The 57,054-nt window shown below is 64.9% G+C and carries 51 protein-coding genes and 3 pseudogenes (1 of these 54 only partly in view); 38 read left to right on the top strand and 16 right to left on the bottom strand.

Going from position 1 to position 57,054, the window contains the following annotated elements; all coding sequences use genetic code 11:
• Window positions 1-38 carry the 5' portion of a purine-cytosine permease family protein gene (locus tag ACS8Y6_RS00270; RefSeq protein WP_440850672.1) on the bottom strand. 1,408 nt of this gene lie to the left of the window's left edge, so the window shows 38 of its 1,446 coding nt (coding positions 1-38); the start codon lies at window positions 36-38; its stop codon lies beyond the left edge, outside the window.
• A gap of 58 nt (window positions 39-96) precedes the next feature.
• A complete protein-coding gene (gene speB / locus ACS8Y6_RS00265; RefSeq protein WP_440854783.1) occupies window positions 97-1,053 on the bottom strand; it encodes an agmatinase in 957 nt (318 codons plus the stop codon).
• Between the two features lie 166 nt (window positions 1,054-1,219).
• On the opposite strand from speB, the gene ACS8Y6_RS00260 reads away from it, so the two are divergent.
• Window positions 1,220-2,608: a sigma-54 interaction domain-containing protein gene (locus tag ACS8Y6_RS00260; protein ID WP_440854782.1), complete on the top strand. Its 1,389-nt coding sequence runs from the start codon at window positions 1,220-1,222 to the stop codon at window positions 2,606-2,608.
• A 359-nt stretch (window positions 2,609-2,967) separates the two neighbouring features.
• On the opposite strand, the gene ACS8Y6_RS00255 is transcribed toward ACS8Y6_RS00260, so the two are convergent.
• The 3 genes from ACS8Y6_RS00255 to aroQ form a co-directional block, all read right to left on the bottom strand.
• Window positions 2,968-3,762 carry an alpha/beta fold hydrolase gene (locus ACS8Y6_RS00255; RefSeq protein WP_440854781.1) on the bottom strand — a complete coding sequence of 265 codons (795 nt, stop codon included), beginning with the start codon at window positions 3,760-3,762 and terminating at the stop codon, window positions 2,968-2,970.
• A 284-nt stretch (window positions 3,763-4,046) separates the two neighbouring features.
• Entirely contained in the window at window positions 4,047-5,501 is a 1,455-nt protein-coding gene (locus ACS8Y6_RS00250) for an aldehyde dehydrogenase family protein (RefSeq protein ID WP_440854780.1), read from the bottom strand.
• Window positions 5,502-5,657: 156 nt separating this feature from the next.
• Complete coding sequence (aroQ, locus tag ACS8Y6_RS00245) at window positions 5,658-6,104, bottom strand: type II 3-dehydroquinate dehydratase (RefSeq protein WP_440850677.1); 447 nt, start codon at window positions 6,102-6,104, stop codon at window positions 5,658-5,660.
• Window positions 6,105-6,368: 264 nt separating this feature from the next.
• On the opposite strand from aroQ, the gene ACS8Y6_RS00240 reads away from it, so the two are divergent.
• The 13 genes from ACS8Y6_RS00240 (at window position 6,369) to ACS8Y6_RS00180 (ending at window position 21,122) form a co-directional block, all read left to right on the top strand.
• Window positions 6,369-7,166 (top strand): IclR family transcriptional regulator domain-containing protein, encoded by a 798-nt coding sequence (locus ACS8Y6_RS00240; RefSeq protein ID WP_440850678.1) that lies wholly within the window; start codon window positions 6,369-6,371, stop codon window positions 7,164-7,166.
• 198 nt (window positions 7,167-7,364) lie between these two features.
• Window positions 7,365-8,699, top strand: coding sequence for a lyase family protein (locus ACS8Y6_RS00235; RefSeq protein ID WP_440850679.1), 1,335 nt, complete (start codon window positions 7,365-7,367; stop codon window positions 8,697-8,699).
• 167 nt (window positions 8,700-8,866) lie between these two features.
• Window positions 8,867-9,697, top strand: coding sequence for a CoA transferase subunit A (locus ACS8Y6_RS00230; RefSeq protein WP_440850680.1), 831 nt, complete (start codon window positions 8,867-8,869; stop codon window positions 9,695-9,697).
• Window positions 9,694-10,467 (top strand): CoA-transferase subunit beta, encoded by a 774-nt coding sequence (locus ACS8Y6_RS00225; protein WP_440854779.1) that lies wholly within the window; start codon window positions 9,694-9,696, stop codon window positions 10,465-10,467. Before ACS8Y6_RS00230 ends, ACS8Y6_RS00225 begins: the two co-directional genes overlap by 4 nt.
• A gap of 377 nt (window positions 10,468-10,844) precedes the next feature.
• A complete protein-coding gene (gene pcaF / locus ACS8Y6_RS00220) occupies window positions 10,845-12,053 on the top strand; it encodes a 3-oxoadipyl-CoA thiolase (RefSeq protein WP_440854778.1) in 1,209 nt (402 codons plus the stop codon).
• A gap of 149 nt (window positions 12,054-12,202) precedes the next feature.
• On the top strand, window positions 12,203-13,390 hold the full coding sequence (pcaDC, locus tag ACS8Y6_RS00215; protein WP_440854777.1) for a bifunctional 3-oxoadipate enol-lactonase/4-carboxymuconolactone decarboxylase PcaDC: 1,188 nt from the start codon (window positions 12,203-12,205) through the stop codon (window positions 13,388-13,390).
• A gap of 152 nt (window positions 13,391-13,542) precedes the next feature.
• A complete protein-coding gene (locus ACS8Y6_RS00210; protein WP_440850684.1) occupies window positions 13,543-15,009 on the top strand; it encodes a benzaldehyde dehydrogenase in 1,467 nt (488 codons plus the stop codon).
• A 34-nt stretch (window positions 15,010-15,043) separates the two neighbouring features.
• Window positions 15,044-16,174, top strand: a complete 1,131-nt coding sequence (locus tag ACS8Y6_RS00205) for an NAD(P)-dependent alcohol dehydrogenase (RefSeq protein ID WP_440854776.1) — start codon at window positions 15,044-15,046, stop codon at window positions 16,172-16,174.
• A gap of 117 nt (window positions 16,175-16,291) precedes the next feature.
• On the top strand, window positions 16,292-17,233 hold the full coding sequence (locus ACS8Y6_RS00200; protein WP_440854775.1) for a LysR substrate-binding domain-containing protein: 942 nt from the start codon (window positions 16,292-16,294) through the stop codon (window positions 17,231-17,233).
• Window positions 17,234-17,348: 115 nt separating this feature from the next.
• Window positions 17,349-18,083 carry a protocatechuate 3,4-dioxygenase subunit beta gene (gene pcaH / locus ACS8Y6_RS00195; RefSeq protein WP_440850687.1) on the top strand — a complete coding sequence of 245 codons (735 nt, stop codon included), beginning with the start codon at window positions 17,349-17,351 and terminating at the stop codon, window positions 18,081-18,083.
• 9 nt (window positions 18,084-18,092) lie between these two features.
• Window positions 18,093-18,743: a protocatechuate 3,4-dioxygenase subunit alpha gene (pcaG, locus tag ACS8Y6_RS00190; protein ID WP_440854774.1), complete on the top strand. Its 651-nt coding sequence runs from the start codon at window positions 18,093-18,095 to the stop codon at window positions 18,741-18,743.
• 61 nt (window positions 18,744-18,804) lie between these two features.
• The gene (gene pobA / locus ACS8Y6_RS00185; protein WP_440854773.1) at window positions 18,805-19,992 is read left to right on the top strand and encodes a 4-hydroxybenzoate 3-monooxygenase; all 1,188 of its coding nucleotides are present in this window, start codon (window positions 18,805-18,807) and stop codon (window positions 19,990-19,992) included.
• A gap of 20 nt (window positions 19,993-20,012) precedes the next feature.
• A complete protein-coding gene (locus ACS8Y6_RS00180) occupies window positions 20,013-21,122 on the top strand; it encodes a 5-methyltetrahydropteroyltriglutamate--homocysteine S-methyltransferase (protein ID WP_440850690.1) in 1,110 nt (369 codons plus the stop codon).
• Window positions 21,123-21,233: 111 nt separating this feature from the next.
• On the opposite strand, the gene ACS8Y6_RS00175 is transcribed toward ACS8Y6_RS00180, so the two are convergent.
• Window positions 21,234-22,133 (bottom strand): SphA family protein, encoded by a 900-nt coding sequence (locus tag ACS8Y6_RS00175; RefSeq protein ID WP_440854772.1) that lies wholly within the window; start codon window positions 22,131-22,133, stop codon window positions 21,234-21,236.
• Window positions 22,134-22,979: 846 nt separating this feature from the next.
• Between ACS8Y6_RS00175 and ACS8Y6_RS00170 the strand changes: the two genes are divergently transcribed.
• The 3 genes from ACS8Y6_RS00170 to ACS8Y6_RS00160 are packed head-to-tail and all read left to right on the top strand — an operon-like array spanning window position 22,980 to window position 25,820.
• The gene (locus ACS8Y6_RS00170) at window positions 22,980-24,068 is read left to right on the top strand and encodes an aromatic ring-hydroxylating dioxygenase subunit alpha (protein WP_440850691.1); all 1,089 of its coding nucleotides are present in this window, start codon (window positions 22,980-22,982) and stop codon (window positions 24,066-24,068) included.
• 9 nt (window positions 24,069-24,077) lie between these two features.
• Window positions 24,078-24,797, top strand: coding sequence for a GntR family transcriptional regulator (locus ACS8Y6_RS00165; protein ID WP_440850692.1), 720 nt, complete (start codon window positions 24,078-24,080; stop codon window positions 24,795-24,797).
• An 18-nt stretch (window positions 24,798-24,815) separates the two neighbouring features.
• Window positions 24,816-25,820, top strand: coding sequence for a PDR/VanB family oxidoreductase (locus tag ACS8Y6_RS00160; RefSeq protein WP_440850693.1), 1,005 nt, complete (start codon window positions 24,816-24,818; stop codon window positions 25,818-25,820).
• A gap of 156 nt (window positions 25,821-25,976) precedes the next feature.
• Here the strand turns inward: ACS8Y6_RS00160 and ACS8Y6_RS00155 are convergent, their stop codons facing one another.
• Both ACS8Y6_RS00155 and ACS8Y6_RS00150 read right to left on the bottom strand, forming a co-directional pair.
• Window positions 25,977-26,603, bottom strand: coding sequence for a 3'-5' exonuclease (locus tag ACS8Y6_RS00155; protein WP_440850694.1), 627 nt, complete (start codon window positions 26,601-26,603; stop codon window positions 25,977-25,979).
• A 4-nt stretch (window positions 26,604-26,607) separates the two neighbouring features.
• Window positions 26,608-27,186 (bottom strand): TIGR00730 family Rossman fold protein, encoded by a 579-nt coding sequence (locus ACS8Y6_RS00150; RefSeq protein WP_440854771.1) that lies wholly within the window; start codon window positions 27,184-27,186, stop codon window positions 26,608-26,610.
• Window positions 27,187-27,333: 147 nt separating this feature from the next.
• On the opposite strand from ACS8Y6_RS00150, the gene ACS8Y6_RS00145 reads away from it, so the two are divergent.
• A complete protein-coding gene (locus tag ACS8Y6_RS00145) occupies window positions 27,334-28,305 on the top strand; it encodes a TerC family protein (protein ID WP_440850696.1) in 972 nt (323 codons plus the stop codon).
• Here ACS8Y6_RS00145 and ACS8Y6_RS00140 read toward each other — a convergent pair whose 3' ends face one another.
• Together ACS8Y6_RS00140 and ACS8Y6_RS00135 are read right to left on the bottom strand one after the other, a co-directional pair.
• Entirely contained in the window at window positions 28,306-28,800 is a 495-nt protein-coding gene (locus ACS8Y6_RS00140) for a MarR family winged helix-turn-helix transcriptional regulator (RefSeq protein WP_440850697.1), read from the bottom strand.
• A gap of 13 nt (window positions 28,801-28,813) precedes the next feature.
• Window positions 28,814-29,281 carry a DUF3237 family protein gene (locus ACS8Y6_RS00135; RefSeq protein ID WP_440850698.1) on the bottom strand — a complete coding sequence of 156 codons (468 nt, stop codon included), beginning with the start codon at window positions 29,279-29,281 and terminating at the stop codon, window positions 28,814-28,816.
• A gap of 133 nt (window positions 29,282-29,414) precedes the next feature.
• Between ACS8Y6_RS00135 and ACS8Y6_RS00130 the strand changes: the two genes are divergently transcribed.
• A complete protein-coding gene (locus ACS8Y6_RS00130) occupies window positions 29,415-30,251 on the top strand; it encodes a p-hydroxycinnamoyl CoA hydratase/lyase (RefSeq protein ID WP_440850699.1) in 837 nt (278 codons plus the stop codon).
• A 184-nt stretch (window positions 30,252-30,435) separates the two neighbouring features.
• A complete protein-coding gene (locus ACS8Y6_RS00125) occupies window positions 30,436-31,932 on the top strand; it encodes an AMP-binding protein (RefSeq protein ID WP_440854770.1) in 1,497 nt (498 codons plus the stop codon).
• Between the two features lie 341 nt (window positions 31,933-32,273).
• Here the strand turns inward: ACS8Y6_RS00125 and ACS8Y6_RS00120 are convergent, their stop codons facing one another.
• Window positions 32,274-33,527 carry an MFS transporter gene (locus tag ACS8Y6_RS00120; RefSeq protein WP_440850701.1) on the bottom strand — a complete coding sequence of 418 codons (1,254 nt, stop codon included), beginning with the start codon at window positions 33,525-33,527 and terminating at the stop codon, window positions 32,274-32,276.
• A 222-nt stretch (window positions 33,528-33,749) separates the two neighbouring features.
• Window positions 33,750-33,905, bottom strand: coding sequence for a hypothetical protein (locus tag ACS8Y6_RS00115; RefSeq protein ID WP_440850702.1), 156 nt, complete (start codon window positions 33,903-33,905; stop codon window positions 33,750-33,752).
• A gap of 353 nt (window positions 33,906-34,258) precedes the next feature.
• Here ACS8Y6_RS00115 and ACS8Y6_RS00110 point away from each other — a divergent pair, with 353 nt between their 5' ends.
• From ACS8Y6_RS00110 to rhuM, 8 genes are all read left to right on the top strand, one after another.
• Window positions 34,259-34,999: a sulfite exporter TauE/SafE family protein gene (locus ACS8Y6_RS00110; protein ID WP_440850703.1), complete on the top strand. Its 741-nt coding sequence runs from the start codon at window positions 34,259-34,261 to the stop codon at window positions 34,997-34,999.
• Between the two features lie 76 nt (window positions 35,000-35,075).
• Window positions 35,076-35,825 carry an SDR family NAD(P)-dependent oxidoreductase gene (locus tag ACS8Y6_RS00105; protein WP_440850704.1) on the top strand — a complete coding sequence of 250 codons (750 nt, stop codon included), beginning with the start codon at window positions 35,076-35,078 and terminating at the stop codon, window positions 35,823-35,825.
• A 76-nt stretch (window positions 35,826-35,901) separates the two neighbouring features.
• A complete protein-coding gene (gene dsbG / locus ACS8Y6_RS00100) occupies window positions 35,902-36,666 on the top strand; it encodes a thiol:disulfide interchange protein DsbG (RefSeq protein ID WP_440850705.1) in 765 nt (254 codons plus the stop codon).
• Between the two features lie 176 nt (window positions 36,667-36,842).
• On the top strand, window positions 36,843-39,557 hold the full coding sequence (locus ACS8Y6_RS00095) for a M16 family metallopeptidase (protein WP_440854769.1): 2,715 nt from the start codon (window positions 36,843-36,845) through the stop codon (window positions 39,555-39,557).
• A 156-nt stretch (window positions 39,558-39,713) separates the two neighbouring features.
• Window positions 39,714-40,457: a (Fe-S)-binding protein gene (locus ACS8Y6_RS00090; protein WP_440854768.1), complete on the top strand. Its 744-nt coding sequence runs from the start codon at window positions 39,714-39,716 to the stop codon at window positions 40,455-40,457.
• Window positions 40,454-41,944 carry a lactate utilization protein B gene (locus ACS8Y6_RS00085; RefSeq protein WP_440854767.1) on the top strand — a complete coding sequence of 497 codons (1,491 nt, stop codon included), beginning with the start codon at window positions 40,454-40,456 and terminating at the stop codon, window positions 41,942-41,944. The genes ACS8Y6_RS00090 and ACS8Y6_RS00085 overlap by 4 nt, the downstream gene beginning before the upstream one ends.
• Window positions 41,941-42,549: a LutC/YkgG family protein gene (locus ACS8Y6_RS00080; protein ID WP_440854766.1), complete on the top strand. Its 609-nt coding sequence runs from the start codon at window positions 41,941-41,943 to the stop codon at window positions 42,547-42,549. The genes ACS8Y6_RS00085 and ACS8Y6_RS00080 overlap by 4 nt, the downstream gene beginning before the upstream one ends.
• Window positions 42,550-42,630: 81 nt before the next feature.
• Complete coding sequence (gene rhuM / locus ACS8Y6_RS00075) at window positions 42,631-43,632, top strand: RhuM family protein (protein WP_440850710.1); 1,002 nt, start codon at window positions 42,631-42,633, stop codon at window positions 43,630-43,632.
• A gap of 98 nt (window positions 43,633-43,730) precedes the next feature.
• On the opposite strand, the gene ACS8Y6_RS00070 is transcribed toward rhuM, so the two are convergent.
• Window positions 43,731-44,543, bottom strand: a complete 813-nt coding sequence (locus tag ACS8Y6_RS00070; RefSeq protein ID WP_440850711.1) for a putative hydro-lyase — start codon at window positions 44,541-44,543, stop codon at window positions 43,731-43,733.
• 117 nt (window positions 44,544-44,660) lie between these two features.
• On the opposite strand from ACS8Y6_RS00070, the gene ACS8Y6_RS00065 reads away from it, so the two are divergent.
• Genes ACS8Y6_RS00065 through ACS8Y6_RS00050 form a run of 4 tightly spaced genes read left to right on the top strand, consistent with a single transcriptional unit; the run spans window position 44,661 to window position 49,513 of the window.
• Window positions 44,661-45,419: a LamB/YcsF family protein gene (locus tag ACS8Y6_RS00065; RefSeq protein ID WP_440854765.1), complete on the top strand. Its 759-nt coding sequence runs from the start codon at window positions 44,661-44,663 to the stop codon at window positions 45,417-45,419.
• A complete protein-coding gene (locus tag ACS8Y6_RS00060) occupies window positions 45,416-47,059 on the top strand; it encodes a 5-oxoprolinase/urea amidolyase family protein (RefSeq protein ID WP_440850713.1) in 1,644 nt (547 codons plus the stop codon). Before ACS8Y6_RS00065 ends, ACS8Y6_RS00060 begins: the two co-directional genes overlap by 4 nt.
• The gene (locus ACS8Y6_RS00055) at window positions 47,056-48,798 is read left to right on the top strand and encodes an acetyl/propionyl/methylcrotonyl-CoA carboxylase subunit alpha (protein WP_440854764.1); all 1,743 of its coding nucleotides are present in this window, start codon (window positions 47,056-47,058) and stop codon (window positions 48,796-48,798) included. Before ACS8Y6_RS00060 ends, ACS8Y6_RS00055 begins: the two co-directional genes overlap by 4 nt.
• Before the next feature lie 37 nt (window positions 48,799-48,835).
• Complete coding sequence (locus ACS8Y6_RS00050) at window positions 48,836-49,513, top strand: GntR family transcriptional regulator (protein WP_440854763.1); 678 nt, start codon at window positions 48,836-48,838, stop codon at window positions 49,511-49,513.
• A 417-nt stretch (window positions 49,514-49,930) separates the two neighbouring features.
• On the opposite strand, the gene ACS8Y6_RS00045 is transcribed toward ACS8Y6_RS00050, so the two are convergent.
• Window positions 49,931-51,148: an NRAMP family divalent metal transporter gene (locus tag ACS8Y6_RS00045; protein WP_440850716.1), complete on the bottom strand. Its 1,218-nt coding sequence runs from the start codon at window positions 51,146-51,148 to the stop codon at window positions 49,931-49,933.
• Window positions 51,149-51,524: 376 nt separating this feature from the next.
• Here ACS8Y6_RS00045 and ACS8Y6_RS00040 point away from each other — a divergent pair, with 376 nt between their 5' ends.
• Together ACS8Y6_RS00040 and ACS8Y6_RS00035 are read left to right on the top strand one after the other, a co-directional pair.
• Window positions 51,525-52,094 carry a plasmid pRiA4b ORF-3 family protein gene (locus ACS8Y6_RS00040; protein ID WP_440854762.1) on the top strand — a complete coding sequence of 190 codons (570 nt, stop codon included), beginning with the start codon at window positions 51,525-51,527 and terminating at the stop codon, window positions 52,092-52,094.
• Between the two features lie 272 nt (window positions 52,095-52,366).
• Window positions 52,367-52,615, top strand: a pseudogene (locus ACS8Y6_RS00035) (restriction endonuclease); the annotation flags it as partial.
• 26 nt (window positions 52,616-52,641) lie between these two features.
• Here the strand turns inward: ACS8Y6_RS00035 and ACS8Y6_RS00030 are convergent.
• Both ACS8Y6_RS00030 and ACS8Y6_RS00025 read right to left on the bottom strand, forming a co-directional pair.
• Window positions 52,642-52,860: a prevent-host-death protein gene (locus ACS8Y6_RS00030; protein ID WP_440854761.1), complete on the bottom strand. Its 219-nt coding sequence runs from the start codon at window positions 52,858-52,860 to the stop codon at window positions 52,642-52,644.
• 2 nt (window positions 52,861-52,862) lie between these two features.
• Window positions 52,863-53,255 (bottom strand): type II toxin-antitoxin system VapC family toxin, encoded by a 393-nt coding sequence (locus tag ACS8Y6_RS00025; RefSeq protein WP_440854760.1) that lies wholly within the window; start codon window positions 53,253-53,255, stop codon window positions 52,863-52,865.
• A gap of 73 nt (window positions 53,256-53,328) precedes the next feature.
• On the opposite strand from ACS8Y6_RS00025, the pseudogene ACS8Y6_RS00020 reads away from it, so the two are divergent.
• The 4 genes and pseudogenes from ACS8Y6_RS00020 to hsdR form a co-directional block, all read left to right on the top strand.
• Window positions 53,329-54,147 (top strand): annotated as a pseudogene (locus ACS8Y6_RS00020) (N-6 DNA methylase); the annotation flags it as partial.
• A gap of 810 nt (window positions 54,148-54,957) precedes the next feature.
• Window positions 54,958-55,158, top strand: coding sequence for a hypothetical protein (locus tag ACS8Y6_RS00015; protein WP_440850717.1), 201 nt, complete (start codon window positions 54,958-54,960; stop codon window positions 55,156-55,158).
• On the top strand, window positions 55,155-55,409 hold the full coding sequence (locus ACS8Y6_RS00010) for a ParE family toxin-like protein (RefSeq protein ID WP_440850718.1): 255 nt from the start codon (window positions 55,155-55,157) through the stop codon (window positions 55,407-55,409). The genes ACS8Y6_RS00015 and ACS8Y6_RS00010 overlap by 4 nt, the downstream gene beginning before the upstream one ends.
• Before the next feature lie 57 nt (window positions 55,410-55,466).
• Window positions 55,467-56,990 (top strand): annotated as a pseudogene (hsdR, locus tag ACS8Y6_RS00005) (EcoAI/FtnUII family type I restriction enzme subunit R); the annotation flags it as partial.
• Window positions 56,991-57,054: the final 64 nt, after the last annotated feature.

Genomic DNA, 57,054 nt, shown 5'->3' with positions numbered 1-57,054 from the left:
CCCGTGGACCGTGCGGTATCGCTTGCTGTTTGGCTCATTGTCTCCCCCGTGGTTTTTATGTCGGTTGGGTCATGCCGGCTGCTACCCGGCGATGGGTCATTCGCGATACGTCACGCCCGGCAGCACACAGAGCATTTCGTAGAGCAGATTGGCGCCCAGCAGTGCCGTATTGCCGCTCGGGTCGTAGGGCGGCGCGACCTCGACCAGATCGGCCCCGACCAGATCCAGGCCGCGGCAGCCGCGCACGATCTCCAGTGCCTGCGGCGGCGTCAGGCCGGCGATCTCGGCGGTGCCTGTGCCCGGCGCGAACCCGGGATCGAGGCTGTCGATGTCGAAACTCAGGTAAACCGGGCCACCGCCGACCTGCTCACGTGTTTCGGCCATGAGCGGCGACAGACTCTTGTGCCAGCACTGTTCGGCCGGCACCACGCGTGCGCCCTGCTGGCGCGCCCAGTCGAAATCGTCGGCGGCGTAGCCGGTGCCGCGCAGCCCGATCTGGATCATGCGCGGCGTGTCGATCAGCCCTTCCTCGATGGCGCGCCGGAACGGCGTGCCGTGGGCGATTGCCTCGCCGAACATGTGCTCGTTGGTATCGGCATGGGCGTCGACATGGATCAATCCCACCGGGCCATGCCGCCGGGCCATGGCCCGCAGGATCGGCAGCGTGAGCGTGTGGTCGCCGCCCAGCGTCAGCGGCCGGCAGCCGGTGGCGATGATCTCGGCATGGAAGGCCTCGATGATGTCCACGCTCTTTTTCAGATCGAAGGTATTGATCGGGACGTCGCCGATATCGGCGACCTGCAGGGCATCGAACGGGGCCGCGCCGGTGGCCATGTTGTATGGCCGCAACATGCGCGATTCGTCGCGGATCTGACGCGGCCCGAGCCGGGTGCCGGGCCGGTTGGAGGTGCCGATATCCAGCGGCACGCCAACGAACGCAGCATCCAGGCCCGCCGCATCGGCCTGGCTCGGCAGGCGCATCATCGTGGCCGGGCCGCCAAAGCGCGGCATGGTGTTGCCGCCGAGCGGTTGATTGCGTTCGTTGCTGGCCATGGTTCTCGCCTTCGTTATATCTACGTCTTGTAGAGCAATAAGCGGGCCGGGATGTAACCCCTTGATTCAGCGATGAGCGAGCCCGCCGAACAATTCAATAATGAATCTTTGACTGCGGCAGGCGATTCAAAATAGATTTGCCTGATTCAATTACGACTCGATCGCCATGCCGTCAATCGCCCCCCTCAATGCCCTGGAACTCGATGCGGTTCTCGCCTATTCCCACGACCACGTCGTGATCGCCGACGAGCGCGGCCGCATTCTCAAGGCCAGCGAAAGTTGCGCCGGCGTCTATGGCCTGCCGCTGCGGGACTTCATCAACGCCTCCACATACGATCTGCAACGCGATGGCATCCTCTCGCCGTCGATCACGGTGCGCGTACTCGAACAGCGCCGCCCCTGCCATCTCATGCAGGCCACGCGTACCGGCCGCTCGGTGATGGCCAGCGCCTACCCGGTCTGGGATGGCGACCAGTTGGTTCGGGTCGTGAGCCTGTCCAAGGACATGACCGACATCCGTACGCTGCAGCGCGAGTACGAATTGCTGCAGCGCCAGCTGGCCGCGCGCGAAACCGCCCCGCCGACGGCACTGGATGCCGACGCGGATATCCCGACCTGCAACCCGCGCATGCGCGAGATCGTGTCGCTGCTGGAACGCGTGGCCCCCACCGACGCGAGCGTCGTGTTGCTGGGGGAAACCGGCGTGGGCAAGACACGGATCGCGGGCCTGCTCCATCGCCGCAGCCCACGCGCGGACGGCCCGTTCGTCGAAGCCAATTGCGGCGCCATTCCGGAGACGTTGTTCGAGTCGGAGATGTTCGGCTATGTCGCGGGCGCGTTCAGTGGCGCGGCCCGCAACGGCAAACCCGGGCTGGCCGAGCGCGCCCACGGCGGCACACTGTTTCTGGATGAGGTTGCCGAACTCTCGCCGGCCATGCAGACCAAGCTGCTGCGCATCCTGCAGGACCGACGCGTCACGCGGCTGGGCAGCACTGAATCACACGTGGCCGATTTTCGACTCGTCGCGGCGACCAACCGCGATCTCGACGCCATGGTGGCGGACGGACGTTTCCGCCTCGACCTGTATCACCGGATCAACGTCGTGCCGATCACGATTCCGGCGCTGAGAGACCGGGCCGAAGATATCCCGCTGTTCATCCAGCGCATGCTGGCAGCGCTCAACCAGCGCTATGGAAAACGCAAATCGCTGGCGCCGGATGCCTGGTCGGCGCTGCTGGCACAACGCTGGGACGGCAATCTGCGCGAACTGGAAAACGGGCTCGAGCGGCTTTACGTCCTGAGCGACGACAGCACGATTCATGCAGCGCCAACCCTCGGTCCCGTGCCCGGCGCGAACCACAGCCCCGGCCGCGCGGACGAAGCCGCCCCGCTGCCACGCCTGCGCGAGGCGGTCGAAGCCGCGGAACGGGACTGCCTGGCGGCGGCGTTGAAACGCTGTACAAGCACGTATCAGATCGCCCGCGAACTCGGCGCCAGCCAGCCCACGATTTTCCGAAAGCTTCGAAAATACGGCCTGACCGCCGACGCCTCCTGAATCCGCGCCGGTCACGGCGCCGGTAACCCCGGGGTACGCGCCCGCCGTCAGTCAGCGCTCGGCTGCGGATAAATGCCGCGGGGCAAAAGAGAGTGTCGACCCGACAACGGCCGCGGATCAAAGCGATATCGGGTCGTTACGCAGGCCGGATTAGCGCCTGTTGTTCGGTCCCAAAGTAACGGGTCGATGCCTGTTGTTTAAATCGCAAACACGGGCTATGCGCGTGCATGTTGCCGGCAGCGTTTGCGCCGTGTGGCAGAACGTCTGCCGCGAATTCCGCAGCGAGCCAGGCGCCGGCACGTTCGAAATCATGCACGAGCGGCCGCACGGCCACGGACGCGCCAGCGAAGCACCCCGCCTCAGATGTATCCCAGCCGTTTCAGAAACCGGCTTATGGCCGCATTGACGGGCTCCGGATGGGTCAGATTCGGCGCGTGGCCGGCCTCGGGCACGGTGACCATCTCGGCGTGCCGCAGGTGCCCGGCCATGTCCTCGGCCCGATCCAGCGTGATCGCCTGATCCGCCTCACCGTGGATGACCAGCGCCGGAACCTCGATACGGGCGATATCGCGGCTGATGTCGTCGCGATCAATCAGGGTACGGAAGGCCTGTTTCAGATTATGCGATTGCCAGCCACGCCACTTGGCCTTCCATTGTTCGGCGCCGTGCCAGGCCGGCCCGAGAATGATGTCGGCGATATCGTCGGCGATGGAATCCGGCAGGCCCTGGCGGGTCCAGACATCGAGCATCTGCTCATAGCCGGCTAGCTTGGCCGGCTCCTCGACACGCGCCTGGGTGTCGATCAATACCAGTGCCTCCACGCGCTGTGGATGGGTGAGCGCACAGCGCAGCGACAGATAGCCGCCCTGGCTCATGCCGACCAGCACGGCCCGCTCGATGCCCAGATAATCGAGCAACGCCACCAGGTCGTCGGCCGAGTCGTAGTAGCTGAATGGCGCGACATCGTCGCCGGCGGTCTGGCCGTGGGCACGCTCGTCCCAGGCGATGCAGCGGCAGATCAAGCCGAACGCCTCCAATTGCGGCTCGAACATCTCGTGATCCATCAGCAGCCCGTGCGAAAACACAAGGACCGGACCCTCGCCTCCCGTATCGCGATAGAACAACTGCTGACCGTTGACGGGCGCTATCGGCATGGCTGTGCCTCCTTTGTTGTTTGCGGCCAAGCTATTAACCCTGCACAGAAATAGATGATTTTTCGGGTTAATAGCGCGAGTATGCGACCGCATGCTCGTCGCGGCCATCGGCCGCGACGCCTTTGAAAATAACAGACGGACAGGCGCCGGCTTTTATTTTTGAAGGCGTTGAAAACAGCTGACGAAGTCAGCTGTTTTGGCTTCGAATCAATAACACGCAATCACGACCCGGCGGATCACATCAGCCGCGGTCCGAGCCGAGGGCGCGCCGCGCGCAACACGGTTCAGATCGGGTAGTGGCGCGGCCCGGTCTGCAGTGTGACCCAGCGCAGCTCGGTGAACTCGGCAATCCCGGCCTGGCCGCCGAAACGGCCGTGGCCCGACGCTTTCACGCCGCCGAAGGGCATCTGCGGCTCGTCATGCACGGTCGGGCCGTTGACGTGGCAGATGCCCGAGCGAATGCGCTGGGCGATCGCCATGCCGCGGGCGCCGTCGCCGGAGAATACGGCTGCCGACAGCCCGTACTCCGTATCATTGGCCACCCGCACCAGTTCATCGTCGCCGCCGGCCACGCGCACCATGGCCACCACCGGGCCGAAGGATTCCTCGCCGTAGATGCGCATTTCCGGGGTCACGCGATCGAGCACGGTCGGCTGCATGATCACCGAATCCGCTTCGCCACCAACGAGCACGGCCGTCCCCTTGGCGCGGGCATCCGCGATCAGTTCGTTGAGATGAACGCGCGACGGCTCGCCGATCAACGTACCGAGCGGCGTATCCTCATGGCGCGGATCACCGGCCTTGAGCGTGGCCACCTTGGCCGCGAGCTTGTCGGCAAAGGCATCGGCGACCGATTCGGCGACCACGAGCCGTTCCGTCGACATGCAGATCTGGCCCTGGTGAAAGAACGCCCCGAAGGCGGCCGCGGCGACGGCGGCATCCAGATCCGCGTCATCGGCGACCACGAACGGCGCCTTGCCGCCCAGTTCCAGCAGCGCCGGCTTGAACACCCCGGCCGCGATCTGACCGATGATCCGCCCGACCGGACTCGAGCCGGTAAAGTTCACACGCGCAATCGCTGGATGCTCGATCAGGGCCCGGACCACGTCGGCCGCATCGTCCGGCGCGTTGGTTACGACATTGACCACACCCTCGCCCATGCCGGCCTCGATCAGCGCCTCGCCGATCAGATGATGCACGGCCGGGCACTGTTCCGACGCCTTGAGCACCACGCTGTTGCCACAGGCCAGCGCCGTCGCAATGGCACGAACGCCCAGAATGACCGGTGCATTCCACGGCGCGATACCCAGCACCGGGCCACAGGGCACGCGCATCGACATCGCCAGATTGCCCGGCACGTCGGTCGGGATGGTCGCACCCTGAATCTGGGTGGTCAGCCCGGCCGCCTCGCGCAGCATGCCGGCAGCCACATGCACGTTGAAACCGGCCCAACCGGACGTCGCCCCGGTCTCTTCGACCATGGCGCGGGTAAAATCCTGGGCACGGGCTTCGAGCGCGTCGGCGGCGGCCAGTAACCGGGTCCGGCGCTCGCCGGGACCGATAGCGGACCAGCTCGCGAATGCCTTCGACGCGGCCTCGGCCGCGGCTTCGGCATCGGCCACCGCGGCCGCCGGCGCCCGCGTCACCACATCGCCCCCGGCCGGGTTGCACCGTTCGAACGTCGCGCCGTTGGCCGCGGCGCGCGCTTGCCCGCCAATCAGCAATGCCAGTTCCTTCATGTCGGTCGCTCCTCGTTATTCGAATTCATTGCGCCACAGGCCGTGAGCACTTTCGCCCCACCGGTCCAGCCGACGCTCGCCTTAAGTTCGCACTGCGACCAGCCGGCCGCAAGTCGCACAACAAGGCCGACCGATCACGCCGGCGCGGCGGCCGTGTCAGGGGAAGGCGGCCCCTTCGCGATGCCGAAGCACGAAATCCAGGGCCGCGGCATAGCCGAAGGCGCCCAGCCCGGCAATGACGCCATCGGCCCGCTTCGAGACATAGGACTGGTGGCGAAACGATTCCCGCTTGTGCACGTTCGACAAATGCACCTCCACCACCGGCCCATCGAACGCGTTCAGCGCATCCAGCAACGCCACGGACGTATGCGTCCAGGCCGCCGGATTGATGATGATCGCGTCGGCCGCGCCACGGGCGGCATGAATGCGCTCGATCGCCTCGCCCTCGTGGTTGGTCTGAAAGGCCTCGAGCGATGCCCCGCCGGCCTCGGCACGGCGCGCCAGCGCGACCTCGATATCGGCCAGCGTGGTCGCGCCGTAGATCTCCGGTTCGCGCTCGCCGAGCAGATTGAGGTTGGGCCCATTGAGCAACAGAATCTTCACGCCGCGCTCCCACGCCTGAATGAATGCCGCCCATCATAGCCGCCCGTCGGCCTGTGCCGACAGGCGCGTCTCGCGAGCGCGATCCGGGGCTGTTAACGCGACCGGCACGGGGGTAGTGCCCGGCGTTTCGCGGCGCGAGCGCTCCCGCCACCCATCAATGAGCTTATCGCCGCACCGATACCGTCATGTTGTTCGCATTGCGCACAAAAGCTGCCACACTGTCGCCGCGCGTGTTGCCCATGCATCGATAGAGGATTGCGTAGCTTGAAACAGGATCTGCCGGAGACCGAAAACGCCGCCCTGGCGCCCGATCATCGCGATTTCGTCAGCGCGCTGGCCACCGGGCTGGAGATCATCCGTACCTTCGATCGCGAGCATCCCCGGATGACGCTCAGCGAAGTGGCGGCCCGCAACGGCATCAACCGGGCCAAGGCCCGGCGCTTTCTGCTCACCCTCCACGGGCTGGGCTATGTCCGCAAACAGGACCGCTATTTCGAGCTGGCGCCGCGAACGCTCGATCTGGGCTATGCCTTTCTGTCGGCCAATGGTTATCAGTCGATCGTGCGCCAGCATCTGGAGCACATCACGGAGGTGACCGGCGAATCCTCCTCGATGGGCGTACTGGACGGCGCCGACGTGATCTATGTCGCGCGTTCCGCCGCGCCGCACCGATTGATGACGGTCGCACTCAACATCGGTTCGCGCCTGCCCGCGGTCGCGACCTCGATGGGCCGTGTGTTGTTGGCATTCACGCCCGATCGGCTCGACCAGATTCTGGCCCGGGACGCCCTGGTGGCCCATACCCCGAACACGATCACCGATGCGACGGCGCTGCGCGCCTGCATCGCCGAGGTACGCCGCGACGGTTATTGCATTGTCGATCAGGAGCTGGAGTCCGGCCTGCGGTCTCTGGCGGTGCCGGTGCGCAATCAGCACGGCAAACTGCTGGGTGCGTTGAATGTCAGCACCAATGCGGCACGCGTTGCCCGCGAAACACTGGAACAGGATTTCCTGCCGCTGCTGCTGGAGACCGCCCGGCAAATCGAACGCACGGTCGAGTGAACAACCCGGGGGCGGGCCGACGGCGGCGCTTGGCCTGTTTGCCGGCGGCACGCTCGGCTGGCTATCGTGCGTGTCGGGCCGAAGACTTGATCGCGTGACGTGCTCGCGAGGCCCGTCGTTCACAACGACGTTGGCGTGCACCAGGCCACCTTGCGCGCATTAACGCCACCCGCCGGCATCCATTACTGCGGAAGCGCCATGTACGACCTGTTCCTCCGTCATCCATTCATGAGCCCGGCCGGCATCGCCGCCTGCGACGCGCGGGCGTTCATCGCTGCCATGTGTCGGTTCGAGATCGCGCTGGCCCGGGTCGAGGAAGCGGCCGGTCATCTGCCCGCGGGCACGGCGCAGGCCATCGCCGGCACGATTCGCGCCGAGGCATTCGATGCCGAAATGCTGGCCCGCGAGGCCGCCGATGGCGGCAATGTCGCCATTCCCTTCGTCAAGCAGGCCAAGGCCCTGCTACCCGGCGAACTCAAGCCCTGTTTGCACAAGGGCGCGACCAGCCAGGACGTGATCGATTCGGCGCTCATGCTGATGCTCAAGCCGCGTCTGGCATGCTGTCTCGGCTATATCGAGGCGACCATCGATGGCGGCAGCGCGCTCATGCAGCGCCACCGCGACACCCCGATGATCGGGCGAACACTGACCCAGCAGGCCCTGCCGATCACCTTCGGCGCCAAGGTCGGGCAATGGCTGACGGCTCTGGCCGCTGCCGAAAAACGCCTGAAGCAGGTGGCCGCCGAAGGCCTGTTCGTGCAGTTCGGCGGCCCGGTGGCGGCGCATCACGGCCTGGACGACGGGCTCGAGCTGATGACGGCGCTGGCCGCGGCACTGGGGCTGAACAGTCCGCTACTGCCCTGGCATACCGATCGCCAACCGATACTCGCAATCGTGGACGCGGTGGGCGCGGTCGCCGTGGCGGCCGAAAAGATGGCGACCGACATCGCCTGGATGGCCCAGACCGAGGTCGGCGAAGCGCGTGAACCGGCCGCGACCGGCGCCGGCGGCTCGTCGTCCATGCCACACAAGGCCAACCCGGTGGGCAGCGCGCGAATCCGGGCCGCGGCGCGCCAGATCCATGCCGCCGTGGGCACGATTCACAGCGCCGGCGCCCAGGCCCATGAGCGCGCCTTCGGCGAATGGCATGCCGAATGGGCGCCGCTGGTCGATGCCGTGCTGCTACTCGAAGGCGCGCTCGAAACACTCGTGCCGCTGGTCGGCGAGTTGCAAGTCGATACCGAAGCCATGCGTACCAATCTGGCGCTGTCCGGTGGCGCCAATCTCTCGGCACCGACGGTTGCGCTGTTACGACAGGCGATGCCGCTCGATCGCGCCCGAACACTGGCGGCACAGGCCGCCGAAACCGCGCTGCGCGAGCGCTGCGACTATGCCGAGGCGCTGCTGGCCATTCCCGAGATCGCCGCGGCGTTCGACACAGAGCGCGTTCGCGCGGCGGTCGATCCCGCCGCCTACGTCGGCACCAGTGCGGCCCAGGTATCACGTGTTGAGGCTGCGCTGCGCAATCGCTGACCGCCATCGCCGCCCATGACAAGTGACAAGCCCCATGGCCCGTCGATTGTGCAGCGCCTTGATCCACGGTTGACCAAAGACGAATTGACGACCGGCGTCGGCTCCCCTAGATTATTCGCATAGCAAACCTTGGTTCGCATAGCGAATCAAAAAGCCGGAGTGCATCCATGTCCGAATTCCTGCCCCTGGCAGAGGCGGTGGATCGATATGTGGCCGATGGCGCCACCGTGGCCCTGGAAGGCTTCACGCATCTGATTCCATTTGCGGCCGGCCACGAGATCATCCGCCAGAAGAAACGCGAGCTGACCCTGATCCGCATGACGCCGGATCTGATCTACGACCAGATGATCGGCGCCGGCTGCGCGAAAAAGCTGATTTTCTCCTGGGGCGGCAACCCGGGCGTGGGCTCGCTGCACCGGTTGCGTGATGCGGTCGAACACGGCTGGCCACATCCGATCGAGATTCTCGAACACAGCCATGCGGCCATGGCCAACGCCTTTGAAGCGGGTGCGGCTGGTTTGCCGCTGGCGATCCTGCGCGGCTATATCGGCTCGGACCTGCCCAAGGTCAACGACCAGATCAAGTTCATCGAATGCCCGTTCACCGGCGAGCGGCTGGCCGCCGTGCCGTCGATCCGGCCGGATGTATCGATCGTGCACGCCCAGAAGGCCGACCGGCACGGCAATGTACTGGTCGAGGGGATCGTCGGCGTGCAGAAGGAAGCGGTCATGGCCGCGCAGCACTCGATCGTCACGGTCGAGGAGATCGTCGACGAACTGGACTGCGGCACCAACGCCTGCGTGATCCCGGCCTGGGTGATCGGCGCGGTCTGCGCGGCGCCGGGCGGTGCCCGGCCCTCGTATGCACACGGCTACTACCCGCGCTCGAACAAGTTTTACAAGGACTGGGACCCGATTTCCCGCGACCGCGCGGCATTTTCCGCCTGGCTGGACGAACACGTGTTCAACACCACCGCCAACAACGGAGCCTCGGCATGAGCGAACGCTACAGTGCCGCTGAAATGATGACGGTCACCGCCTCGCGCGCCCTGCGCAACGGCCAGAGTTGCTTTGTCGGCATCGGCCTGCCGAGCGAAGCCGCCAACCTGGCGCGCCTGACCCACGCGCCCGACGTGGTGCTGATCTACGAGTCCGGCACGCTCGAAACCAAACCCGAGGTACTGCCGTTGTCGATCGGCGACGGCGAGTTGTGCGAAACCGCGCTGACCACCGTCTCCGTGCCGGAGATGTTCCGTTACTGGGTCCAGGGCGGCAAGATCGATGTCGGTTTTCTGGGCGCGGCCCAGATCGACAAGTACGCCAACCTCAACACCACGCTGATCGGCGACTATCGCGAACCCAAGGTGCGCCTGCCGGGCGGCGGCGGAGCGCCGGAAATGGCCACCTGCACCGGCGAGATCTTCATCACCCTCAAGCATTCCAGGCGGACCTTCGTGGAGGCGGTCGATTTCGTGACCACCGTCGGCTTCGGCCGTGACGGCACCGCCCGCGACGGCGTGCCCAACATCGGCGCGGGCCCCACCCGCGTGATCACCGATTTGTGTGTAATGCAGCCCGACCCGGCGACGAAGGCACTGACGGTGACCTCGCTGCATCCCGGCGTATCGCGCGAGGATGTGACCAGCGCCACCGGCTGGGACATCGCCTTTGCCGACGATCTGACCACCACCGCCGAGCCGGACGACAACGAATTGACCGTGCTGCGCGAGTTGAAGGCACGCACGGAGCGCCATCACAGCGAGGCGTAACCGTTCTCCAAAGATTTTGTCCGCAGATCGACGCAGATCTACGCAGATGAAGAAAGAAAGGTCGCGCTTGATTATGTACGACACTCAGCTGGATAAGCCGGGGCATTTTGTCCGCAAATGCACGCGAATGAGCGCAAACAAGAAGCAGGATCAAGGCAGTGCTGCTTCCGGTGCGCTAGCCATGGCGTCGTCAAGGCTTTGACTGAACTTTGTACATAAGAGATCGCTTGCATGAACTTCGCGTTCATCAGGGTCGCGCTCACGGACTCTCAGCCCCTGAACCGACTCGAAGCAAGACCAGCACCCGAAATCGTCTTCTTGTATCTGCGTAGATCTGCGGACAAGTAAAAGAACGAATCGCTTTCCCGGAGTAACCCATGGCCCATGAAGTCTTTCTCTGCCATCCCCGCCGCACCGCGGTCGGCCGCTTCGGCGGTACGCTGGCCGCGGTACGCCCCGACGACCTGCTCGCGCATGTCTTCAAGGCGGTGCTGGCCGAAGCGCCGAACCTGGACCCGGCCGCGATCGACGACGTCATCGCCGGCTGCGCCAACCAGGCCGGCGAGGACAACCGCAATGTGGCGCGCATGTCGCTGCTGCTGGCCGGCCTGCCGCACACCGTGCCCGGGGCCACCATCAACCGCCTGTGCGGCTCGAGCATGGACGCGGTCGGCACCGCCGCGCGGGCGATCAAGGCCGGCGAGACCGGGCTGATGCTGGCGGGTGGCGTGGAGTCGATGTCGCGGGCGCCGTATGTGGTCTCCAAGGCGCCGAGCGCGTTCGCCCGCAGCCAGACCATGGAAGACACGACCATCGGCTGGCGCTTCATCAACCCCCTGCTCAAGAAGCAGTACGGCGTCGACTCCATGCCCGTGACCGGCGAGAACGTCGCCGAGCAGTTCGAGGTATCCCGCGAGGATCAGGACGCCTTCGCTTACCGCTCGCAGCAAAAGGCCGAGGCGGCGCGCGAGGCCGGGCGGCTGGCCGAGCAGATCACGCCCATCGAAATCCCGCGCCGCAAGCAAGAGCCGCTGGTCTTCGACACCGACGAGCACCCGCGCCCCGAATCCACCCTCGACAAGCTGGCCAGGCTGCCCACGCCCTTTCGTGACAACGGCACGGTCACCGCCGGCAATGCCTCGGGCGTCAACGACGGCGCCGGCGCGCTGCTGGTGGCCGGCGAACAGGCGGTCAAGGATTTCGACCTGAAACCCATGGCCCGCATCCGCGGTATGGCCACAGCCGGGGTCGAGCCGCGGATCATGGGCATGGGCCCGCTGCACGCCGCCAATAAACTGCTTGCCCGCCTCGGCCTGTCGACCAACGACATGGATGTCATCGAGCTGAACGAGGCGTTTGCCAGCCAGGCGCTGGCGGTGACTCGCGGCTGGGGCCTCGCCGACGACGACGAGCGGGTCAACCCCAACGGCGGCGCCATCGCGCTGGGCCACCCGCTCGGCATGTCCGGCGTGCGCATCATCCAGTCCGCGCTGCACGAAATGGTGCGTCGTGATGCCCGCTACGGACTGGCGACGATGTGCATCGGCGTCGGTCAGGGGATTGCCACCGTGCTGGAGCGGGTCTGATATGCATTGACGAAAAGCCCGTCTACAGATGGCCACCGATGGAAGCGTGGGCCACCCTGTCCGCATCTTCTTTTTTCGATCTGCGTGAATCTGCGTCCATCTGTGGATAAATGAAGAAGGAAACACCGCGAAACCCACTCGGAGGCCTCATGCCGTTCGTCGATATCCAAAGCCGCGCCGTCGCCTATCGCGACACCGGCCCGAAATCCGCACCGGCGGTGCTGCTGGCCCACCTGCTGGGGATGACCCAGGCCGTCTGGGACGAGGTGATCTCCGCCCTGGCCGGCCGTTTCCGGCTGATCACCTGGGATCTGCCCGGTCACGGTGCGAGCGCGACCGCGGCCGGCGCGCTATCCGCCGACGATCTGGCGGCCGAGGCCGTGGCCTTGCTTGATGCGCTGAATATCGAACGCGCACATTTCGTGGGCACCTCGATCGGGGGCGTCGTCGGCCAGGCACTCCTCCGCCGGGCGCCCCAGCGTCTCGGGCGGGTTGCCTTGACCAATACGGGCGCGGTCATCGGCCAGCCGGACCTCTGGCATCAGCGCGCCGCCCGGGTACGCGACGAAGGACTGGCCGCCATGGCGCCGGAACTGGTCGATCGCTGGTTCGGCCCGATCTTCAAGACGGCCCATCCGGCGTCAGTTTCCGGCTGGCAGACCCAGCTCGGCCGCTGCGACGACGAATCCTATGCCCGGCTGTGCGAACTGCTCGCCGAGGCCGATTTCCGCGGCAACCTAAACGGCGTCGACCGTTGTGTGAATCTGCTGACCGGCGCCGATGACGGCGCGACCCCGCCAGACACGCTCTCGACCCTTGCCCATGAGCTGCCGGACAGCCAACAGAGCGTGCTCGACGGTGTGGGCCATGTGCCGGCGGTCGAGGCGCCGGAACGCTTCGTCGCGTGGCTGGGCGACGCGCTCTCGGCCGGTAGCACGCGAGCGCCGGCCAGCTACGACGATGGTCTGGCGATCCGCAAGTCGGTCCTCGGCGCCGAACACGTCGAGCGCGCCTCGAACAACACCACCACGCTCGACGCGCCCTTCCAGGACATGATCACGCGTCTGGCCTGGGGCGAGCTCTGGGGCAATACCGATCTGACCCGGCCCGAGCGCAGCATGATCACCCTGGCGGTGCTGGCCGCGCTCGGCCGCGACGGCGAACTGGAACTGCATCTGGAGACCGCCAAGCGTATCGGTTTGTCCGAGGCCCAGCTGCGCCAGACATTGATGCATGTGGCGATCTATGCGGGCGTGCCGGCCGCCAATCATGCCTTCAAACTGGCCAAGAAACACGCTTGGGGGCAACCGATCGGCGAGCGAGACACAAACGCCTGACGCCACGGCCGGCGGCTGCACGCCCACCGGTCATAGCAACAGCGGCTCAACCCTTCGGCTAATGGTCCGATGGTGGACACCGGGATATCGTTATAGCGCATAACCAAACGTCTCTGCCCATGCGCGAGGCGCACGAGCCCGAGGAGTCCCCGATGAGCGATGCCGATTTATTTGCCGAGATCGACTGGAACGGCTGTTTGTTCGACGGCGAATGGCGATCCAGTCCGAACATGATGGACACGCTGTCGCCCGCGACCGGACAGCGCCTCGGTACGATTGGCCAGGCCAGCGAGGCACAAGTGGCCACATCGGCCGCCACCGCATGCCAGTGCCAACGCGATTGGGCCGCCCGACCCTACGAGCAGCGCGCGGCGGTATTTCGGCGGGCAGCCGAACTGGCCGAAGCGAAGCAAGACAGCATCGTGGATTGGCTCATTCGCGAAAGCGGTTCGACCCGTGGCAAGGCCGAATTCGAAACCCGGAACAGCCTCAAGATTCTTCACGAAGCCACGAGCCTGCCTTCGCAGAGTCATGGCGAAGTCCTGCCATCCACGCCCGGCCGGCTCAGTCTGGCCCGGCGCCGTCCCGTGGGTGTGGTCGGCGTAATCGCGCCGTTTAATTTTCCGTTGATTCTGGCCCTGCGTGCCGTCGCGCCGGCTCTGGCGCTCGGCAACGGGGTGGTGCTCAAACCCGACCCGCGCACGAGTGTATGCGGGGGCTTCGTCATCGCCCGCCTGCTGGAACAGGCCGGCCTGCCGGCCGGCTTGCTGCACGTACTCCCGGGCGGGGCCGAAACCGGCCAGGCGCTGGTCAGTGACGCACACATCGCGATGATCCAGTTCACGGGTTCGACGGCGGCCGGGCGCAGGATCGGCGCGGCGGCCAGCCAGCATCTCAAGAAAGTCTCACTCGAACTCGGCGGCAAAAACTCGCTGATCGTGCTCGACGACGCCGACCTGGACCGGGCGGTCAGCAATGCCACCTGGGGCGCCTACCTCCACCAGGGGCAGGTCTGTATGTCCACGGGCCGAATTCTCGTCCACCGCGCGATCCATGACGCGTTCGTCGACCGGCTGGTGGCCAGGGCGCGAAGCCTGACCGTCGGCGATCCGGCGACCGACGACGGGGCTGCGCTCGGCCCGTTGATCGACGACGGCCAACTCCGGCATGCATTGGCGCTGCTCGAATCGGCAACGCGGGCCGGAGGGCGGCTGCTGGTGGGCGGCGACCACCAGGATCGATTCCTCCGGCCCACCGTGATGATCGATGTCGATGCCGACAACCCGATCTTTCATGAAGAGACCTTCGCGCCGGTAGCGGTGGTCGTTCCCTTCGACGACGACGATCAAGCCGTGCGCCTGGCCAATAACACGGAGTACGGCCTGTCCGCGGCCATCATTTCAAACAACGTCGGGCGCGCGCTGGCGCTTGGCGAAAGGCTCGACACCGGGTTGCTTCACATCAACGACCAGACGGTCAACGACGAAGTCATCAACCCGTTCGGCGGTGTCGGCGCGTCCGGCAACGGAACCAGTATCGGCGGCCCCGCCAACTGGGAAGAATTCACCCGATGGCAGTGGCTTACGATCAAGGGCGAAGCGCCCGACTATCCGCTTTGATCACCACCGACGACCGACAATCACGGAGTACGCCATGACCGACAGCAATCAACCCCGGCCAGTGCGGGCCGCCGTGACGCCCAGCCGCGGGGCGCCGTTCGATATCCGGACCCTGCATCTGCGCGCCCCGGTCGGCGATGAGGTGCGTGTGCGCATCGTCGCCACCGGGCTGTGTCATACCGACCTGATTGTGCGCGACCAGCTCTATCCCGTCCCGTTGCCGGCGGTACTGGGCCATGAGGGCGCCGGTGTCGTCGAGGCCATCGGCCCGAATGTGGGCCATCTGAAACCCGGCGACCATGTTGTGCTCTCCTACGGCCACTGTGGCGACTGCGCCAATTGCGACGACGGCGCGCCGAGCTACTGCATGGACTTCTTTGCCCGCAACTTTGGCGGCGCCGGTCCGGACGGCGGACACGCGCTGACCGACGATCATGGCGCGGCGATCAACGACCACTTCTTCAGCCAGTCGTCGTTCGCAACCTACGCCCTGTGCCGGGAAAACAATGCAGTCCGCGTGCCCGATGAGGCCCCGCTGGCCCTGCTCGGCCCCCTGGGCTGCGGTATCCAGACCGGAGCCGGCGCGGTGATGAATTCCCTGGCGGTAGCGCCGGGCAGCCGGATCGCCGTATTCGGCGCGGGCGCTGTCGGTCAGTCCGCGATCTTGGCCGCCCGGGTCGCCGGGGCCGCCGAAATCATTGCCGTGGATATCATCGAATCCCGGCTGGCTCTGGCTCGCGAACTCGGGGCCACCCACGTCATCAACGCCCGCAACGAGGACCCCGTGGCGACCATCCGCGAAATCAGCGGCGGTGGTGTCGACTACGCCGTTGAATCCACCGGCAACACGAGCGTGTTCCGCCAGGGCATCGACAGTCTGGGCAAACGCGGCGTCATCGGCGCGGTCGGCGCCCCGCCGCTTGGCGAGGAGACCTACTTCGACGTCAACGACCTGCTGATCGGCGGCAAGCAGATTCGCGGCATCGTCGAAGGCGACAGCGTGGCCCGGACTTTCATTCCCAAGCTGGTCGACCTCTATCTCGAAGGGCGGTTCCCGTTCGACAAACTCGTACGCTACTACGATTTCGAGGAAATCAACCAGGCCGCCGCGGATAGCGAGAAGGGCGAAACCCTGAAGCCCATCCTGATGCTCGGTTCGCCCTGACGGCATCGGCGGTCGTTTCCGGCCATTACGGCCCATCCGTCCGCAACGCCGTCGCTGCCGAGAGGCGGCCGCGCAAAGTGCACGGCAAGACCGCTCGATTACATTACGCTGAACGCCATGATCCATTCGCCGATCAAACTGCGCCATCTGGCCGCCTTTGCGGAGGTTGCCCGGCACGGCCAGTTCGCCTCGGCGGCCGAGGCGCTGTCGATCACCCAGCCGGGCATGTCGAAGACCATCCGCGAACTGGAGACGAATCTGGGCGTGGTGCTGTTCGAACGCGGCCCGCGCGGCGTGACGCTGACCCCCGCGGGCCGCACCCTCCTGCGCTATACCGCCCCGGCCCTGCGCTCGATCGACGAAGGCATCGAGGCGGTGCGCAGCGAAGCGCCGGAAACCGTGATTCGTATCGGCGCCTTGTCCAACGTCGAAGGCGGCCTGTTGCCGGAAACGCTGACCGTGCTGCATCGCGGCCAACCGAATCTGAGAGTCGAGGTGGACACAGGCACGAGTGCGGCCCTGCTCACCCGGCTGCGGCTCGGCGAGCTCGATCTGGTGATCGGCCGCATGAGCGAAGCCCAGGAAATCCGTGACCTGACTTTCGAGCATCTGTACTACGAGCCGATGATCGTGGTGGTTCGCTCCGGCCATCCGGCGCTGGATACCCGCGGCGCGCCCAGCCTCAAAACCTTTACCCATTACCCATGGGTGATCCCGCCGCGCGGCACCACCCTGCGCGAACAGGTCGAACGATACTGGGTGGAACAATCGATCGACCCGCCCCATGCCATCGAAACCCTTTCGCTGCCGCTGTCAGAGGCCTATGTGCTGCGCAGCGATGCGGTCTGGGTGACCCCGGCCGACACGGCCCGGGCGCCCGTAAGCACCTATCAAATGGTCGTAGTCGACTCGCCGGTGGAGAGTCGCGGAGGCTCGGTCGGATTCGCCGTGAACAGCAGCCAGCCGATGTCGCTCGCAGCCCGCCAGCTCTGCGATTGCCTGCGATCCACCGCCGCCGAATACCCCGGCGTGAACTGGGCCAACAACCTGGCCACATAACCAAACGGGTATGCCGGGCAGCGTACTTTTCAATTGGCGGGGCCGGCCCGCCACGGCAATTTCGAATCTCTACGGCCGAGGGCTTCCGGCCACCCCGGAGCAGAGGAACGATCCAATGGCAGCCAACGAACACACCGCCTTCGTCATGCGCGACCGGAACTGGCATCCACCCGCGTATGCGCCCGGCTACAAGACCTCGGTTGCCCGCTCGCCGCGCCAGGCGCTCATGGCCATTCAGGCCCCGAGCGCCTCCGAAATCACCGGTCCGGATTTTCAGGGGCTGGCCCTCGGGCCCTATGACAACGATCTGCTCAACAACTACCGCGAAGGCACCGACCACGACGGTCTGCCGGTGGGCGAACGCATCCAGCTCTACGGCCGGGTGATCGATCAGTTCGGCAAGCCGGTGCCGCATACGCTGGTCGAGATGTGGCAGGCCAATGCCGGCGGCCGCTATCGGCATAAGAAGGACACCTACGCCGCTCCGCTGGATCCGAATTTCGGCGGCGTCGGCCGCACGGTCAGCGACGAAGGCGGCTGGTATCGCTTTCGCACGATCAAGCCCGGCCCCTACCCCTGGCCGAACGACCCGAACTCCTGGCGCCCGGCGCATATCCACATCTCGGTCATGGGGCCCTCGATCTCGACCCGGCTGATCACCCAGCTGTATTTCGAGGGTGATCCGCTGATTCCGCACTGCCCGATCGTGAACACGATCCGCGATGCCGACGCCGTTGAGACGCTGACTTCGCGGCTCGACATGGCCCGCTCGCGCTCCTTCGACTGTCTCGTGTATCGCTTCGACATCGTCACCCGCGGCGCACTGCAGACCTTTTTCGAGAACTTCTAGGAGCCCGCCATGCAGCAGTACAACCATCGCCAGCCGCTGGACCCCGACAGCGTTTTCCTGCCCGAATCGCCGTCGCAGACCGCCGGGCCCTATGTGCATATCGGCCTGGCTCTGAACGTCGCCGGCCTGCCCGAGCGCGAGCACGAGATCGCCAATGTCATGGCCAGCACGAACGCCGAGGGCCCGCGCATCCATATCAGAGGCCTGGTTCTCGACGGCAATGAAGTGCCGGTGGACGACGTGCTGGTCGAGGCCTGGCAGGCGGATGCGCACGGGCAATACGTCACGGATTTTTCCTTCGACAACGCTTTCAACAGCTTCGGCCGGGTCGCCCCCGGCATGGGCGTGGACCAGGCCGGCTGGTGGTCGTTCACCACCATCAAGCCGGGCCGCCTGCCCCACCCCGACGGCCCGGAGATGGCGCCGCACATCAACCTCATGATCTTCGCCCGCGGCATCAACATCCACCTGCATACGCGGCTGTATTTCGACGACGAAGGCGAGGCCAACGCGGCGTGCCCGTTTCTCAACCGAGTGCCGGCCGAGCGCCGGCGCACGCTGATCGCGACGCAGGTCGAGGACCGCGATGACGACGAGCCGGTCTATGAATTCGTGATCCGTCTTCAGGGCCACGACGAAACCGTGTTCTTCGACTTCTAGCGCGAAAACACGCGATCGCTGCCGCCGGGCTCATGCCCCCGGGGATACCACGGGAGAAAAAATGAAAACCCAGGTCGCCATCATCGGCGCCGGCCCGTCCGGGCTGTTGCTCGGCCAGTTGCTGGCCAACGCCGGGATCGACAACGTAATTCTCGAGCGCCGGTCGGCCGACTATGTGCTCGGCCGCATTCGCGCGGGCGTGCTGGAACAGGGCACGGTCGATCTGCTGCGCGAGGCCGGCGTGTCGGACAACCTCGACGCCCGCGGGCTCATCCACACCGGATTCGACATCGCCTTCGCCGGCGAGCGCGTCCGCATCGACCTGCCGGAACTGGCCGACGGCAAGCATGTCACGGTCTATGGACAGACCGAGGTCACACGCGATCTCATGAACGCCCGCGAGGGCATCGGTGCGACCACCTGGTACGAAGCCGACAACGTCCAGCCGCATGCGATCGATACCGACGCGCCGTATGTCACCTTCGAGCACGCCGGTCACGAATATCGGCTCGACTGCGCCTATATCGCGGGCTGCGACGGTTCCCACGGTGTGTCCCGCGGCTGTATTCCAGCGGATCGGCTCAAGATCTTCGAGCGCAAATACCCGCTCGGCTGGCTGGGCGTAATGGCCGACACGCCGCCGGTGGCCGACGAACTCATCTACGCCACCCATGAGCGCGGCTTTGCCCTGTGCAGCATGCGCTCGCCCACCCGCAGCCGCTACTATATTCAGGTCGCCGATACGGAATCGCCCGACAACTGGAGCGACGACGAATTCTGGGCCGAGCTCAAGCGCCGCTTGCCGCAGAACGTAGCCGATACGCTCGTCACCGGCGATTCGATCGACAAGTCGGTCGCGCCGCTGAGCAGTTCGGTGACCGAGCCGATGCAGCACGGCCGCCTGATCCTGCTTGGGGATGCCGCCCATATCGTGCCGCCGACCGGTGCCAAGGGGTTGAACCTTGCGATTGCGGACGTCAACACGGCCTATCGCCTGTTCCGGCGCATCTACGACGATAGTCGTGCCGACTTGATCGCGCGCTATTCGGCAACCTGTTTGTCCCGGATCTGGAAGACCGAGCGGTTCTCCTGGTGGATGACCACGAACCTGCACAAGTTCTCGGCAACCGAAGACTTCGACACCCGCATCCAGCAGGCCGAACTCGGCTACTACTTGAATTCCAAGGCCGGTCGCACGACGATCGCGGAAAACTACGTCGGCCTGCCGTTCGCCAAACTCGAACCGTAGGCGACCCACAGGAGAATCCCATGCGTCATATCAATCCCCCGTTTCGCGCCGAACACGTCGGCAGCCTGCTGCGTCCGCAGGCCGTACTCGATGCCCGCCAGCGCCATGCCAGCGGCGAGATCGATGCCGAGGCCCTGCGCGAAGTCGAGGACCGCGCCATCGCCGATGCGGTACGCAAGCAGGAATCTGTTGGGTTAAAGGACGTCACCGACGGCGAATTCCGCCGCGCCTATTTCCATCTGGATTTTCTGAAACAGCTCGACGGCGTGTCCGTGACCGGCGGCATCGCGGCCAACAAGAGCGCGAAGGCCTCCGATGACGGCTTCACCCCGCCGCAGCTGTCGGTCACCGGAAAGCTGGCTCATGCCCGTCCGATCCAGGTCGCGGACTACGAGTTCCTGGCCGCGCAGGCCCGGGCCCTGCCCAAGGTCTCGATCCCCTCGCCGACGATGGTGCATTTCCGCGGCGGTCGGGCCGCGATCGATATCGAGGCCTACCCGGAACTGGACGCCTTCTTCGACGACCTGGCCGCCTGCTACCGCGACGAGATCGACGCGCTGTACCGCGCCGGCTGTCGCTATATCCAGCTCGACGACACCAACCTGGCCTATCTCTGCGACCCGGACATGCGCGCAGCTGCCAAGGAGCGCGGGGAGGACCCCAACACCCTGCCGAAGCAGTATGCCGAACTGATCAACGCCGCCCTGGCTGGCCGGCCGGACGACCTGACCGTCGGCATTCATTTGTGCCGCGGCAATTATCGCAGCACCTGGTTTGCCCAGGGCGGTTACGAGCCAGTCGCCGAAGTGCTGTTCAACGAACTCGCGGTGGATGCCTATTTTCTGGAATACGACGACGAGCGCTCGGGCGATTTCGCCCCGCTGCGGCATGTGCCGGACAACAAGACGGTCGTGCTCGGCCTGGTCTCGTCCAAGACGCCCGAACTGGAATCGATGGACGCGCTGGCCAAACGGATCGACGAAGCCGCGGCCTATGTCGACCTCGACCAGCTCTGCCTGAGCCCGCAATGCGGCTTTTCCAGCACGGTCGAAGGCAATGCCCTTACCGAGGATGACCAGTGGGCCAAGCTCGAGCGCGTGGTCGAAACCGCGCGCAAGGTCTGGGCATAGCCTCACCTTGCGCGCCGCCACCCGGCGGCGTCGCAAAAGACCGCCGGATAGCAAAGGCGCGGGCGGCCGATAGCCGGCCGCTCGCGCTGACAAGCCGCCGGGTGGTGACGGCTAGCCGTGCTTGGGCGCCCCCAGCAGCGGCACCGCGAACTGAACCCAGACCGCGTTGATACTCGGCCGATTGCGCACCACGACATCGTGTTCGAACTTGAACGCAATGCCACCGAAGCGCCAGTCGTAGGAGATCTGCGGTCCGATGGAAAACTCCTCGCCGCGATGACCGCCCGGCTCCACCGTGTTTCCGTACACCGTGTCGTTGGTGAATTGCTTGAGATAGTTGCCGACGATGCCGAAACCGAGATGATGAACAAATGACGACTCGGGGCGATCGGCAAAGGCACGGTAATTGATGCCATAGTCGAGATTGAACATATCCCCCGACTGATAGTGGGTCGCATTGTTCTCGGTGTTGAACTCCAGCAGCGCCTGGCCATTGAAGGTGAGCTTGCGGGTGGCGTGGTAGGTGAACACGACGTTCGGATCGAACGACCAATAATTCAGGCCGGTACTGATCAACTTGGTCTTGTTGTAGCGACCGGTCGGCGCATAGGTATCGAGGCCGAACAGGAGAAACAGGCGGTGGTCGGGGGTGTGATAGGACAACAACGTCTCGACATCGATATCCCCCAGATTCGTCACCGAGCGGGAGGCAGGCCCCACATCCAGCTTCAAATGGTTGATGTTCAGGACGCCGCCCAGGACGAAATGAAACGGGCCGATCGGCTGTTTGAAGGTATAAAGCGTGCGCAACGCGTCCACATCCGCGTGCAGCGAAAAGCCGGGCACGGTTTCGTTGCCGTGGTTATTGGCCAGGGTATGGCTCCACTGCGCGGTGGTGTAGTTGTACAGTTCAAGCGTGCCCGGCGGCGGCGCATAGCCGGCACCGATGGTATTGATATCGGTCGGATAGTGGGTCGTACCGTCTTCACTGGCCAGCACCGGGGCGCTCACGAAAGACAAGGCCGCCAATACCGCGACCGAGGCGCCATACAAGACCGACAGCCCGGCCTTTATCCCCGCAGCATGCCTTGGTTCATTCCCGGTACCGTTGCGTCGCATTGTGTTTTTCATATGCTGAATACCCCTCTGACTTGCCAATTTTTTAGCGACCGTCCGGCATAACAGCGCACGCCGTCTTCGTATTCGAGCTCCGCCCTTCCCCAGGTACCGGACGCATCCTGTGTCGCGCCGAGAGAAGATCCGATGAGACATACTCATGTTCGCAATACGGATCACGTTACGCGATGCGAACAAATATCGGCGAGACATGATCGCAATACAACTCGCCGTTTGTCGTAAACTAATAGTCGTAGCGCCGAACGCCCGTGATTACGCCTCTCGAATACAAAGGCTGGCAGAGCCTATGTCAGGGGCATCATGCCGAGCCGCGCACAGCCGCCACATTTGCGCGGCTATCGTAGCCCGCCTTTCGTTCGCTTGCGGCGATAAACGGCGCCAGAGCGGGATATGAATGCGGCCTGCAACAACTGTCGCGTCGCCGTTAGCCCCCCCCCTCCCGCTTCAGCCGCGGCCACGCCACCATGGCCTGCCGATCAAGCCGGATGGTGTATACATTCTGCAAGAATCCCGAGAGCGAGGCCCGAGTCACGGCTTAGTACTTTGGTCTTAAACAAGCAGACAAAGAGGCCGAAATAATTACATAACCAATTGTTTAATATAAATACATTGAAAATACCCTTCGGCAGGCCGCTTTGACGTCGCGCGGTAACTTCGATATCAAATTGTATACATTTTGAATACAGACGATATCGCTTGCGATGCCGGAGGAGACCGATGATGTCGGAGACTGAACGCAGCTATCCCCGCAATGCCTGGTATGCCGCGGCCTGGGGCCACGAGGTCGAACATGCCCTGACCGCCCGCACGGTCTGCGAGCGCGATCTGGTGCTTTACCGCAAAACCGATGGGGAAGTCACGGCCCTCGCGGATGCCTGCTGGCATCGGCTACTGCCGCTGTCGATGGGCAAGCTCGATGGCGATCAGGTGATGTGCGGCTATCACGGCCTGAAATTCGATAGCGATGGCCGCTGTACGTACATGCCGGCCCAGGAGACGGTGAATCCGTCGGCCTGTGTGCGGCATTTCCCGGTCGTGGAACGCCACGCCCTGGTCTGGGTCTGGACGGGCAATCCGGCGCTGGCCGATCCCGACCTCGTGCCCGATTTCCACTGGAATAACGATCCGGCGCTGGCCGGTCGCGGCGGCACCTTCTACAGCCTGGGCTGCAACTACCGCTTATTGATCGACAATCTCATGGATCTGACCCATGAGACCTTCGTGCATGCCGGCAGCATCGGCCACGATGCCATCACGCGCACCCCCTTCGAGGTCGAGCATGACGAGCGGTTCGTCACCATGACGCGCTGGATGCTGAACAACGATGCGCCGCCGTTCTGGGCCTGGCAGCTGGGCCGCGACGTGCCGGTGGACCGTTGGCACAAAATCCGGTTCGAAGCCCCGTCCACGGTGGTGGGCGATGTCGGGGTCGCCGAGGCCGGCACGGGCGCCCCGGAAGGCGACCGTTCCAAGGGCGTGACCGGCTATTTCCTGGCGGCGATCACGCCGGAAACCGAAACGACCTGTCACTACTTCTGGAACTTCGTGCGCGATCATCATATCGACGACCCCCAGTGGACCGACGATCTGCATACGGCCCATGTCAACGGTGAGTCCGGTGTTTATGAACAAGACGTGGAAGTGCTCGAAGCGCAGCAGGCGGCAATCAAGCGCAATCGCCGCGCCCCGTTCTATCACTTGAATATCGATGCCGGCGCCCTCTGGGCGCGTCGTCTGATCGAGCAGCGACTGGCGGCCGAGCCCGAGCCGGCGATTCGTCCTGTCGATCAAACCGCCGCCGTCGGCTAGGAGAAACTCGTGCAGCAGAGCACCAAAGCGTTATTGCGCCTACGGGAGATGATCCTGGAGGGCGAGTTGTCGATCGACGAACGGTTGTCCGAACCGATGCTCGTCGATCGCATCGCTGTATCCCGCACGCCGATACGCGTCGCGCTGGTCAAGCTCGAGCATGAGGGATTGATCGAGCCCCTCCCCTCGGGTGGCTACCAGATTCGCACGTTCTCGAAAAAAGACTTGTTCGATGCGATCGAGTTGCGCGGCACGCTGGAAGGCGTCGCCGCCCGCTTCGCCGCCGAAGCCCGGCCGACACGCGCGGCTCTCGGGCCGCTGACGCGCGCGGTGGCGCAACTGGACGATGTGCTGGCGAAGAGCGAACTGAACGAGGATGACTTCGCGGCTTATACGGAAGGCAATGAGCGCTTTCACAGCGAACTGCTGCATCTGGCCGGCAGCCCGGTGATCGCCGAGTCGCTCAACCGTATCGTCCGGCTGCCATTTGCCTCGCCCAATGCTTTCGTGATGGCCCAGGCGGCGATTCCGGAAGCACACCACATCATAAAGGTGGCACAGGATCAGCATCACGGCATGCTCGAGGCGATCGAAGCCGGCGAAGGCAGCCGGGCTGAAGCCCTGGCGCGTGAACATTCGCGGTGTGCGAGGCGCAACCTGCAAATCGTGCTCGATCATGACCGCGCACAACACCGCTTACCCGGCCTGCAACTGGTCAAGAACGCGTAACCCATCTCGGAGCCCTCCATGGCCACCCATCAATATTTCACGACCGCGACCCTGGCCCGGACCCGGGATGTGGCCGCGGACGTCAGACTGTTCGAAATCGAACCCGCCGACGGTGTGACACCTCATCAACCGGGCAGTCATCTGGATGTCGAAGTCCTGGTCGACGACAAGCCACAGTACCGTTCCTTTTCGCTGGTCGGCGACGCCAGCGAGGGCGGCCGCTATCGCATCGCGATCAAGAACCGCCCCAACGGCCACGGCGGCTCGCGGTATCTATGGTCATTGCAGGCCGGCGCACGATTGCGCGTGTCCGAACCCAAGGATCGCTTCCCCTTGTCCTATCGCGCGCCGGAAGTCCTGCTGGTCGCCGGCGGCATCGGCATTACGCCGATCTATGGCATGGCCAGGGCACTGGTCCGGAACAAGTCGAACGTCCGGCTCCTGTATACCGCGCGTTCGCGCAGCCAGCTCGCATTCGTTGAAGAACTCCAGCAATGGCTGGGCGATCGGCTGACGTTGTTTGTGACTGAAGACAACCAACGCCTCGATGCCCGCAAAGCGCTGGCGAATCTGGACCCGCAGGCCGAACTGTACATCTGCGGTCCGCAATCCCTGCGCGAGGATTTCCTCGGCCAATGGCTGGCCAGCGGCCGCCCGCGCGACCGCTTCCGGTTCGAAACATTTGCCAGCAGTGGCCGATTTCCCGATACACCGTTCGACGTACGCGTGGCCAATCGCGACGTCACGCTGACGGTCGGCCGCGAACAATCGCTACTGCAGGCGCTTCGGGCGCAGGGTATCGACGACATTCTCTACGACTGCGAACACGGCGAATGCGGCCTGTGCACCATCGATGTCCTCGACCATACCGGCGACCTCGATCATCGAGACGTGTTCTACAGCGCCCGCCAGAAAAAATCCGACAAGCGCATGTGCGCCTGCGTCTCGCGTATTCACAACGGCCGCCTGACCATCGATACGAGCCGCCACGGCGTGGACACCGGCCGCCCCGACGATCAATAGCCGCAAGGAAGAATCAATGAAATCACGCGCAGCGGTCGCCGGGTAGGCCGGCAAGCGTTATCGGTCGAGCAGATCAATCAAGCCTTCGACCCGTTGCACGAACGTTCCGCGCTGCATTTCCAGGGCCAGTTACCGCTATACACGGCGCCGCGCCCGTCAGCCGCCGGAGTGTGTATCTCGTTCGGTGACCGCGGCCGCCGCCGGCCGGTGGGCCGCGGTGAGCCAGTCGGTCACACTCAGACCGGTGGCCGCGACCGCAGCCGTCACGACCTCGCCGGCGGCGCGGGCGTCTTCGCCGGCATCGTGGTGCGCGAACTGCAGATGAAGATGCCGTTTCAGGCTGGCCAGACCATGGCCGCCGCGGCTCTTGAGTTCGGGGAAGGCGCGCCGCGCCACGCGCACTGAATCCAGCCAGCGTGCTTCGATCGGTGGGCAGCCGTGCGCGAGACAGGTCCGCGTGATGGCGGTTACGTCGAAGGCCGTGTGGGAGACCACGATCTGCCCGGCCAGCACCGCGGCCACGGCATCATGGATGCCCGCCCAGTCCGGGGCGTGGGTGACATCGCCCGGGCGGATGCCGTGGATTGCGATATTGCCGGCCGAGAAATACGTCTGCGGATGCACCAGCCAGGACCAGTTATCCACCAGCCGCCCGTCGGCAAACTGCGCGAAACCGATCTGGCAGATGCTGCCCGCATCGCCGTTCGCGGTTTCCACATCCACCGCGACGAAGGCATTGAGGTCATGACGCAGCGCCTCGGGCGGCGCAATCGGGCGGGCCACCGGGTCAGGCCGCGCCGGGCAGTCGGGCGATCACCTGTTGGACCAGGGATTCGGCATTCTCGGCCACGGCGATGCGCGAGACATGCTCTGAGCCGACGAAGCCCTGGTCGCGCATATGATTCATGCAGGCGATAAGCGGTTGATAGAACCCGGCCACGTCCAGCAGGCCAACGGGCTTGTCGTGCCAGCCGATCTGGTGCCAGGTCAATACTTCGAACAGCTCCTCGAGCGTGCCGAAACCGCCCGGCATGGCGATGAAACCGTCGGCCGCCTCGATCATGGCGAGCTTGCGCTGGTGCATGGTCTCCACCACGCGCAGTTCGCTGACCCCGTGGTGCGCCACCTCGCGGTCGGCCAGCCCGCGCGGGATCACGCCCAGCACGACGCCACCGGCGGCAAGCGCGGCATCGGCCACGGCGCCCATCAGGCCGACGCGCGCGCTACCGTAGACCAGCCCGATACCGGCCCGGGCCAGGACAGTGCCGAGTACACCGGCGGCCTGGCGATGACGCGCGTCGACACCGTCACGCGAGCCGCAGTACACACAGATCCAGCGATGGGAGTCGGAGAGGGCGGTATTCATCCGCATCAGGATAAACCGCTTGCCGGATAACGAGAATCCCCGCGCGACAAGCCTATTAAGAAAGCATGACTGCACGCGCCGTTATGCTCACGTAAGCTGCCCACGCGCGTACCGAACGCGCGCAAGTCAGCGTAAAGAGACCACTCTATGGACGTACCTGTCTGGGTCTGGGCCGCCACCATCGCCGGTATCGCGGCCCTGCTCCTCTTCGATTTCTTCGCCCACGTGCGCACCCCGCACGAGCCTTCCGCGAAGGAGGCCGGGGGCTGGTCGATCTTCTACGTGATTATCGCGCTCGTCTTCGGCGCCGGCCTCTGGTTCGTCTGGGGCCACGATCACGGCGTCGAATACCTGGCGGGTTATGTGACCGAGAAAAGTCTGTCGGTGGACAATCTGTTCGTCTTCGTCATCATCATGGCCGCGTTCGATGTCCCGAAGGCCTACCAGCAGAAGGTGCTGCTGGTCGGCGTGATCATTGCGCTGATCCTGCGCGCGATCTTCATCGCGCTCGGCGCCGCCGCGATCGAGCATTTCTCCTGGGTGTTCTATATCTTCGGACTGTTCCTGCTCTACACCGGCTACAGCCTGGCGACGTCCTCGCACGAGCAGAGCGAGGCATACGAGCCCAACTTCCTCGTGCGCGCCGCACAGAACCATCTGCCGGCCACCGACGAGTACAACCAGTCGAAGCTGACGATCGTCAAGAACGGCAAGCGCCTGATCACGCCGATGCTGATCGTCATGATCGCGATCGGCGCCACCGATATCCTGTTCGCACTGGACTCCATTCCGGCGATCTACGGGCTCACGAAGGAGCCCTATATCGTGTTTACCGCCAATGCCTTCGCCCTGCTCGGCCTGATCCAGCTCTATTTCCTGCTCGGCGGGCTGCTCAACCGGCTGGTCTATCTGTCGCTGGGGCTGGCGGTGATCCTCGGCTTCATCGGCATCAAGCTGATCTTCGAGGCGCTGCACGGCAACACGCTGCCCTTCATCAACGGCGGGCAACCCGTGACCGCGCTCCCCGAGATCCCGATCTGGCTGTCGTTGTCGATCATCGTCGGCGTGCTCGCGCTGACCACAGTGGCGAGTCTGCTCAAGTCGGCACGCGGCGCGTAGCTAAATCGGCTCGCCTGCCCAGAGACGGTCAAGCGAGTCCGCGAGGTCGCGACGCGCCTGCTCGCCCTGGATGCCGAAACGGCTCGTTTCCATTTCGCGCACCGCCATGGCCGCGCGATGCTCGAGCGTCGCGCCCGCTTCGGTGATCTGCCAGAAGGCAGATCGACCATCGGTGGGATTCCGGCGGCGTATCACGAGATCGCGCGCCTCCAGCGCACTCATCACGCTCACCATGTTCGATGGGGCAACGCCCAGCGCTGCACTGATCCGCTTGTGCGTGAGGCGTTCGTTGCAGGCCAGAAGCACCAGCACCGAAAACTCGATCTGGCGCAACTGAAACGGCTCGCCAATCTCCCGGGCGAAAAGCTTCTGCATGGCCAGATCCGCGCGCTTGAGCTGGTAACCGACCAGTTCACGCAGTCCGCTGTCATCCAGAGCCTCGTCCCGCCCCCCGCCGGGCGGCGATCGCCGCGTTGATGCCAGGTTTCGATTCACCTCTGCCCTCCACTCACGTAAAAAAGTTGCCGACCGCGAACAGTTCGACCGTGACTTGGCCCGCGCATCGTTCAGCCCCCGCCACGAAAAGTGTTCGCATCAACCATTCGTACGGGCCCGCCGCGACATTCAGACGCGCGCTGGTCTGAAAATAGGCCGTTGATTCGCCCGGGCCGGGGCGGGCGTCGGCATCGACATACCGCAAGCCGAAGTTATCCATCTCGACCAACGTGCCATCGGTGAGTTCGATCGCGTACTGGGCGCGCAGATCCACCACACCGTCATTGCGTACAGTCTGCCAGTCTCCGCCCCCCGGCAGTATCCGCCCATTCAAATACGGCCCGACCACGCGTCCGCCGCTGATCGGAACGAATCGGCGACGTCCTTGTGGATTAACGCCGAAATCCATTGGCACGCCGATGTCGACCTCCAGCCGGCAGACGTATGTCAGAACGGGGGATACAGGCACGGAATCGGTCATCGCGGTCTCGACAAAAAACGCATGGCGTGCGGAAGACTAACCAAAAACGACAGCGACTCACGCATACGACGTATTAGTTATATCCAATAACTTGTTTGCCATGAAACCATGACGCATCCAAACAGGAGGACTTATGAGCGATTACAGGGACCGCTGGAGCACCGTACGGGTCGATGTCGATGAATCGGGGATTGCGTGGGTCACGCTCAACCGCCCGGACAAGCGCAACGCCATGAACCCGACACTCAATCGGGAGATGATCGACGTACTCGAAACGCTGGAGCTTGACGGCGATGCCCGCGTCGTCGTGCTCACCGGCGCCGGCGAGTCGTGGACGGCGGGCATGGATCTCAAGGAGTACTTCCGTGAGATCGATGCCCAGCCCGAGATCGTCCAGGAGCGGATTCGCCGTGACTGTTCGCAGTGGCAATGGAAACTGCTGCGCATGTACGCCAAGCCCACCATCGCCATGGTCAACGGCTGGTGTTTCGGCGGCGGCTTCTCGCCGCTGGTGGCCTGCGATCTGGCCATCGCCGCGGACGAAGCCGTGTTCGGCCTGTCCGAAATCAACTGGGGCATCCCGCCGGGCAACCTGGTCAGCAAGGCCCTGGCCGATACCATCGGCCACCGCGAGGCGCTGTACTACATCATGACCGGGCAAACCTTTACCGGCACCGAAGCCGCCGCGATGGGGCTGGTCAACCGCAGCGTCCCGATCGGACAGTTGCGCGACGCCGTCACCGAACTGGCGGGCCTGCTCGCGGACAAGAACCCGGTCGCGCTGCGCTATGCCAAGACCGGCTTCAAGCGCTGCCGCGAGCTGACCTGGGAACAGAATGAAGACTACTTGTACGCCAAGATCGACCAGTCCAGCCATCGCGATCCCGAGCATGGCCGCGAACAGGGGCTGAAGCAGTTCCTCGACGACAAATCGATCAAGCCCGGCCTGGAGAGCTATCGACGAAGCTGAGCCGCGACAACCTTGCATAGCTTTCGCCCCCCGGGCGGGCCGCCATTCGGCGTGCCGCCCGGGGGCGCCGGAGCCCGCCAGACAACCGGGACGGCCGGCTTTATTCGACAGTCCCCCGGGCTCCGGCGGCCTGTCGCGAGCCGCATAAAACCGTCGGCCGCATCGAAGAAAAGGGATACACGCCATGTCGCAATGGGATACACCCGACCCGATCGCCCTGCACGCGCGCGGACAACCCGGCCGCCTCGCTTGCCGGGACATCGCCACCGACCGGCGCTGGCGCTATGCCGAACTGGACCGCAATATCCAGCAGGCAGTCGCCTGGTTGCAACAACAGCCCGCCATCCATGCCGGCGAGCGCATCGCCGTGATCGCGCGCAACAGCGCCGATCTACTCATCCTCAACATCGCAGCGGAACGGTTGGGCGCGATTTTCGTGCCGCTGAACTATCGACTGTCGACGGCGGAACTGACCACGATTCTGGCGGATTGCCAGCCCCGACTGGTCGCGATGGACCATCGCGAACAGCCGCCCACCCTGCCCGCGGGCGCCAGAGCCATCGACACGGCCGATCTGGCAGGCGAGATCGCGGCCTGCCCGCCATCGCCACGCCTGGCGCCACTGCCGGGCGATCTCACGAAAATCATTCTCTACACCTCGGGCACCTCGGGCCGACCGAAAGGCGTGATGATCACCGGCGAGAATATCTACGCGACCGCCGTCAACTTCGGCCTCATCGGCCATGTATCCCGCGACAGCGTGTTCCTGTGCGACGCGCCGATGTTCCATGTCATCGGCCTGTTGCCGAGCATCCGGGCCCCTTTGCTGTTCGGCGGCGCGCTGCATGTCGCGCCGGGCTTCGACCCTCAGCGCACCAACGCGTTACTCGCCGATGCCGAAACCGGCACCACGCATTACTTCTGCGTCCCCAAAATGGCCGCCATGCTCACCGAGCAGACCAATTTCGAGCCCTCGCGCTGGCATCATCTGCGGGCCCTGTTCACCGGCGGCTCGCCGATCTCGCCACACCAGGTGCGCTGGTGGCTCGAACGCGGCATTCAGATCTCGAATGGCTTCGGCATGACCGAGGCCGGAACGATCATGCACGTGCCGCTCGAGCCCGGGCTGATCGATCAAACCGCCGGCGGCGTCGGCTTGCCGCCGCCGTTCGTGGCGATCCGCCTGGTCGACGCGGAAGAAAACGATGTCGCGCCGGGCGAACCCGGCGAGATTCTGGTGCGCGGCCCCAACGTGACGCCGGGCTACTGGAACCGTCCCGAGGAAACCGCCCGGGCGTTCACCCACGATGGCTGGCTGCGCACCGGCGATATCGGCCAGGCCGATGCCCGCGGGCACATGACCATCAAGGACCGCAAGAAGGACATGTTCATCTCCGGCGGCGAAAACGTCTTTCCGGCCGAAGTGGAAAACGCGCTGCTCGGCCATGCCGATGTGAGCGAGGCCGCCGTCGTCGGCATAGCGGACGACACCTGGGGCGAAGTCGGGCATGCCTATATCGTGCCGGCCCCAGGCGCCCACCTCGATCCCGACGCGCTATCCCGCTACTGCAGGACGCTTCTCGCCGGCTACAAGGTGCCGAAACGCTTCCACATTATCGACGTACTGCCCCGCAATGCCAGCGGCAAACTGATGAAGACCGCCTTGAAGAAGCAACAATGAAGAACGCGGGATTGCAGACGTCCGTCATGCCCTGAAGCGATAGAACCGGGGCATCGGCTCGCCCGTGCCAAGCGATCACAGGCCTGTCCGCCGACCTCGGTTCAATGGCCGCTGCAGTACAACCGGCGGCTCACCCCGCGTACCCGAGCGCCGTCGATTCTCGATGGGCGACGCCGATGTGCGGCCCATACACGCGTTGCGCGCTCGCCCCACGCATCGCCCGCTGTCGGCACAATTCACGCGGCGCGACGGCCATTCGCCGTCTGCATTCATACGGCTCATCACCGCGGCGCGCCCGGCACGAAAGACCACGCACAATTCATGGCGTGAACACGCGCGAGCTATGTATGGGCAGCTGCCAGCTCGTCCCGACGCTGGGCAAATTGGGCCGTTTCCTTCATGAACAACGCGACCACGAAGACCAGCATCGAACCGGCCGCCGCCATCAGCAAGGGGATGGCCAGGCCCAGCGACGGAAAACTGTCCGCCAGGTCGCCCGCTGCCGTGGGCGCCACCGCACCGCCGACGATCTCGCCAAACAGGGTGACGACACCGATCGCGGCCGCTGCCATGTTCGGCGGCGCCGTTTCGGTCGGAACCAGCACCATGACGATCGCCGCGACCGCCTGCCCCGCCTGGGAGACGAACAATACGGCGGCCAGCAACCAGAGATGGTCATACATCGGCGGCCAGAGCAGGATCAGCGGCAGCACGGTGCAAAGCGGTGCCGAGACCAGCAGGGTCGCCCGCCGGCCGATCCAATCGGACACCGTGGCGACCGCACAGCCGATGAAGAAGCTGCCCAGCCCGGCGGCGCCCATGAGAAAGCCGGCGGTCGTCGGCGGCTGGCCGGCCACATGAATGATGTAAAGCGGACAAAAAGTATTGTAGAGGATCAACCAGCCGACGAAACCGATGTTACCGATCGCGGCCAGTTGGATATTGCGGTACTTGAGCAAGGCCAGGAAGTCACGCGCCCGCGGCTTGGCGGGCGCCGGGGCCGCAGGCTCGCCTTGACGGGCGTCGCCGGGCTCTCGCACGAACAGCCAGATCACGATCGCGAGAATCACGCCGGGCGCCCCGGCCACCACGAATGCCCAGCGCCAGCCGAAGCGGGAAGCGATCTGCGTCGTCAGTACCGGCGCCACCGCAAAGCCGATCAGCGCGGCCGCGGAGACGACGATCCCCGTGTTCCGGCCGCGCCGCTTCGGGTGCGAGGCCTTTTCCACCAGCGTGTTCATGACCGACCAGCATGGGCCTTCGGCAATCCCGACGGCGCCGCGCAGAATCAGCATGTCGAAGAAGTTGCGCGCCGCGCCGCACAACCACGACAACCCGGCGAAGGCAAACACCGCCGGCACCAGCACCGGCTTGCGGCCGAAGCGGTCGGAAACAGCGCCGAATACAAACGACGACACGGCCCAGGTAATCGCCAGGATACTGGCCAGCTCGCCAATCTGGCCGGCGCTGAGATGAAAATCCTCGGCAATGAACGGAGCCAGATAGAGCTCGGCCATGCGGTCCAGGAAAACCGTCCCCCAGGTAAGAAACATCAGGCCGACGATGAAGGTTTCGTATCGGGAATCGTGTCGCATGGCGTACATCGCCGAGCCGCGGATGCATTCGCCGCGGGCCCGCCTCCAGGTTGATGTTCACAAAGCGCACAAATGTACGCACCCTGGATTCAATATACGCAAGCCTCGCGCGGCGCCATACGCTCCATAGGTCGTAACGGCCCGTGAACACGGTCGCGAGGCCCGCAGGGCGTGCGGCGCGAAGAACCACAGCCATCGTCCACGCCCGGCTTCGTGCCCGCGTTATTTCAGGCGCGGCCCGGCGCGGAAGAACTCGCTGGCGCCAACGGTCGCGGCGGCCTGGCCGATCATCTCGATCGCCATGATGCAGGCCGTGGCGGGCAGGTCGACATCGTCGTTTTTGGCACGGTCGGTCGGGGCCCGGGCGGCTTCGACCATGTGATCGTGCAGCCGCTCGGCGACGGTATGGGTCGTCCCGGTACCGGGCCAGGCGATTCCGGCCCGACTCGAAGTGGCTCACCGACACGCCGCCGACGTTGGTGGGAATATCCGGCCGCACGGAGTCCCGTGGTCAATGCGCGTGGCATCCGGCTGGGCGACACCCCGGTAAATCCGGGCAGGATCAAGCGCGGGCTCGATGCACGCGCTCGCGCCATCAAACAGACCGGGCATAATCGGGGGCGACGCATGCGGTATTCACGGCCAAGGCCGACACGTCGGCCCCGGCCCTTGAAATTCGCAGCTTTCCGGTGCGGCGGCGCCGGCCGCTTTCTGGACATCGGGGACACACCATGGAATGGATCCTGCTCTTCGGCGCCGCACTCGCCGCCGGCGCCCTCAACGCCCTGGCCGGCGGCGGCAGCTTTATCACTCTGCCGGCTCTGCTGTTCTACGGCCTGCCGCCCACCGCCGCCAACGCCACCAGCGCGAGTGCCGTGCTGCCGGGCTACGTCACCACGCTGTTTCGCCTGCGGCACGCCGTCGAAGCCCCGCCAGGGCTGAACCTGGCCGCCATGATCGCGATCGCCGCGGCCGGCGGGGTGAGCGGCGCGGCCTTGCTACTGGCGACGGGCAACCATGCGTTCGCGGTGATCGTACCCTGGCTGATGGCCGCGGCCACGCTGATCTTCGCCGCCGGGCCCTGGATCAAACGGGCGACCCGCGACCGCCGCGCGCCGCGCTGGGTGGCAGTACCCGGGCTATACCTCACTTGCGCCTACGGCGGCTATTTCAACGGCGGCGTCGGCATCATCATGATTGCCGTGCTCGGCCTGTTGGGCCAGAAGCGTCTGTTGTCCTCGGTGGCGATGAAGGCGGTCACCTCGTCCGTGCTGACCATTATTTCCGTGATCACCTACGCTGCGTTCGGGCTCGTGCACTGGCGCCTGGCGGCCCTCATGGCCACCGGCGCGCTGATCGGCGGATGGGTCGGCGCCGCCGCCGGTGACACCATCAACCCGCGCTGGCATCGCATCGGCATTGTGGCGATCGGCGCCGCCATGACCGCGCTCATGTTCTGGCGCGGCGTCTGAGTTGTCGCGGCGTGCGCTGGTCAGCCCGACAGCACTGGCTTAATCTGGCGCGATCGACCCAAACCAGACCCATCTCATGGATAAAGTGATGATCGTTACCGGCGGCAGCCGCGGCATCGGTGCCGCCACGTCGTTGATGGCGGCCAAATACGGCTATGCCGTGGCCGTGAACTTCCGCGGCAATCGGGAAGCGGCCGAAGCCGTGGTCACGGCGATCGAGAAGGACGGCGGGCGCGCCATCGCGGTGCAGGCCGATGTATCCAACGAAGACGACGTGGTGGCCATGTTCAAGGCGGTCGACGAACATCTCGGCCCGGTCACCGCACTGGTCAACAATGCCGGCATCGTGGACGAGCCGAGCGCGGTGGCCGATATGAGCGCGGCGCGCATCGAGCGGATGATGAAAGTCAACGTGGTCGGCCCGTTTATCTGTGCCCGCGAGGCGATCCGGCGCATGGGCACCGCCCACGGCGGCGCCGGCGGGGTGATCGTGAACGTGTCGTCCGCGGCCAGCCATGCGGGCGGGGGCGGCGGCGCCGGTACGTACATCGACTACGGCGCCTCCAAGGGCGCGATCGATACCTTCACCGAGGGCCTGGCGCGCGAAGTCGCCAACGAGAATATCCGCGTCAATGCCGTGCGCCCGGGCGTCATCGACACCGAGATCCACGCCAGCGGCGGCCAGCCGGACAAGCCGCAGCAGGCGGCGGGCCGGATTCCGCTGGGCCGCATCGGCACGCCCGAGGACATCGCCGAAGCGATTCTGTACCTCAGCGAGGCCGAGTTCACCACCGGCGCCTTGCTCGACGTCGACGGCGGCGTCTGAGCCCACGGCAAAACCACTGGACGCAGACGAAAAACGCCGCTTAGGCTGTTGCCCCGATCTTCAAACCGGATGGCTCATGGCCGTGCGTTATGGTTTGACCTGCATGCTGGTCACCCTGCTGGGCGTCGGCGCGGCCCGTGCTGGCGACTGGCCGGCGCCCATCCAGCAGTTGGCCGACAAGGGGCTGACCGTCGTCAAGCGCTTCGATGCGCCGGGCGGGCTGACCGGCTATGCCGCGCGCGCCGGGCATACGCCGGTTGCACTCTATCTCACCCCCGACGGGCACCATGTGATCGTCGGCACCATGCTCGACGCGCACGGCCACGACCTGAGCCAGAAAGCACTCGACGCGGCGATCACGCAGCCGCAGCAGCAATCGGCCTGGCCGCAACTGGAAGCCGCGACCTGGATCGCCGACGGGCCCGCCAGCGCGCCGCGCACGGTCTATGTGTTCACCGACCCGAACTGCCCGTACTGTCATCGCTTCTATGAAGCCGCGCGGCCGTGGGTGAAGGCCGGCAAGGTGCAGCTGCGTACGATCCTCGTTGGTGTGCTCAAGCCGTCCAGCCCGGGCAAGGCCGCGGCGATCCTGGCGGCGAAAAACCCGGTCGCGGCCTATCGCCGGCACGAGGCCGATGACCGCACCGGCGGCATTCAGCCGCTCAACCCTGTTCCGTCGTCGTTGTCGGGCAAGCTCGCCGCCAACGACGCCCTCATGACCGGCCTGGGGATCCGCGGGACGCCGGGCATCGTAACCCGCGACAAGCAGGGCGGGATCCATATCCATCAAGGCATGCCACAGGGCGACACGCTGACCGACATACTCGGCCCGAAGCCCTGATCGTTTTCCGGGCTCGCACCGCTTCGTGATACACCGTCATTATTAATCCAGCATGAAAATACCTTCATGCCGGATTAATAACGCGAGTATGCGCAGGCATGCTCGCTGCGGCCATCGGCCGCGAAGCCGGGTTAATATTTTACGCGTCGGCGAAACCGATTCACGGGGAAAAATTGATGTTCAAACGCGTTCTACCGCTTGCCGCCGCGGCCTTTATGGCCGCCGGCGCCCAGACCGTCTGGGCCGACACCGCGTCCACGCCGAATACACCGCCGGCCCAAACCGCCGGCGACGCGAGCCCCGACCGGGTGGCCCGCGAGACGCTCGACAACGGCCTGCAGGTGATCGTGGTGCCGAATCGCATGGCCCCGGTGGCGACCACGATGCTCACGTACAAGGTGGGCTCGCGCGAAGCGCCGAAGGGCTTCCCGGGCATGGCCCATGCCCAGGAACACATGATGTTTCGCGGCGCCAAGGGGCTGTCGGCCGAGCAGATCGCCGGCATTGGCGCCGCGCTCGGTGGTCAATCGAACGCGTTCACGACCAACGACTCGACGACCTACTACTACACGGTGCCCAACCAGTTCACGGACGTCGCGCTGCGTCTGCAGTCGGTGCGGATGAAGAGCGTGCTCGACAAGCCCGCCGCCTGGAAACAGGAGCGCGGCGCGATCGAGCAGGAAGTCAATCAGGACATGTCCTCGCCGATCCAGGTCGCGATCAAGCGCATGCGCGAAGCGCTCTACCAGGGCACGCCCTACTCGCATGATGCGCTCGGCACACGTGCGTCGTTCAACAAGACGACCGCCAAGATGCTCAAGCATTTCCACGACCAGTGGTATGCGCCGAACAACGCGGTGCTGGTGGTCGCCGGTAACGTGGACGCCGACAAGATCCTGGCCGAGGCCAGGAATCTGTTCGGCGGCATCCCGGCCAAGAAGCTGCCCGAGCGCAAGCCGGTCAAGCCGGGCAAGATCGAATCCAAGACCATCCATATGCCCACCGACAGCGGCTACGGCTTCGCGCTGATCGGCTCGCGGGCCCCGGGCAGCCGCGATGCCCGGGCCATGGCCACCACCGAAGTGCTGGCCAGCGTGCTCAACAACCCGCGCGGCCCGCTGTACACGCAGATGGTGGCCAGCGGCAAGAGTCTGGCCGCGCAGTACACCACCCTGCCGGCGGCGCTGGGTTCGATCGGCGTGAGCTATGTCGTGTTTCCCAAGGGCGCGGATGCCGATGCGCTGGTCAAGCAAATGCGCTCGATTCTCGGCGGTATCGCCAAGCACGGCATCAGCCCCGACCAGGTGGCCGCGGCCAAGCGCCAGCTCATCACCCGGGACACCGCCGCACGCGATTCGATCTCGGGGCTGGCGCATCGCTGGACGCAGGCCGTGGCGGTGGATCACCTGCAGTCGCCGGCGGATCAACTGGCCGCGATCAAGAACGTCACCGCGGCCGACGTGAACAAGATGCTGGCCAAACTGGTCCAGCCGGACCAGAGCGTGCTGGCCATTCTCAAGCCGGAAGGCTCGGGCGCGCCGCAGACCGGCGGCGGCTACGGCGGCAGCGAATCGTTCTCGCCGAAGAACGTCGGCCACGTGAAACTGCCGGACTGGGCCGCCAAGCCGCTGGCCAGGATCACCACGCCGGCGCAGTCGATCAAGCCGGTGGCAACCACGCTCGATAACGGCGTGAAGCTGATCACGGTGCAGTCGAGCTCGGTCCATGCCGTGCACGTCTACGGCCATATCCGCAACGAGCCGGATCTGGAAACGCCGAAGCACCAGGAGGGCGTGAGCGACGTGCTCTCCGAACTGCTCGACTTTGGCACCACCCAGCACGATCGCAAGGCCTACCAGGCCGCACTCGACGCCATCGGCGCCCAGGCCTCGGCCGGTACCGATTTCTCGCTCACCGTGCTGCCCGATCATTTCGACAAGGGCCTCGGTCTGCTGGCGGAGAACGAGCTGCACCCGGCCCTGCCCAAGCATGCGTTCGAGGTTCTCAAGCAGCGCGCGGCGGCGTCCCAGGCCGGCACCATCGCCAGCCCGAACTTCAAGGCCAACCAGGCGATGAAAAAGGGCATCCTGCCGAAGGGCGATCCGGCCCTGCGCTTCGCCACGCCGAAATCGATCGCCGGGCTCACCTATAGCGATGTCACCGCCTACTACCACAAGGTATTTCGCCCCGACCTGACCACGATCGTGGTGGTGGGCGACATCAGCCCCGACACGGCGAAGCAGGCCGTGGCCGGCGCGTTCGGTGACTGGAAGGCCGAAGGCCAAAAGCCGGATGTGACCCTGCCGAAGATCGGCGACAACAAGTCGAGCTTCCATCACGTGCCGGACAAGGCACAGTCGCAGGATACGGTCCAGCTCGCCGAGTCGCTCGGGCTGACGTCGAACGCGCCCGACTTTCGTGCGCTGAAGATGGCCAACCAGGTGCTCACCGGCGGCGCCTTCGCCAGCCGGCTGTATCGCGAACTGCGCGTGCAGCGCGGGCTGGTCTATTACGTGTCGTCGGGCCTCGGTACCTCGCGTACCCGAACCCAGCTTGCCTTCCAGTACGGCAGCGACCCGGACAAGGTCGACGAGGCCGACAAGCTGATTCGCCAGGCACTGGTACGAATGGCCAAGGTGCCGATCTCCAGCGGCGAACTGCACCGCGCCCGCGCCGGCCTGATCCGGCAGGTGCCGCTCAACGAAGCCGGCGCCGACTCGATCGGCTACGGCCTGCTCTCGCGCGTTGAGCTCGACCAGCCGCTGGACGAGCCCTATCGCGCGGCCAGGGCCTACCAGTCCATCGATGCCAAACAGATCCAGGCGGCCGTGAAGAAATGGTTCCGGCCGGGCGACCTGGTGCGCGTCGTGCAAGGGCCGAAGCCGAAATAGATGCCTCGACGCCGGCCGTGGCCACCGCTACGGCCGGTCTTTCGAAACATGCGCATCTTCCGAATGACGGATCACATCGGCCGATGCGTGTCGGGACCATTGCCGTTCGCGCCAGACGCGCTAGTCTGGATGCCCCGCAACCGGTAAAGGTGGCTCATGCGCATCGGTTTATTCGTCCCCTGTTTCATCGACGCCTTCTATCCGCAGGTCGGCATCGCCACGCTGGAACTGCTGGAGCGTTTTGGCTGCGATGTCGATTATCCGTTCGACCAGACCTGTTGCGGCCAGCCCATGGTCAACTCCGGCTGCCACGCGGAAGCTGCGGCGACCGAGCAGTTGTTCGTGGACAACTTCGCCGCTTACGACGTGATCGTGGCGCCTTCGGGTTCCTGCGTGCACCAGATCCGCGACAACCTCACCGCGATCGAGCAGACCGCCGCGGTCAGGCATGTGCGCGAAAACACCTACGAGCTGGTCGAGTATCTGCACGACGTGCTCAAGGTCGAGGCCTTTCCCTGGGCCAAATTCCCGCACAAGGTGGGCTACCACGACTCCTGCAACACGCTACGCAATCTGGGCCACGGCAAACCGAGCGAGCTGCGCGGACGCTCTTTCTCTAAACCACGCGCGCTGCTGGAAAAAGTCGCGGGCATCGAACTGGTCAGCCCAGCCCGGCCGGATGAATGCTGCGGCTTCGGCGGCACGTTCTCGGTTACCGAGCCGGAAGTGTCCGGCCGCATGGGCCGCGACAAGATCGCTGATCACGGCCGCGCCGGCGCCGAGTACATCGTCTCCGCCGATACCTCCTGCCTGATGCACCAGCAGGGTTGCGCCAGGCGCATCGGTGCGCCGATCCGGTTCAAGCACATCGCCGAAGTCCTCAACGGGAGCGCGGCATGAGTACGCCCGATCCGAACCAGACCCTCAATTCCGCCGAGGCGGTGCGCGAAGCCCAGCCGACACCGGCCAAGGCCCGCGCCGGCCAGCGAGTCGACCACGCGGGTGCGGCGCGCGAGTTCCTGCACTCGCCGGTCCACGCCCAATCGCACGACGAACGCGTCTGGGCCATGCGCCAGCGCCGCGACGCGGCGATGGAGACCATTCCAGAATGGGAGGAACTGCGCGATCTGGCCAGCCAGATCAAGACCCATGCGCTGACCCATCTCGACGAGTACCTGGAACAGTTCGCCGACAATGCCGCCGCCAACGGCGTGCACGTGCACTGGGCGGGCGACGCCGCCGATCACAACCGCATCGTGCACGAGATCTTTACGCGCCACGGCGTGAAAAAGGTCATCAAGTCCAAGTCGATGCTGATGGAGGAATGCGGCTTCCGGCATTACATGGAAGGCGTGGGCATCGATATCGTCGAAACCGATCTCGGCGAGCGCATCCAGCAGCTCGACAAAGAGGACCCGAGCCACGTGGTCGTGCCCGCCGTACACAAGATGCGCTCGGACGTCTCGCAGGTGTTCGCCAAGACCCTCGGCTCCGACCCGGACAACGACGACGCGCATTACCTCACCGAGCAGCAACGCCAGGCCACCCGCCCGCTGATTCTGGATGCCGATGCCGGCATGACCGGCGCCAACTTCGCCATCGCCGAAACCGGCGGCTTCGTGGTTTGTACCAATGAAGGCAACGCCGATCTCTCGGCCAACGTGCCGAATCTGCATGTGGCCTCCATCGGCATCGAAAAGATCGTGCCGAAGCTCTCCGACCTGGGCGTGTTCATCCGGCTGCTCTCCAGATCCGCGCTCGGCTCGCCAATCACCCAGTACACCTCGCACTTCCGCGCGCCGAAGTCGGACGGCGAAATGCATATCGTGCTGGTCGACAACGGCCGCTCGAAGCGCCTGGCGGACGAACGCTTCTGGTCGTCGCTGAAATGCATCCGCTGTGGGGCCTGCATGAACACCTGCCCGGTGTTCCGCCGCTCCGGCGGGCTCTCCTACGGCGCGACCTACACCGGCCCGCTCGGGCTGATTCTCGATCCGTCGATCGACGCGTATCGCTATTCCAACCTGCCGTTCGCCTCGACGCTCAACGGCAGCTGCACCAATGTCTGCCCGGTCAAGATCAACATCCACGAGCAGATCTTCGAATGGCGCCAGGTGCTGGCCGAGGACGACATGATCCCGTGGACCAAGAAATCCACGCTCGCCGCTGCCGGGCGTACGCTGGCCTCGCCGCGCGCCTACCGTACGGCGATCAAATCCGCCCATTCGGCGCTCAAACATCTCCCCGACTGGGCGCTCTACAACAAGCTCAACGCCTGGGGCCAGGTCCGCGACCTGCCCGAAGTGCCGGCCGAGGGCAGCTTCCACGACTGGTATCGCAAACATCGCATGGACCAGTCCGAAAGCGCGAGCGGAGATAGCGAATGAGAGGCCGCAACGAAATCCTGGCCGACATCCGCGCCAACAAACCCAAATTCTCGGCTCCAGCCCCCGACGTGCCGAACTACGACGGCGACTACCCGAGCGATACGGCCGGCCTGCAGGCCCGCTTTATCGCCGTGCTGGAAAAAATGGGCGGCGCCTGGGCCGAGCCGGAAGCCGGCGAATCACCCGAGACCACCCTGCGCCGAGTGCTGGCCGACCGGCTCGACGCCAACAGCATCATCGCCTCCAACGTAGGCGAGATTAAAGGCAACCGCCCCGTCCGCGCCGACGACACCCCAGCGTCGCTGCACGACATCGATGTTGCCGTGCTGCGCGCGCGCTTCGGTGTGGCCGAAACCGGCAGCGTGTGCTTCACCGAAGCCGAACTCACCGTCAACGCCGTGGCCTATCTCGCCCAGCACCTCGTCGTCCTGCTCGACCCGGCCGCGATCGAGACCAACCTGCACCGGGCCTACCGGCGCGACGACTACAAAACCGCCCGCTACACGGTTTTCCACACCGGCCCATCGGCCACGGCGGATATCGAGGGCGTGCTGGTACGCGGTGCCCAGGGGGTGCGATCGTTGACAGTGATTCCGGTTCGGTAAACCGGAACAGCCGATTGCATTGTGGCGGGTTTTGCTGCGAACTGGGTCGTGGGGTGAATTATTCGGGCGAGCCGTCTGCGAATGAGTGATAACAAACAAGCGCCGCTGCTGATCTATCAAGACGATGACAAATCCGTCGAAGTTCGACTGGACACATCGCAAGAAACGGTTTGGCTGACACAACGGCAGATGGGCGAGGTATTCGGCACCTCACCGGAAAACGTGCTGATGCATCTGCAAAACATATACGCCGACGGCGAACTGGCGGCATCGGCAACTACTAAGGATTTCTTAGTAGTTCGCCAGGAAGGCAAACGCCGGGTCCGGCGAGAGATCCGACACTACAACCTCGACGCCATCATCTCGGTCGGCTACCGCGTCAATTCCAAGCGCGCCGTGCAGTTCCGCCAATGGGCAACGCGCGTATTGCGCGAACACCTTGTACAAGGCTGGACGCTCGCGCGACAGCGCTTCGAAACGAATGCGCAGGAACTCGACGCCGCGATGCGGCTGCTGCGGCAGACCGCCCAAAGCCCAGCGCTCGATGCCACAACAGGCCGCGGCCTGGTCGATATCGCGACCCGCTACGCGCAAACCTTTCTGCTGCTGCAGCGCTACGACGAAGGCCTGCTCACCGAACCACGAGCCGAGACCGGCGGGCGCCTGCCGAGCCTGGCCGAGGCGCGCAAGGCGCTTGCCGATCTCAAGGCCGATCTCATCGAGCGCGGCGAAGCCACCGATCTTTTCGCACGCGAGCGAGGCGACGGCTTCGACGCCCTATTGACCAATCTGGATCAAAGCGTATTCGGCGAACCCGCCTATCCCACCATCGAAGCCAAGGCCGCCCACCTGCTCTACTTTGTGATCAAGAACCACCCGTTCGCCGATGGCAACAAGCGCAGTGCAGCATTCCTGTTCGTCGATTTTCTGTATCGCAACAATCGGCTGCTGGACGACAACGGCAATGTCCTCATCAACGACGTCGGCCTGGCCGCGCTCACATTGCTCGTCGCCGAGTCCGACCCGGCCAATAAGGATGTGATGATCCGGCTGGTGATGCACATGCTGACCACCGTCGAATAGCATCATTGGGTGGGCTCGTCCCGGCACCGATCAATCGGCGTCGACGGTGATACCGGCGGACCATAGCGCATCGCGAACCGCGTGTGCTGGGCCCGGTACTACGGAATCAGATAGGCGCGATCCGGTGCGTCGGTGATCAGCATATGACCGGGCGCGTGGCCGATGGCGATCGCGGGGCGGGTTTCCATCACCGCCGCCTGGGGCGTGACGCCGCAGGCCCAGAACACCGGGATATGGCCTTCGGCAATCGTCACTGGTTCGCCGAAATCGGGCCGCGAAAGATCATCGATGCCGAGCTCGTGCGGATTGCCGACATGCACCGGCGCGCCATGGACCGACGGGTAGCGCGAGGTCACGCGCACGGCGTCGGCCACTTGCCCGGCCGGGATCGGCCGCATCGAGACCACCAGCGGCCCGTCCATGGTGCCGGCCGGCGTGCAGCGGCGTGCCGTTCGGTACATCGGCACGTTCACGCCCTGATCGATATGCGCCATGCGGATGCCCTCGGCCATTAGCGCGGCTTCGAAAGTGAAGCTGCAGCCGATGATGAAGGTGACGAAATCATCGCGCCACAGGTCGCGGATGTCGGTTGGCTCCGCGGTTTTCACGCCGTCCTCGTAGACGGTGTAGCGCGGCAGGTCGGTACGGATATCGCCGCCCGGCAGCAGGGATCCGTCGACTTGCCCGGCCTCCAGCACACCGAGCAAGGGACAGGGCTTGGGATTGCGCTGGGCGAACAGCAGCACATCGAACGCCTGCGATGCCGGTACGATGATCAGATTGGCCTGTGCATAACCGTGGCAAAACGGCGACGTCTGCGGTGACAAGCCGCCGCGGAATGCGTCGCGCGCGGCCTGGGGCGACCAGTCCGCGTAAGGGGCGTTCGATCCGGTATCGCGTTGATCGTCCATTGCCTGCTCCACTGGCACCGCTTGAAAATATCCCGGCGCCGGGCGGCGCGTGATTGTTGAACAATCTAAGGCGCTGAGGCATGGTTTAGCAAGATACCGCACCAGAGGCTATTCGCGATGACGGCCATCGACATCAACAGCGACGTGGGCGAATCCTTCGGCCGCTGGCACCTTGGCGACGATGCCGCGATCTTCGAGTCGGTTTCCAGTGCCAATGTGGCCTGTGGCTTTCATGCCGGCGACCCGTCCACGCTCGCCCAAACCTGTCGCGACGCGGTCGCCGCGGGCGTGACCATCGGCGCGCACGTGTCCTATCGCGATCTCGCGGGCTTTGGCCGCCGCTTTGTCGACTGCACGGCAAGCGAACTCGCCGACGATATTCTCTACCAGATCGGCGCGCTGGACGCATTCGCCCGGGCCGCCGGGGCACGCGTGCGCTACGTCAAGCCGCACGGCGCGCTCTACAACGCCGTCGTGGCCCACGAGGCGCACGCCCAGGCCGTCGTCGACGCGATCCAGGCCTACGACGATAGCCTGCCGGTGCTCGGTCTGCCGGGTGCCGTGGTACTCAAGAAAGCCGAGAGTCAAGGCCTGCGCGGCATCGTCGAAGCCTTCGCCGACCGCGCCTACAACGCCGACGGCACGCTGGTCTCGCGGCGCGAGAAAGACGCAGTGCTGGAGGACAACGACACCATCACTGCCAACATGATCCGGCTGGCGAAGGCGGGCGTGCTGATCGCGCGAGACGGCACCGAAATCCACGTCGACGCGGCCAGCATCTGCGTGCACGGCGACAACCCGCATGCCGTGGCGACCGCGGCGGCCGTGCGTCGCGCGCTGGAAGACGCCGGAATCGAGATCCGCAGCTTCGTATGAGCGGCGGCCCCATACGCTGGGTCGGCAGCCGGGCCGTGATGGTCGAGCGGGACACGCTGGACGAGGTGCTTGCCCTGCATGCGTATCTGCTCGATCACCCCCTGCCCGGACAGATCGATCTCGTGCCGGCGGCGAAGACGCTGCTGATCAAGTGCGACTCGCATCGCAACGCGGCCCGGGCCCACGCCGCCGTGCACGACATCCACGCCCCGCCGATCGAGCAAACCGACGGCAAGACCGTCGAGATCGAGGTGGTCTACGACGGCGAGGATCTGGAAACCGTGGCCGAACTGACCGGGCTTGGGGTGGACGGCGTGATCGAAGCCCATACGCGCCAGACCTGGCGCGCCGCCTTCAGCGGCTTCGCCCCGGGCTTCGTCTATCTCGCCGCCGAGGACGACACGCTCGATGTGCCGCGCCGCGATTCGCCGCGTACCGCCGTACCGGCCGGCTCGGTGGCCCTGGCCGGCCCGTTCAGCGCCGTGTATCCGCGCCGCTCGCCCGGCGGCTGGCAGCTGATCGGCCGGACCGATGCGCGCGTCTGGGATATCGAGCGCGAGGAACCGGCATTGATCCAGGCCGGCGATCTCGTGCGCTACAAAGCCGTCGACCGCCTGCAGCGCGAACAGGGTAACGAGGCCACGGCCCGCGCGGATGCACCGGACACCGTCGCCGAACCGGCCCTCGAGATCGTGGACCCCGGCCTGCAGTCGCTGATCGAGGATCTCGGTCGGCCCGGGCTGAGCCATCTCGGCGTATCGGTCTCGGGAGCGGCCGACGAAACCGCGGCGCGCCAGGCCAACCGGCTGGTCGGCAACCCGGCCGACGACGCGGTGATCGAAACCCTGCTGGGCGGACTGACGATCCGCGCCCACGGCGATCTGACGCTGGCCCGGACCGGGGCCGACACTCAGGCCACGATCGACAGCGAACGCGGCCCGCGCACCGCGCCGCTGCGGGCGCCGTTCGCCCTGCACGATGGCGAAACGCTGACGCTGGCCACGCCGCAACGAGGCCTGCGCAGTTATCTCGCCGCGCGCGGCGGGCTCGATGTACCGGCGGTGCTGGGTAGCCGTTCGCACGATGCCCTGTCCGGCATCGGGCCCGAACCGCTGGCCGCCGGCCGCGTGCTGCCGGTCGGGGCCGCCGGACCATCGCATATCGTCGGCGCGCCCGAACCCACGACCCTCGCCGAGCGCGACGAAGACAACACCCTCGTGCTGCGCGTCGTCCTCGGCCCCAGGGACGACTGGTTCAGCCCGGCGACCCGGGCGCGCTTCACCCGCCAGCGCTGGCGCGCGACCGAGCAGTCCAACCGTATCGGCGTACGCCTGAATCTGGACACCGACAACGACGCCGCCGCGCTCGAACGCGACCGCGACGGCGAACTCCCGAGCGAGGGCACGGTGCCCGGCGCCCTGCAGATACCGCCGTCGGGCCTGCCCGTGCTGTTTCTGAAGGATCATCCGGTCACGGGCGGCTATCCCGTGATCGCCGTGGTCATCGCCGAAGACCTGCCCCTCGCCGCCCAGATCGCGCCGGGCGAGGCCGTGCGCTTCGCGGTGGTCGATCCAGACACGCTGGCGCCGATCGAAGACGACCAGGACGACGGCCGGCCGCCGGCCGAGGAATCGCCATGAAGAAAGTGCTGATCGCCAACCGCGGCGAAATCGCCGTACGTATCGTGCGGGCCTGCCGCGATGCCGAGCTCGCCTCGGTGGCCGTCTATGCCGACAACGACGCCGATGCGCTGCACGTGCGTCTGGCCGATGCCGCCTACGGCCTCGAGGGGACCACCGGCGAACAGACGTATCTGAGTATCGACAAACTGCTGGACGTCGCTGAACACGCCGGCGCGGATGCGGTACACCCGGGCTACGGCTTTCTCTCCGAGAACGCGGATTTCGCCCAGGCGGTCATGGATGCCGGGCTGATCTGGATCGGGCCGTCGCCACAGGCGATTCGCGATCTCGGCAACAAGGTCACCGCGCGCGAAATCGCGGTCGCCGCCGGCGCACCGCTGGTGCCGGGCTCGAACGGGCCGGTCGACAATGCCGATGCGGTGCGCGAATTCGCCGAGGCACACGGGCTGCCGATTATCATCAAGGCGGCGTTCGGCGGCGGCGGACGCGGCATGAAGATCGTGCGCCGCGCCGAGGATATCGAGGACGCCTTCGATTCGGCGGTGCGCGAGGGCAAGACGGCCTTCGGCCGCGGCGAATGCTTCGTGGAACGCTTTCTCGACAAGCCGCGCCACGTCGAAGCGCAGATCCTGGCCGACACCCACGGCCATATCATCGTCGTCGGCACGCGCGACTGCTCGCTGCAACGGCGCAACCAGAAGCTGGTCGAGGAAGCCCCGGCGCCGTTTCTCACCGATACGCAGCGCGCCGAAATCCATCGCTCGGCCAAGGCGATCTGCCGCGAGGCGGGTTATACCGGGGCCGGTACCGTCGAATACCTGGTCGGCCACGCGGGCGAAATCTCCTTTCTCGAAGTCAATACCCGCCTTCAGGTCGAGCATCCGGTCACCGAGGCCACCAGCGGCATCGATCTGGTGATCGAACAGTTTCGTATCGCCGACGGCCAGGCGCTGCGCGTGACCGAGGACCCCGAACCGACCGGCCACGCCTTCGAATTCCGTCTCAACGCCGAAGACCCGGCGCGCGGATTCCTGCCGTTCCCGGGCACGGTTGAAACTTTCGAAGCACCGACCGGCCACGGCGTTCGCGTTGACACCGGCGTGCGCTCGGGCTCGGTGGTGCCGGAGACCTTCGACTCGCTGCTGGCCAAGCTGATTGTGCATGGTGAGACGCGCCCGCAGGCGCTCGCCCGCGCCCGGGCCGCGCTGGACGAGCTCGTGATCAAAGGCCTGCCGACCGTCGTGCCCTTTCATCGCGCCGTGCTCAACGAGCCGGCGTTCACCGATGCCCACACCTTCGGCGTCCACACAAGCTGGATCGAGACCGAATTCAGGCAGCGGCTGGCGGCGTCGCCGGAGCTGGCGGCTGCCACGCCGGAGGGCACGCGACAAAAACTGACGATCGATGTCGATGGCCGCGCGGTACAGCTCGGCCTGCCGGCCGCGCTCTATGCGGCCCTGATGCATCCCGGCCAGCACGGCGCGGCGAGCGGGGCGCCGGACGCCGGCGAGGACGCGGCCGACGAATCGCAGGTCGTCGCCTCCATCAGCGGCAATCTCGTGAAATGGGTGGTCGAAGACGGCGCCGAAGTCACCTCCGGCGATGCGCTGGCCGTGCTCGAAGCCATGAAAATGGAAACCACCGTCGCCGCCCCGCGCGCCGGGCGGTTTTCACGCGGCGAACAACAGCCTGGCGATCACGTGACCAACGGCGAGGCGCTGGGCCGCATCGAGTAGCATCGCGCTTTCGCCGCCAGAACGCCGAAACAGGACCATGAATTTGCGCGACAGCACACCAGTCACGATCAACGACCAACCGCGGGCCGAACACGCCCACACGGGCGCCTGGGTTGCGGGCATCCTGCGCACGCAAATCGCCGATGGGCAGCTCAAGCCGGGTTCCCGGCTGTCCGAACAGGCGCTGGCGACCGCGCTGGGGGTTTCGCGCAACACGCTGCGCGAAGCCTTCACCATGCTGGCGGCCGAATCCATCGTGCGGCGCATCCCCAACCGCGGCGTGTTCGTCGCAGCACCCGGGCCGGACGACGTGCGCGAAATCTACAACGTGCGCCGTGCAATCGAACCCGGCGCGGTGCTCTGGGGCCGGCCGAGCGAAGACGCGCTCGCGCATATGGCGGCGATCATCGATCAGGCGTGCCGTGCCCGCGATGCCGGCGACATCACCGCCATGGCCGACGCCAACCAGGCGCTGCACAAGGCGATCGTCACGCTCACCGGCAGCCGCACGCTCGAACGGCTCATGGAACGCGTGCTGGCCGAAATGCGCCTGATCTTCCACGCGATGGCGTCCATGCCCGACTTCCACAGCCATTACGTCGAACGCAACGGCGAACTGGTCGCCCTGCTACGCGCCGGCCGGCGGCAGGACGCCGCCGAGCGCCTGCGGCACTACCTCGACGCCGCCGAAGCCGAACTGCTCGGGCATCTGTAAGATAACGCCTAGCTTTGCGGCGTGAAACGAATCACGCGCTCGATTCAGCCGGATGTGTCGCACTACTGCGCAAGCCTGCGAGTAGCTCGTCTGCATTCAGTCCCGTTACGCGGCGACGAGAAGCGCAGTGGCGCCGGGTATCCGGCGCACAGCGCCGGTGCGGTCTGCATGTTTGAGGGCCGCCAAAGCGGCCCGAGTTCAGACGGCATCCCGTCGTCGCGAGCATCGCAGTGAACCGGCGCTAGCCGGCGCCGTGTCGGGTGCCCTTCTTTCGGTTACCTTTCTTGGGCAAGCAAGAAAGGTGACTCGCACATCAGTGCGAAAACGAGGTTTTGGTCGCCTCGTGGTTAGAACCAGAACGCCGCTCCCTGACGAACACACCGTCGATCAGCCAAGACGCGACGATCAGGCACACCCTTAGCCAGCCAGCCTGGCCAGCCCGCCAAGCGAACTGATACCCAGAAACACCGTGAGCAACCAGGCCACCGCACCGATAACAAGCAGCCAACGCGGATACGCGTAACCGCCAAGCAGATCGGGCCGACGCCAGGCCACCCACAGCAGCAGCCCGAAGCCCACCGGCAGGATCAGCCCATTGAAGGCGCCGGCGAAGATCAACAGCACCTGCGGCGCCTGCCCGAGCGCGGCGTAGATCGCGGCACAGCAGACGATGAACACGACCGTGACCCACTGGCGCGTGCGCGGCGCGGTGCTCGACAGCGTGATGAACGATACCGACGTAAACGCCGCACCAACCACCGAAGTGAGCGCCGCCGCCCACAACACCACGCCGAACACGCGCATGCCGATGTCGCCGGCCGCCGCTTTGAAGGCATCCGCCGCCATGTTCTCGCCGGCGATATGCGCACCGCCCGCCACCACGCCCAGAATCGCCAGGAACAACAACGCCCGCATCACGGCCGTAATGACGATGCTCAGCACCGAACTCCTGGCGATCTCGCCCGCGTACTCGGGGCCCTTTGCGCCCGAATCCAGTAGCCGGTGCGCCCCGGCATAGGTGATGTAACCGCCGACCGTGCCGCCGACCAGTGTCGTGATCACCAGAAAATTGATCTGGCCCGGCAGCACTGTGTTCACAAGCGCAGCCCCGAGTGGCGGGCTGGACACGAATGTCACATACAGCATCAGCGCGATCATCACCACGCCAAGTACCATCACCACCCGATCCAAGGCCACGCCAGCCTTGCGGATCGAGAAAATGCCCACCGCGATCGCCGCCGAGACCACACCGCCGATCTTCGGGTCCACGCCGAGCATGGCGTTCGCGCCCAGCCCGGCACCGGCGATGTTGCCGACGTTGAACACCACCCCGCCAAGAAAAACCAGCGCCGACAAAAACCAGCCCAACCCCGGCGCCACCCGGTTGCCCAGCTCCTGCGTACGCAGCCCCGACACGCCGACCACACGCCAGACATTGAGCTGCACCGCAATATCCAGCAGCGTCGACACGAGAATGGCGAACGCGAACGCCGCGCCCATCTGCACCGTGAACACCGTGGTCTGGGTAATGAACCCGGGCCCGATGGCGCTCGTGGCCATCAGGAACACCGCGCCCAGCATCGCCGTCCGCCTGGCCCCGGACATCATCCGGCCGTTCGAAAGCGCATCTGCCATGTGTCACTCCAGTGGGAATAGGCGAGCCGGAAAGCCCACGATCGAATCTAGCAATTGTTGAACAATCCAGAAAGACTATTGTTCAACAACTTTCGTCGTAGGCGTCGCAAGCGGCGTGCCATCAAGTGCCCGGACGAAGCGCATCGCACAGGCCCGATCAATCGCCGACCCGGGGCATGACAGACCTGTGGGCTTTACACCACCATGGGCGCAAGCCGCCTTCTTTATGTGGCGGATACACAGCGGTCACCCGCCTATTGCCTGGCGCCGATTCCGATCCGGCCAATAAAAAAATGGGGCGCCCGGCCAGTAATAACCGTGCCGACCGCTGTCTAATGGCATCACTGGAATCCGCTATCGATTGCCGGAGCCTGGCATGACCGACATCGTTCTTCGCATCGAGCTGTTGCACACCGACCCGCTCGTCTGGCGACGTGTGCTCGTCCCGGCACAGATCAACCTGCGCCGCCTGCACGACGTCATCCAGCTCGTCATGGGCTGGGAAGATGACCACCTCTATGAATTCGAGTGTGAAGGGCGTCGCTATGGCGAACCTGACCCGTTCGGTGTTCCCGGCATGGATGACGTCGCGCAAGCGGCCAATCTGAAGCTGCAAACGCTGGTGGCGCGATTGAAGAAGAACGAATTCCACTATCTCTACGACTTCGGCGACGGATGGGAACACCGGATCATCGTCGAACAAATCGGGCTGGAAAACACCAAACCGTGCCCTCGCCTGCTGGACGGCGCCATGGCCTGTCCGCCCGAGGATATCGGCGGCATTCCCGGTTACGAGGCATTCAAGGCCGCCCTCGCCGGCCATGCGGACGAGCACGGCGAAATGCTGCTCGAAGCGATCGGTTCCGACTTCGACCCGACCCAATTCGACCCAAACGAGGCCGCCGCCGCGCTGGTGCCGATTCAGGCCGGTTTTCGTCGCACCTAAAAGTCCGTATGAAAGGCCTGCCGACTTGGTTCCCCCCATTTCAGGCGCCAAACCGAGGACACGAATCGCCTGTTTCGTTTATCGCCAATAGACTGACATTCCCACGACGTCATCGCGAGACACGCATGGCCGCAGAAACCTCTTCCACGCCGTGACCTGCTGCCGAATACGCGGCCCTCGCTCGGACCGGCGCCCGGGAACTCAGCCAGTTGCTGCGCGACCGCTCCGAGGAGGCCGATCGGCCGCGCTATACGTTGTTCCAGCCGATTAATGGGCGGCGGGCGTTGCGCGCATTCATGGGCGGCCGACACGACAAGGGCCTGTACGTCAGCACCGGCGGCTTCACGAAGGATGCACGCTACGAAGCCGACCGCACCAAGATCCCGCTCATGCTCATGGGTCTGGACGAACTCGTCAGCACCTTGCTCGAGTATTACAAAAACGCCGACGCCAAGCCGCGGACGTTATTGCCGCTGGAGAAGACGTACTGGCCAGGCTGGACTGATTCAACCCTGCCTTGAATCGCTACGCCATGGACTGAGACAAGTTAGCGAGAACGCGATTCATGGACTGCGGACAAAATATCTTCTGTCGAGGCACGCGTCTTGATACCGGGGACATCAAACGGCGACGTCTGCGGCTCCGGCTCCACGCTCAGCGAAAAAACCGAACCGTCGCGGCGCCGAATACGGACCGTCTCGGTCTGCGCCAGCGTCAGCAACTTTGCCAGATTCTGGCGTGCTTCGGAGTACGTGAACACGCGCATCGCTAAACCTCCAGGACCGTAATGCCCAGATCGACCGCGACCTGCTTCATGCGTTTGTCGAGGGTGATCAACGGGCAGGCCGCCGAACGCGCGGCAACCAGGAAATACGCGTCGTACGCATAGATATCGAACTGCACAGCCAGCCGTAACGCTTCCGGTATATCCACCGCCAGCAAGCGCACGGGGATACGCTGTGTGACACGGTATACCTCGTCTGCCTCCGGCGCATCGATCTGGCGCCGCTTGACCATGGCACTCAAAGCGTTACCCATCTCGTACGGCAATATTTCCGGTGCCACGATATCCGCTGCCGTTGTAGCATCCACGATTGCCTTCTTTTCCGGCTCATCGAGCGCAACGGCAAGAAAGATATTCGTATCGGCGACAATCATCATAAGACAATTGTACAACTACGATTCCGGCGGCGCACGTCGTGCCCGACTCCAACCTGCACGAACCTATTACTGAATGTTCCAAAACGCCTTCAACAACATCGACAAGGCCCTGCGCAACGACGAGGGCATGGCTACCGAGCTGGACTATGCGGAGCAAACGTCCTGGCTGCTGTTCCTGAAATACCTGGACGACCTTGAAGCCGAACGTGCCGACGAGGCGGAACTGAAAGGCCGCGAATATCGGCCGATCCTGGACGGCAACTACCGCTGGCAAGCCTGGGCCGCGCCGAAAGACAACGGCGGCAACTTCGATCACAACGCAGCCAAGAGTGGGGTCGATCTCATCGACTTCGTGAACCGCGAGCTGTTTCCCTACTTGCAGACGTTTCGCAACAGCGCGCCCGGTGTGGACACGCTGGAATACAAGATCGGCGAGATCTTTTCCGAGATCATCTGCAAGTTCCGCTCGGGCTATGCCCTGCGCGATGCCATCGAGATCGTCGACACGCTCACCTTCAACAGCCAACAAGCCAAGCACGAGCTGTCGGACCTGTACGAAACCCGCATCCGCCGCATGGGCAACGCCGGGCGCAACGGCGGCGAGTACTACACCCCGCGCCCGCTCATTCGCGCCATGATCAAGGTCGTCGCCCCCAAGCTGGGCGAAACCATCTAAGACGGCGCCTGGGGCTCGGCCGGCTTCTTGTGCGAAGCCTTCGAATATCTGAATCGCGACGACCTCTCGACCAGCGAATGGGACACGCTGCAGCACCAGACCTTCTACGGGCAGGAAAAGAAATCGCTGGCCTATGTGATCGGGATCATGAACATGATTCTGCACGGCATCGAAACCCCGGCCATCACCCACGCCAACACGCTCAACGAGAACGTGCTGGCGCAAAAGGGGTCCGCAAAAGGGGTCGGTCCGCAAAAGGGGTCAGATACATTTTCGAGCTTAATCGAGCTAAGGTTTCGCGCTGATGCGCGACTTACCCTTTGTTGCTTGTCCAACAAACGGTAAGCCCAAATAAGGACACCCGCTCTTGCGCCGGCTACGCCGGTGCCGTACGAGGCGAGGAGCAGGGCCTTCCCGGCGTAGCTGGGATGCGACCGCCGGCGTTTGGCATGAGCGCCGATGGTGCGACTCGCACGGTTCGCCCCGCCGAGGGTCGCATCCCACAGCTTAGCTGCGGGAAGGCCCTGCTCTGCCTCTCGGGGCGATACTCCGATGCCCACGTCGAAGGGATGCGGCCAGAACTCGCACCGCTTTGGCGCCACTCAGACAGGCTGGCCGCACCGATGCTGTGCATCGGACACCCTTCGCCGCTGCGCGTCTCCGTCGCTACGCCACGGGGCCGAATACAGGCGAGAGCCACGAGTCGACTCGATCGCTTTGTCTGTATTCGCTCCCTTGGGCGCAGCGCCGAGCGGTGGAAGCCGAAAGAGAAAAAGACGGCCGGATGTTTGAGCGCAGCGAGTTTCCGGCCGTCCTCTTTCGGCCGGAGCCGCGCAGGGCATCGGCAAGACAGGGGGCTCTTCTGTTGGTTACTCATCTTGGGCAAGCAAGATAAGTGACTCGCGCTGCAGCGCGAAACCTCGGCCGATTCGACGCCAGACCTTTGCAATCCAGCAGCGCATATCAGGTCGCCGCTCAAGCCCTACCGCGTTAGAATCGATCACATCGAGAGGATCGGAGCACGCCATGTCCCAAGTCGAAGAAATCGAAAGAGCGGTGAAGAACCTGCCGGACTCGGAGCTACGTCGGTTCCGTGAATGGTTCGATGCATTCGATGCACGAAAGTGGGATGCTCAGATCGAAGCCGATGCGAGCTCCGGAAAACTGGACGCGCTGGCAGACGCGGCCATTGCGGACCACAAAAGTGGCCACATCAAGCCGCTTTGAAGCATTTCGCAACGCCGGCCTTCTGGACGTGCTATGAGCAGTTGCCCGAATCGGTCCAGAGAAAGGCGGACAAGAATTACGCGTTGTTAAAAGAAGACCCGCGGCATCCGTCGCTGCGTTTCAAGCAGATTGGCCGTTTTCGCTCGGTACGCGTTGGTATTCGCTACCGAGCGCTCGGCGTTGAAGTACCGGATGGCGTGGCGTGGTTCTGGATCGGGACGCACGCCGAGTACGACAAGCTCATCGGCTAAAAGCGTGGCCACGTGACGCGCCCGTGATATCGGCCAACCTGGGGGGTTGACCATTCCATGCAGGAAACAGAAGCGGACACCCGCGCCAATCGTATCGACCCCGTGCTTCAGGACGCGGGCTGGGGTGTCGCCGACGGTAGCCGCGTCGCCCGCGAGGAGATCGCCAAAGGCCGTATCACGACGGCCGGGCGAATCAATCCGCTGAAAGCGGATTACGTGCTCAGCTTGCAAGGCCGCAAGCTGGCGGTGATCGAGGCCAAGCGCGCCGGGCTAGGTTATACGGAAGGGCTGGCACAGGCGAAGGAATACGCAGAGCGCCTCAAGACACGCTTTGCTTATGCCACCAACGGGCTGCGCTGGTACGGCGTGGATATGGCAACCGGCGCGGAAGGCGATCTGGAATTGCCGTTCCCCTCGCCGCAAGCGCTTTGGGATCGCTGTTTTCCTCAGCACAACGACTGGCGCGATCGCTTCGGCGATGTACCGTTCGAGACTGGCGGCGGCAAGTGGCAACCGCGCTATTACCAGCACAATGCGATCACCGCCGTGCTGGAAGCCATCGCCCAGGGCCGGTCGCGCATGTTGCTGACGCTGGCTACCGGCACGGGCAAGACAGGCATCGCCTTCCAGATCGCGTGAACGCTGTTTCAGGCGAGTTGGAATCTGTCGGGCGAGCCGACGCGGCGACCGCGGATACTGTTTCTGGCGGATCGCAACTTCCTGGCGGATCAGGCGTTCAATGCGTTCTCCGCCTTCCCCGCCGATGCGCTCTGCCGCATCAGCCCGGATGAGATTCGTAAGCAGGGCAAGCTGCCGAAGAACGCGAGCGTATTCTTCACGATCTTCCAGACCTTCATGACGGAAGGGAAAACAGACGCCGAGCGCGAGTTCACGTTCGAGGGCTATCCGGCGGATTTCTTCGATTTCATCGTGATCGACGAATGCCACCGCGGCGGCGCGCGGGATGAAAGCCAGTGGCGCGCGATCCTCGAACATTTCTCGCCCGCCGTACAGCTCGGCCTGACGGCCACGCCAAAGCGGGATGCCAACGTCGATACCTACGGCTATTTCGGCGAGCCGCTGTATAGCTATTCGCTCAAGGAGGGCATCAACGACGGTTATCTCACGCCGTTCTAGGTGCGCCAGATGGCGAGCACGCTGGATACTTATTCGTTCTCCGGCGAGGACGAAGTGCTGGCCGGCGAGATCGACTACGACCGGCTGTATACCGAAGCCGACTTCAATACGAAGATCGAGATCGAAGAACGAGAGAAGAGCCGCGTTGAACAATTCATGGCCGAGATCGACCCGCGCCAGAAGACGCTGGTGTTCTGTGCCACGCAGGCCCACGCCGCCCGGGTGCGCGACTACATCAACCAAGTGGCGACGCATCAGCCGCCGGACTATTGCGTTCGCGTGACCGCAGACGACGGCGCGGCCGGCGAAACCTTCCTGCGCCAGTTCCAGGACAACGAGAAGACGCTGCCGACGATTCTCACCACGTCGCAAAAACTCTCTACCGGCGTGGACGCGCTCAACGTGCGCCACATCGTGCTGATGCGGCCGATCCGCTCGATGATCGGTAAACGGTCCACCAACCCCATCCTTCCGGCGGCATAACCGATAAGCCAATCTCTCCGCTGTC

Origin of the sequence: Salinisphaera sp. RV14, assembly GCF_052044135.1 — a bacterium.
GTDB lineage: Bacteria > Pseudomonadota > Gammaproteobacteria > Nevskiales > Salinisphaeraceae > Salinisphaera.
Note: the sequence above shows the minus strand (reverse complement) of the source record. Positions and strands in the feature narration are given on the sequence as shown.

Excerpts from the sequence above, each read along its gene's own strand:
- speB (WP_440854783.1), bottom strand. The coding sequence starts at position 1,053 with ATGGCCAGCAACGAACGCAATCAACCGCTCGGCGGCAACACCATGCCG.
- ACS8Y6_RS00260 (WP_440854782.1), top strand. The coding sequence starts at position 1,220 with ATGCCGTCAATCGCCCCCCTCAATGCCCTGGAACTCGATGCGGTTCTC.
- ACS8Y6_RS00255 (WP_440854781.1), bottom strand. The coding sequence starts at position 3,762 with ATGCCGATAGCGCCCGTCAACGGTCAGCAGTTGTTCTATCGCGATACG.
- ACS8Y6_RS00250 (WP_440854780.1), bottom strand. The coding sequence starts at position 5,501 with ATGAAGGAACTGGCATTGCTGATTGGCGGGCAAGCGCGCGCCGCGGCC.
- ACS8Y6_RS00235 (WP_440850679.1), top strand. The coding sequence starts at position 7,365 with ATGTACGACCTGTTCCTCCGTCATCCATTCATGAGCCCGGCCGGCATC.
- ACS8Y6_RS00230 (WP_440850680.1), top strand. The coding sequence starts at position 8,867 with ATGTCCGAATTCCTGCCCCTGGCAGAGGCGGTGGATCGATATGTGGCC.
- ACS8Y6_RS00225 (WP_440854779.1), top strand. The coding sequence starts at position 9,694 with ATGAGCGAACGCTACAGTGCCGCTGAAATGATGACGGTCACCGCCTCG.
- pcaF (WP_440854778.1), top strand. The coding sequence starts at position 10,845 with ATGGCCCATGAAGTCTTTCTCTGCCATCCCCGCCGCACCGCGGTCGGC.
- pcaDC (WP_440854777.1), top strand. The coding sequence starts at position 12,203 with ATGCCGTTCGTCGATATCCAAAGCCGCGCCGTCGCCTATCGCGACACC.
- ACS8Y6_RS00210 (WP_440850684.1), top strand. The coding sequence starts at position 13,543 with ATGAGCGATGCCGATTTATTTGCCGAGATCGACTGGAACGGCTGTTTG.
- ACS8Y6_RS00205 (WP_440854776.1), top strand. The coding sequence starts at position 15,044 with ATGACCGACAGCAATCAACCCCGGCCAGTGCGGGCCGCCGTGACGCCC.
- ACS8Y6_RS00200 (WP_440854775.1), top strand. The coding sequence starts at position 16,292 with ATGATCCATTCGCCGATCAAACTGCGCCATCTGGCCGCCTTTGCGGAG.
- pcaH (WP_440850687.1), top strand. The coding sequence starts at position 17,349 with ATGGCAGCCAACGAACACACCGCCTTCGTCATGCGCGACCGGAACTGG.
- pcaG (WP_440854774.1), top strand. The coding sequence starts at position 18,093 with ATGCAGCAGTACAACCATCGCCAGCCGCTGGACCCCGACAGCGTTTTC.
- pobA (WP_440854773.1), top strand. The coding sequence starts at position 18,805 with ATGAAAACCCAGGTCGCCATCATCGGCGCCGGCCCGTCCGGGCTGTTG.
- ACS8Y6_RS00180 (WP_440850690.1), top strand. The coding sequence starts at position 20,013 with ATGCGTCATATCAATCCCCCGTTTCGCGCCGAACACGTCGGCAGCCTG.
- ACS8Y6_RS00170 (WP_440850691.1), top strand. The coding sequence starts at position 22,980 with ATGTCGGAGACTGAACGCAGCTATCCCCGCAATGCCTGGTATGCCGCG.
- ACS8Y6_RS00160 (WP_440850693.1), top strand. The coding sequence starts at position 24,816 with ATGGCCACCCATCAATATTTCACGACCGCGACCCTGGCCCGGACCCGG.
- ACS8Y6_RS00150 (WP_440854771.1), bottom strand. The coding sequence starts at position 27,186 with ATGAATACCGCCCTCTCCGACTCCCATCGCTGGATCTGTGTGTACTGC.
- ACS8Y6_RS00145 (WP_440850696.1), top strand. The coding sequence starts at position 27,334 with ATGGACGTACCTGTCTGGGTCTGGGCCGCCACCATCGCCGGTATCGCG.
- ACS8Y6_RS00135 (WP_440850698.1), bottom strand. The coding sequence starts at position 29,281 with ATGACCGATTCCGTGCCTGTATCCCCCGTTCTGACATACGTCTGCCGG.
- ACS8Y6_RS00130 (WP_440850699.1), top strand. The coding sequence starts at position 29,415 with ATGAGCGATTACAGGGACCGCTGGAGCACCGTACGGGTCGATGTCGAT.
- ACS8Y6_RS00125 (WP_440854770.1), top strand. The coding sequence starts at position 30,436 with ATGTCGCAATGGGATACACCCGACCCGATCGCCCTGCACGCGCGCGGA.
- ACS8Y6_RS00120 (WP_440850701.1), bottom strand. The coding sequence starts at position 33,527 with ATGCGACACGATTCCCGATACGAAACCTTCATCGTCGGCCTGATGTTT.
- ACS8Y6_RS00115 (WP_440850702.1), bottom strand. The coding sequence starts at position 33,905 with ATGGTCGAAGCCGCCCGGGCCCCGACCGACCGTGCCAAAAACGACGAT.
- ACS8Y6_RS00110 (WP_440850703.1), top strand. The coding sequence starts at position 34,259 with ATGGAATGGATCCTGCTCTTCGGCGCCGCACTCGCCGCCGGCGCCCTC.
- ACS8Y6_RS00105 (WP_440850704.1), top strand. The coding sequence starts at position 35,076 with ATGGATAAAGTGATGATCGTTACCGGCGGCAGCCGCGGCATCGGTGCC.
- dsbG (WP_440850705.1), top strand. The coding sequence starts at position 35,902 with ATGGCCGTGCGTTATGGTTTGACCTGCATGCTGGTCACCCTGCTGGGC.
- ACS8Y6_RS00095 (WP_440854769.1), top strand. The coding sequence starts at position 36,843 with ATGTTCAAACGCGTTCTACCGCTTGCCGCCGCGGCCTTTATGGCCGCC.
- ACS8Y6_RS00090 (WP_440854768.1), top strand. The coding sequence starts at position 39,714 with ATGCGCATCGGTTTATTCGTCCCCTGTTTCATCGACGCCTTCTATCCG.
- ACS8Y6_RS00085 (WP_440854767.1), top strand. The coding sequence starts at position 40,454 with ATGAGTACGCCCGATCCGAACCAGACCCTCAATTCCGCCGAGGCGGTG.
- ACS8Y6_RS00080 (WP_440854766.1), top strand. The coding sequence starts at position 41,941 with ATGAGAGGCCGCAACGAAATCCTGGCCGACATCCGCGCCAACAAACCC.
- rhuM (WP_440850710.1), top strand. The coding sequence starts at position 42,631 with ATGAGTGATAACAAACAAGCGCCGCTGCTGATCTATCAAGACGATGAC.
- ACS8Y6_RS00070 (WP_440850711.1), bottom strand. The coding sequence starts at position 44,543 with ATGGACGATCAACGCGATACCGGATCGAACGCCCCTTACGCGGACTGG.
- ACS8Y6_RS00065 (WP_440854765.1), top strand. The coding sequence starts at position 44,661 with ATGACGGCCATCGACATCAACAGCGACGTGGGCGAATCCTTCGGCCGC.
- ACS8Y6_RS00060 (WP_440850713.1), top strand. The coding sequence starts at position 45,416 with ATGAGCGGCGGCCCCATACGCTGGGTCGGCAGCCGGGCCGTGATGGTC.
- ACS8Y6_RS00055 (WP_440854764.1), top strand. The coding sequence starts at position 47,056 with ATGAAGAAAGTGCTGATCGCCAACCGCGGCGAAATCGCCGTACGTATC.
- ACS8Y6_RS00050 (WP_440854763.1), top strand. The coding sequence starts at position 48,836 with ATGAATTTGCGCGACAGCACACCAGTCACGATCAACGACCAACCGCGG.
- ACS8Y6_RS00045 (WP_440850716.1), bottom strand. The coding sequence starts at position 51,148 with ATGGCAGATGCGCTTTCGAACGGCCGGATGATGTCCGGGGCCAGGCGG.
- ACS8Y6_RS00040 (WP_440854762.1), top strand. The coding sequence starts at position 51,525 with ATGACCGACATCGTTCTTCGCATCGAGCTGTTGCACACCGACCCGCTC.
- ACS8Y6_RS00030 (WP_440854761.1), bottom strand. The coding sequence starts at position 52,860 with ATGCGCGTGTTCACGTACTCCGAAGCACGCCAGAATCTGGCAAAGTTG.
- ACS8Y6_RS00025 (WP_440854760.1), bottom strand. The coding sequence starts at position 53,255 with ATGATGATTGTCGCCGATACGAATATCTTTCTTGCCGTTGCGCTCGAT.
- ACS8Y6_RS00015 (WP_440850717.1), top strand. The coding sequence starts at position 54,958 with ATGTCCCAAGTCGAAGAAATCGAAAGAGCGGTGAAGAACCTGCCGGAC.